General features: G+C 65.6%; 48 protein-coding genes (2 of these 48 cut by a window edge). 30 read left to right on the top strand and 18 right to left on the bottom strand.

The annotated features are described in order from the left end of the window. Together FA85_RS09730 and FA85_RS09725 are read right to left on the bottom strand one after the other, a co-directional pair. Positions 1–771, bottom strand: the 5' portion of a protein-coding gene (locus FA85_RS09730) for a patatin-like phospholipase family protein (protein ID WP_051943164.1). The gene continues 153 nt to the left of window position 1, outside the view; only the first 771 of its 924 coding nucleotides appear in the window; it begins with the start codon at positions 769–771; its stop codon lies beyond the left edge, outside the window. 109 nt (positions 772–880) lie between these two features. Continuing rightward, positions 881–1,906 carry a class 1 fructose-bisphosphatase gene (locus tag FA85_RS09725; protein WP_036109215.1) on the bottom strand — a complete coding sequence of 342 codons (1,026 nt, stop codon included), beginning with the start codon at positions 1,904–1,906 and terminating at the stop codon, positions 881–883. Positions 1,907–2,041: 135 nt separating this feature from the next. On the opposite strand from FA85_RS09725, the gene FA85_RS09720 reads away from it, so the two are divergent. The 7 genes from FA85_RS09720 to FA85_RS09690 all read left to right on the top strand — a co-directional run bounded on the left by FA85_RS09720 (position 2,042) and on the right by FA85_RS09690 (position 7,433). Further along, the gene (locus FA85_RS09720) at positions 2,042–2,299 is read left to right on the top strand and encodes a hypothetical protein (protein WP_036109218.1); all 258 of its coding nucleotides are present in this window, start codon (positions 2,042–2,044) and stop codon (positions 2,297–2,299) included. Then, positions 2,296–2,934 (top strand): glutathione S-transferase family protein, encoded by a 639-nt coding sequence (locus FA85_RS09715; RefSeq protein ID WP_036109220.1) that lies wholly within the window; start codon positions 2,296–2,298, stop codon positions 2,932–2,934. Before FA85_RS09720 ends, FA85_RS09715 begins: the two co-directional genes overlap by 4 nt. 69 nt (positions 2,935–3,003) lie before the next feature. After that, positions 3,004–3,708, top strand: a complete 705-nt coding sequence (locus tag FA85_RS09710) for a helix-turn-helix transcriptional regulator (RefSeq protein WP_036109223.1) — start codon at positions 3,004–3,006, stop codon at positions 3,706–3,708. A 62-nt stretch (positions 3,709–3,770) separates the two neighbouring features. Then, positions 3,771–5,498, top strand: a complete 1,728-nt coding sequence (locus FA85_RS09705; RefSeq protein ID WP_051943168.1) for a DUF885 domain-containing protein — start codon at positions 3,771–3,773, stop codon at positions 5,496–5,498. Positions 5,499–5,607: 109 nt separating this feature from the next. Next, positions 5,608–6,009, top strand: coding sequence for an MbcA/ParS/Xre antitoxin family protein (locus tag FA85_RS09700; RefSeq protein WP_036109226.1), 402 nt, complete (start codon positions 5,608–5,610; stop codon positions 6,007–6,009). After that, positions 6,006–6,707 carry an RES family NAD+ phosphorylase gene (locus FA85_RS09695; protein ID WP_036109228.1) on the top strand — a complete coding sequence of 234 codons (702 nt, stop codon included), beginning with the start codon at positions 6,006–6,008 and terminating at the stop codon, positions 6,705–6,707. Before FA85_RS09700 ends, FA85_RS09695 begins: the two co-directional genes overlap by 4 nt. An 18-nt stretch (positions 6,708–6,725) precedes the next feature. Continuing rightward, positions 6,726–7,433, top strand: coding sequence for an SGNH/GDSL hydrolase family protein (locus tag FA85_RS09690; protein ID WP_051943170.1), 708 nt, complete (start codon positions 6,726–6,728; stop codon positions 7,431–7,433). 250 nt (positions 7,434–7,683) lie between these two features. Here FA85_RS09690 and FA85_RS09685 read toward each other — a convergent pair whose 3' ends face one another. Beyond that, complete coding sequence (locus tag FA85_RS09685) at positions 7,684–7,932, bottom strand: hypothetical protein (protein WP_036109231.1); 249 nt, start codon at positions 7,930–7,932, stop codon at positions 7,684–7,686. 69 nt (positions 7,933–8,001) lie between these two features. Further along, positions 8,002–8,889: a phenylalanine 4-monooxygenase gene (gene phhA, locus FA85_RS09680; protein ID WP_036109233.1), complete on the bottom strand. Its 888-nt coding sequence runs from the start codon at positions 8,887–8,889 to the stop codon at positions 8,002–8,004. A gap of 135 nt (positions 8,890–9,024) precedes the next feature. On the opposite strand from phhA, the gene FA85_RS09675 reads away from it, so the two are divergent. The 10 genes from FA85_RS09675 to FA85_RS09630 all read left to right on the top strand — a co-directional run bounded on the left by FA85_RS09675 (position 9,025) and on the right by FA85_RS09630 (position 16,018). Then, on the top strand, positions 9,025–9,504 hold the full coding sequence (locus FA85_RS09675; protein WP_036109235.1) for an Lrp/AsnC family transcriptional regulator: 480 nt from the start codon (positions 9,025–9,027) through the stop codon (positions 9,502–9,504). An 83-nt stretch (positions 9,505–9,587) separates the two neighbouring features. After that, on the top strand, positions 9,588–10,388 hold the full coding sequence (locus FA85_RS09670; protein ID WP_036109236.1) for a lysophospholipid acyltransferase family protein: 801 nt from the start codon (positions 9,588–9,590) through the stop codon (positions 10,386–10,388). Next, a complete protein-coding gene (locus tag FA85_RS09665) occupies positions 10,385–11,386 on the top strand; it encodes a YheT family hydrolase (protein WP_036109237.1) in 1,002 nt (333 codons plus the stop codon). The genes FA85_RS09670 and FA85_RS09665 overlap by 4 nt, the downstream gene beginning before the upstream one ends. 23 nt (positions 11,387–11,409) lie before the next feature. Continuing rightward, the gene (locus FA85_RS09660; protein ID WP_036109238.1) at positions 11,410–12,501 is read left to right on the top strand and encodes a PQQ-dependent sugar dehydrogenase; all 1,092 of its coding nucleotides are present in this window, start codon (positions 11,410–11,412) and stop codon (positions 12,499–12,501) included. 22 nt (positions 12,502–12,523) lie between these two features. Beyond that, complete coding sequence (locus FA85_RS09655) at positions 12,524–13,147, top strand: YbhB/YbcL family Raf kinase inhibitor-like protein (RefSeq protein WP_036109239.1); 624 nt, start codon at positions 12,524–12,526, stop codon at positions 13,145–13,147. Between the two features lie 157 nt (positions 13,148–13,304). Then, entirely contained in the window at positions 13,305–13,469 is a 165-nt protein-coding gene (locus tag FA85_RS21460) for a DUF1328 domain-containing protein (protein WP_036109241.1), read from the top strand. A 170-nt stretch (positions 13,470–13,639) separates the two neighbouring features. Beyond that, positions 13,640–14,029 (top strand): DUF883 family protein, encoded by a 390-nt coding sequence (locus FA85_RS09645; protein WP_036109244.1) that lies wholly within the window; start codon positions 13,640–13,642, stop codon positions 14,027–14,029. Positions 14,030–14,139: 110 nt separating this feature from the next. Then, positions 14,140–14,538 (top strand): hypothetical protein, encoded by a 399-nt coding sequence (locus FA85_RS09640; RefSeq protein WP_051944144.1) that lies wholly within the window; start codon positions 14,140–14,142, stop codon positions 14,536–14,538. Positions 14,539–14,540: 2 nt separating this feature from the next. Further along, positions 14,541–14,858 (top strand): hypothetical protein, encoded by a 318-nt coding sequence (locus tag FA85_RS09635; RefSeq protein ID WP_036109251.1) that lies wholly within the window; start codon positions 14,541–14,543, stop codon positions 14,856–14,858. Next, positions 14,855–16,018, top strand: a complete 1,164-nt coding sequence (locus FA85_RS09630; protein ID WP_036109255.1) for an AI-2E family transporter — start codon at positions 14,855–14,857, stop codon at positions 16,016–16,018. The genes FA85_RS09635 and FA85_RS09630 overlap by 4 nt, the downstream gene beginning before the upstream one ends. An 85-nt stretch (positions 16,019–16,103) precedes the next feature. Here the strand turns inward: FA85_RS09630 and FA85_RS09625 are convergent, their stop codons facing one another. From FA85_RS09625 to FA85_RS09610, 4 genes are read right to left on the bottom strand one after another with little or no spacing between them, the layout of a single operon-like run. Then, complete coding sequence (locus FA85_RS09625; RefSeq protein WP_239739735.1) at positions 16,104–16,877, bottom strand: SDR family NAD(P)-dependent oxidoreductase; 774 nt, start codon at positions 16,875–16,877, stop codon at positions 16,104–16,106. After that, the gene (locus FA85_RS09620; RefSeq protein ID WP_036109258.1) at positions 16,874–18,307 is read right to left on the bottom strand and encodes an efflux transporter outer membrane subunit; all 1,434 of its coding nucleotides are present in this window, start codon (positions 18,305–18,307) and stop codon (positions 16,874–16,876) included. The genes FA85_RS09625 and FA85_RS09620 overlap by 4 nt, the downstream gene beginning before the upstream one ends. Positions 18,308–18,310: 3 nt before the next feature. Beyond that, positions 18,311–21,502: an efflux RND transporter permease subunit gene (locus FA85_RS09615; RefSeq protein WP_036109261.1), complete on the bottom strand. Its 3,192-nt coding sequence runs from the start codon at positions 21,500–21,502 to the stop codon at positions 18,311–18,313. Positions 21,503–21,508: 6 nt separating this feature from the next. Then, complete coding sequence (locus FA85_RS09610) at positions 21,509–22,717, bottom strand: efflux RND transporter periplasmic adaptor subunit (protein WP_036109264.1); 1,209 nt, start codon at positions 22,715–22,717, stop codon at positions 21,509–21,511. Between the two features lie 196 nt (positions 22,718–22,913). Here FA85_RS09610 and FA85_RS09605 point away from each other — a divergent pair, with 196 nt between their 5' ends. Next, complete coding sequence (locus FA85_RS09605; protein ID WP_036109267.1) at positions 22,914–23,900, top strand: LysR family transcriptional regulator; 987 nt, start codon at positions 22,914–22,916, stop codon at positions 23,898–23,900. A gap of 140 nt (positions 23,901–24,040) precedes the next feature. On the opposite strand, the gene FA85_RS09600 is transcribed toward FA85_RS09605, so the two are convergent. Next, complete coding sequence (locus tag FA85_RS09600) at positions 24,041–24,835, bottom strand: undecaprenyl-diphosphate phosphatase (RefSeq protein ID WP_036109270.1); 795 nt, start codon at positions 24,833–24,835, stop codon at positions 24,041–24,043. A 180-nt stretch (positions 24,836–25,015) separates the two neighbouring features. Here FA85_RS09600 and FA85_RS09595 point away from each other — a divergent pair, with 180 nt between their 5' ends. Genes FA85_RS09595 through FA85_RS09585 form a run of 3 tightly spaced genes read left to right on the top strand, consistent with a single transcriptional unit; the run spans position 25,016 to position 29,571 of the window. Next, entirely contained in the window at positions 25,016–26,530 is a 1,515-nt protein-coding gene (locus FA85_RS09595; RefSeq protein ID WP_051943173.1) for an efflux transporter outer membrane subunit, read from the top strand. After that, positions 26,527–28,017, top strand: coding sequence for an HlyD/EmrA/EmrK family protein (locus tag FA85_RS09590; RefSeq protein ID WP_081907289.1), 1,491 nt, complete (start codon positions 26,527–26,529; stop codon positions 28,015–28,017). The genes FA85_RS09595 and FA85_RS09590 overlap by 4 nt, the downstream gene beginning before the upstream one ends. 3 nt (positions 28,018–28,020) lie before the next feature. Then, entirely contained in the window at positions 28,021–29,571 is a 1,551-nt protein-coding gene (locus FA85_RS09585) for a DHA2 family efflux MFS transporter permease subunit (protein WP_036109272.1), read from the top strand. A gap of 119 nt (positions 29,572–29,690) precedes the next feature. Here FA85_RS09585 and acpA read toward each other — a convergent pair whose 3' ends face one another. Then, the gene (gene acpA / locus FA85_RS09580; protein WP_036109274.1) at positions 29,691–31,370 is read right to left on the bottom strand and encodes an acid phosphatase; all 1,680 of its coding nucleotides are present in this window, start codon (positions 31,368–31,370) and stop codon (positions 29,691–29,693) included. A gap of 332 nt (positions 31,371–31,702) precedes the next feature. On the opposite strand from acpA, the gene glnA reads away from it, so the two are divergent. The 3 genes from glnA to FA85_RS09565 all read left to right on the top strand — a co-directional run bounded on the left by glnA (position 31,703) and on the right by FA85_RS09565 (position 35,398). Beyond that, complete coding sequence (gene glnA, locus FA85_RS09575; RefSeq protein WP_036109277.1) at positions 31,703–33,115, top strand: type I glutamate--ammonia ligase; 1,413 nt, start codon at positions 31,703–31,705, stop codon at positions 33,113–33,115. 156 nt (positions 33,116–33,271) lie between these two features. Further along, complete coding sequence (locus tag FA85_RS09570; protein ID WP_036109280.1) at positions 33,272–34,063, top strand: glutaminyl-peptide cyclotransferase; 792 nt, start codon at positions 33,272–33,274, stop codon at positions 34,061–34,063. Between the two features lie 147 nt (positions 34,064–34,210). Continuing rightward, a complete protein-coding gene (locus tag FA85_RS09565; protein ID WP_036109283.1) occupies positions 34,211–35,398 on the top strand; it encodes an OprO/OprP family phosphate-selective porin in 1,188 nt (395 codons plus the stop codon). Positions 35,399–35,412: 14 nt separating this feature from the next. Here FA85_RS09565 and FA85_RS09560 read toward each other — a convergent pair whose 3' ends face one another. The 7 genes from FA85_RS09560 to FA85_RS09530 form a co-directional block, all read right to left on the bottom strand. Next, complete coding sequence (locus tag FA85_RS09560; protein WP_036109286.1) at positions 35,413–37,062, bottom strand: alpha/beta hydrolase; 1,650 nt, start codon at positions 37,060–37,062, stop codon at positions 35,413–35,415. 16 nt (positions 37,063–37,078) lie between these two features. After that, complete coding sequence (locus FA85_RS09555; protein ID WP_036109288.1) at positions 37,079–38,713, bottom strand: alpha/beta hydrolase; 1,635 nt, start codon at positions 38,711–38,713, stop codon at positions 37,079–37,081. Positions 38,714–38,755: 42 nt separating this feature from the next. Beyond that, positions 38,756–40,495 carry an alpha/beta fold hydrolase gene (locus FA85_RS20880; protein WP_051943174.1) on the bottom strand — a complete coding sequence of 580 codons (1,740 nt, stop codon included), beginning with the start codon at positions 40,493–40,495 and terminating at the stop codon, positions 38,756–38,758. A 134-nt stretch (positions 40,496–40,629) separates the two neighbouring features. Next, entirely contained in the window at positions 40,630–41,406 is a 777-nt protein-coding gene (locus tag FA85_RS09545) for a 3-hydroxybutyrate dehydrogenase (protein ID WP_036109290.1), read from the bottom strand. Positions 41,407–41,446: 40 nt separating this feature from the next. Then, complete coding sequence (locus tag FA85_RS09540; RefSeq protein WP_036109293.1) at positions 41,447–43,624, bottom strand: glycoside hydrolase family 3 N-terminal domain-containing protein; 2,178 nt, start codon at positions 43,622–43,624, stop codon at positions 41,447–41,449. A gap of 153 nt (positions 43,625–43,777) precedes the next feature. Continuing rightward, positions 43,778–46,264: a response regulator gene (locus FA85_RS09535; RefSeq protein WP_051943176.1), complete on the bottom strand. Its 2,487-nt coding sequence runs from the start codon at positions 46,262–46,264 to the stop codon at positions 43,778–43,780. Positions 46,265–46,320: 56 nt separating this feature from the next. Continuing rightward, the gene (locus tag FA85_RS09530; protein ID WP_036109296.1) at positions 46,321–47,130 is read right to left on the bottom strand and encodes a BUD32 family EKC/KEOPS complex subunit; all 810 of its coding nucleotides are present in this window, start codon (positions 47,128–47,130) and stop codon (positions 46,321–46,323) included. A 309-nt stretch (positions 47,131–47,439) separates the two neighbouring features. Here FA85_RS09530 and FA85_RS09525 point away from each other — a divergent pair, with 309 nt between their 5' ends. From FA85_RS09525 to lanKC, 6 genes are all read left to right on the top strand, one after another. After that, positions 47,440–48,204, top strand: a complete 765-nt coding sequence (locus FA85_RS09525; protein ID WP_036109298.1) for an ABC transporter ATP-binding protein — start codon at positions 47,440–47,442, stop codon at positions 48,202–48,204. Continuing rightward, entirely contained in the window at positions 48,201–50,546 is a 2,346-nt protein-coding gene (locus FA85_RS09520) for an ABC transporter permease (RefSeq protein ID WP_036109299.1), read from the top strand. The genes FA85_RS09525 and FA85_RS09520 overlap by 4 nt, the downstream gene beginning before the upstream one ends. 42 nt (positions 50,547–50,588) lie before the next feature. Continuing rightward, entirely contained in the window at positions 50,589–51,962 is a 1,374-nt protein-coding gene (locus FA85_RS09515; protein ID WP_036109302.1) for a sigma-54-dependent transcriptional regulator, read from the top strand. Between the two features lie 11 nt (positions 51,963–51,973). Next, a complete protein-coding gene (locus tag FA85_RS09510) occupies positions 51,974–53,176 on the top strand; it encodes a sensor histidine kinase (RefSeq protein WP_051943177.1) in 1,203 nt (400 codons plus the stop codon). Positions 53,177–53,395: 219 nt separating this feature from the next. Beyond that, the gene (locus FA85_RS22535) at positions 53,396–53,527 is read left to right on the top strand and encodes a hypothetical protein (RefSeq protein ID WP_255349726.1); all 132 of its coding nucleotides are present in this window, start codon (positions 53,396–53,398) and stop codon (positions 53,525–53,527) included. A 94-nt stretch (positions 53,528–53,621) separates the two neighbouring features. Continuing rightward, positions 53,622–56,312 carry a class III lanthionine synthetase LanKC gene (gene lanKC / locus FA85_RS09505; protein ID WP_036109305.1) on the top strand — a complete coding sequence of 897 codons (2,691 nt, stop codon included), beginning with the start codon at positions 53,622–53,624 and terminating at the stop codon, positions 56,310–56,312. Here lanKC and FA85_RS09500 read toward each other — a convergent pair. Further along, positions 56,309–57,671 carry the 3' portion of a TonB-dependent receptor gene (locus FA85_RS09500; protein ID WP_051943179.1) on the bottom strand. The gene runs 932 nt beyond the window's last position, so the window shows 1,363 of its 2,295 coding nt (coding positions 933–2,295); the start codon falls outside the window, past its right edge; its stop codon occupies positions 56,309–56,311. The genes lanKC and FA85_RS09500 overlap by 4 nt on opposite strands.

Genomic DNA, 57,671 nt, shown 5'->3' with positions numbered 1-57,671 from the left:
CGGCCGGATCACGATGTCGGCACGGCCGAGTTCCTGCTCCGCCAGGCGACGTCCCATGATCGTGATGGACTGGCCGACGATGCCGACCATGCTGTCGGGATTGGTGCCATCGGGGCGCGCCGAGATATCCACGGCGATGACGATGTCCGCACCGAGCTGGCGCGCCGCGTCCACCGGCACGGGGCTGACGACACCGCCGTCCACGAAATGCTTGCCGTTGATGTCCACCGGTTCGAACACGCCGGGGATGCTGCTGGATGCACGCACGGCCTGGCCCGCATTGCCGCGAATGAAGATGGCGCGGTCGCCGTTCTCCAGCTGGGTGGCCACCGCCGCGAATGGCGTATGCAACTTCTCGATCGGTGTGTTCTTCAGGAGTTCGTTGACGTAGTCCTGCAGCTTCTGGCCTTGCACGAGGCCACCTGAAAAGAAGCGAACGTCGCGGATCTTGCCCTCATCGAGCGCAAAGGCCTGCTCCTGCAACTGGAAGGCATCCATGCCGGAGGCATACAGCACGCCGACCACGCTGCCGGCGCTGGTACCGGAGACGACGTCGGCATGAATGCCGCTGGCCTCCAGCATCTTGATGACCCCGATATGGGCGAAGCCCTTGGCCGCGCCGCCGCCCAGCGCCAGTCCGATACGCGGCTTGGCCGCGAGTACCGGCACGGCGGTATCCGGGCGCTGATCCGGCCTGGTTCCACCGAAGCAACCGGTGAGCAGGGTCGCGAGCACGAGCGGAAGCCAGGAGCGGGCGCGGCGGAGCGTCATGGAAGAAAACCGTAAGAAGGGCAGGCGGATCATCGGGCACGCTGGCGGCGGCCGGATGACGGACGGATGGCTAAAACCGGGCAGCGCGTGTGCGACGCCCGGCGGTCGATCAGTCGCGGGTGTGGTCCGCGTCGAGGTGGTAGCGGGTCGCCACGTCGACTTCGTTCTTCGACCCCAGAAACACGGGCACACGCTGGTGAAGCGCCGTGGGCTGAAGGTCCATGATGCGCTCGCGGCCAGTGGTGGCGGCGCCGCCGGCCTGCTCGACGATGAACGCCATGGGGTTGGCCTCGTACATCAGGCGAAGCTTGCCGGTGCCACCGTGGCCGGTGATCTTCGCGTCCAGCGGATAGATGAAGACACCGCCGCGGGTGATGATGCGATGCACGTCGGCGACCATCGAGGCGACCCAGCGCATGTTGAAATCCCGCCCGCGCGGGCCGGTCGAGCCTGCCAGCAGTTCACCGATGTAACGCTGCATCGGCGCTTCCCAGTGGCGCTGGTTCGCCATGTTGATCGCGAACTCGGCCGTTTCGGCGGGAATGGTGATGCCCCGACGGGTGAGCACGAAACTGCCGTGCTCGCGGTCCAGCGTGAACTCATGCACGCCGTGACCGAAGGTCAGCACCAGCAGGGTGCACGGGCCGTAGACCACGTAACCGGCGGCGACCTGTTCCGTCCCCGGCTGCAGGAAATCGGCCGCCTTGGGTTCGGTGACGCCATCCGGGCAGCGGAGCACGGAGAAGATCGTGCCGACCGAGACGTTGACGTCGATGTTGGAGGAGCCGTCGAGCGGATCGAACAACAGCAGGTGGTTGCCCTTGGGGTAGGCATCCGGAATCGGCTGCGGATCTTCCATTTCCTCGGACGCGCACGCCGCGAGGTGACCACCCCAGGCGTTGGCTTCGAGGAGGATCTCGTTGGAGATGACGTCGAGCTTCTTCTGGGCCTCGCCCTGGACGTTGTCCGAACCCGCATTGCCGAGCACGCCGCCGAGGGCACCCTTGCCGGTGGCGACGGAGATGCGCTTGCACGCGCGGGCGACGACCTCGATCAGCAGGCTGAGCTGGGCGTTGATATGCCCCTCGCGCTTTTCTTCGATGAGGAACTGGATCAGCGAAATCGGTTTCGTCATTCGGACGGACTCAGGCGCGAAACCATGCATTGTCCGGGTGTGGCGTGAACGACGCCAGAGGGCTGCTGACAGAACGTTGTCAGCAGCCCCCGCGCAGACTGTCCCTTCACCGCCGAACCGGGGAGGGAACGCGTCATGAATCGATTTCTGGATCGTCTCGCCGAGCTGTATGCGCCGCTCGGCAAGCGGGGACTGCTGATGGACGGGCAATACCGTTTCACCCCGGATGAAAGATCGCCGGCAACCTCGCCGACGCCCGTAGGAGCGCGCCCCGCGCGCGAAAAGCCTGCCGCAGGCCGCGCCGGCCGTGACCCTGCTCCCCTCTCCGGAAGCATCGCGCGCAAGGCGCGCTCCTACAGTCTCCGCCACCCGAAAGGAAGCTTCACCGCATGAACCCGAGTCGCGTCGTTTTCCACCATGCCCCCAACAGCCGGTCGGGCAGCGTCCTCATGCTGCTGGAGGAACTGGGTGCGCAGTACGACCTGCACGTGATGAACCTGGTCGAGGGTGAGCAGCGCCTTCCCGCGTATCTGAAGATCAACCCGATGGGCAAGGTGCCCGCGATCGAACACCGCGGTGGTCTCGTGACTGAACGCCCGGCGATCTTCACCTACCTCGCCGATCTCTATCCCGAGGCCGGACTGGCGCCCGCGTTCGACGATGCGCTGCGCGGCCCCTATCTGCGCTGGCTCGCCTTCTACGGTTCGTGCTTCGAGCCCGCCGTCGTCGATCGCTGGGCGAAAAACGTTCCGATGCCGGCGATGCAGTCGCCCTACGGTGATTTCGACACCGTCATGGACCTCCTGGAGGCCCAGCTCGCGCAGGGCCCCTGGATGTTCGGCGACCGCTTCACCGCCGCCGATATCCTCTGGGCCAGCGCGCTGACCTGGACGATGGGTTTCGGCCTGGTGCCGCGTCGGGATGTCTTCGAGGCCTATGTGGCCCGCGTGATGGCGCGTCCGGCGGTGGTTCGCGCCGCCGCGCAGGACGCGGCGCTGGCGAAAGCCCAGACGCTGGCCGCCGCCTGAGCGCAGGACGATGCGCGGGCATGACCATCGCCGCTTTCCGTGCCACGCGCGGCAGGCGATGATCCGGGTATGCGCCGCGCCGACCGTCTGTTCCTCATCATCAACGCCCTGCGCGGGCGGCGCACCGCGCTGCCCGCGCGCCAGCTGGCCGCCACACTCGAGGTCTCGCTACGCACGGTCTACCGCGACGTGGCGGACCTGCAGCTTTCCGGTGTCCCCATCGAGGGCGAGGCCGGCGTCGGCTATGTCCTGCGCAAAGGCTCGGACATCCCGCCGCTGATGTTCTCCGCCGACGAACTCGAAGCACTCGTTGCCGGTACGCGCTTCGTCCGCGCGTTCGCCGGCGAGCGGCTGGCGCGCGAGGCGCAGGCCGCCATGATCAAGATCGAGGCCGTGCTCCCCCCGGACCTGCGCGAGCGCTCGGCACAGTCGCGCATCTTCGCCCCCATCTGGCGCGATACGTTCCAGAACGAGGTGGCGGCCATGCTCGATCGCCTGCACGAGGCCGTGCTCGCGCATCGCGTGCTCTGCCTCGACTACAGCGACGCGGAAGGGCGCGCGAGCACGCGTGAGGTCGAACCGTTGTGCCTGTCGTTCTGGGGTGGCGCATGGACGCTGGGCACCTGGTGCCGGCATCGTCAGGCTTTCCGCAACTTTCGCCCGGATCGCATCGTGGGTTGCCGGGATTCGGGAGAAACCTTCGTCGATGCACCGGGGCGGGACATCAGGGCTTACCTCGACACCATGCGCACGCACTACGCCGGCCTGGAATAGTTTTCGGGTTCGGCGGTCCGGATGCGATGATCGGGGTTTACCCGTCCCCCTACGGAGCCCGCATGTCCCCCTGGATTCGCGCCATCGCCTTCGCCGGCCTCGTCGCCGGTACCGCCCATGCCGCCACGCCGGCCGACGACGCCTTCAAGGCGATCTACACGAAGGAATGGGCATGGCGTAGCGGGCAGGCGGGCATCCTGACCTCGGGCGAAGCGCAGCCCGGCGAGGGCCGCCTGGATACGGTGGACGCCGCCAGCCAGGCCAGGCGCCTCGCCTACTGGAACGACGTGCTGGCGCAGCTGGGTCGCATCGATCCGGCCTCGCTGAGCGGCACGGTTCGTGTGGACTACGCCGTTTACCGCGCGCAGATCGCCAACCTCGCGGCTGCCCAGCGCTTCCAGCAGTGGCAGATGCCGTTCAACAGCGACTCGGCCTTCTGGTCCGACATCGGCTACGTGCTTCACGGCGACGACCTGCGCACGCGCGACGATTATCGGAAGTACATCGATCGCCTGCGCCAGATCCCGGCCTATATGGACCAGGAGATCGACAACATGCGTCTGGGCCTGGCGCGCGGTTTCACCGTCCCGCGCGAGGTGCTCAATGGACGCGATGTATCGATCGCCGCCGTCGCCGAACTGAAGAACCCCGAAGACAGTGCGCTGTACGGTCCGTTCAGGTCGCTGCCGAAGACCCTGCCCCCCAGGGACGCCGACCTGTTGCGTGCCGAGGCACGCAAGGTCATCGCCGAGGATGTGATTCCCTCCTACGGCAAGCTGCTGACGTTCTTCCGCAACGAGTACGTCCCTGGGGCGCGCCCGACCCTGGCGGCCGAGTCGCTGCCCGACGGTAAGGCCTACTACCGACAGCAGATCCTAGAATACACCACCCTGGATCTGACGCCCGATGCCATCCACGCCATCGGCCTGCGCGAGGTCGACCGCCTCCACAAGGAGATGGTCGCCACGATGAAGGAGACCGGGTTCAAGGGCGATTTCCCGGCCTTCCTCGCTTTCCTGCGCAGCGATCCGCAGTTCTATGCGAAGACGCCCGACGAATTGTTGATGCGCACGGCCTGGGTGGCCAAGCAGGTCGATGCGAAGCTCGGCAAGTACTTCGGCCTGTTACCGCGCCAGCGCTTCGCCATCGAACCGGTGCCTGCGGATATCGCGCCTTATTACACGTCCGGCCGCGGCGGCCCGGACACGTACCTCGTCAACACGTACGACCTGCCATCCCGTCCGCTGTTCAACATGCCGGCGCTGACGCTGCATGAGTCGATGCCCGGGCACGCGTTGCAACTGGCGCTGTCGGCCGAGCAGCAGGGTCTGCCCGACTTCCGTCGCGACGGTTACATCTCCGCCTATGGCGAGGGATGGGCGTTGTACTCGGAATACCTGGGCGAGGAGATGGGCATCTACCACACGCCCTACGAGCGCTTCGGGTTCCTCACGTATCAGATGTGGCGTGCCTGTCGCCTCGTCGTCGATACCGGCATCCACCATCTCGGCTGGACGCGTCAGCAGGCGATCGATTACCTCGCCGGCAATACGGCGCTGAGCCAGCGCGAGATCGCCAACGAGGTCGACCGCTACATCAGTTGGCCAGGGCAGGCGCTGTCGTATGAGTTGGGCTACCTGAAGATCCGCGCGTTGCGCGAGAAGGCGGAAAAGGAGCTGGGCGAGAAGTTCGACCTGCGGGCCTTCCACGACACGGTGCTGGCGCTGGGATCGGTGCCGCTGCCGGTGCTGGAGCAGCATGTCGACGCGTGGATTGCATCCAGGAAATGAGCAATGTCACGGCGCTCAGGCAGGAGCAAGCCCCGCTGGCGCCTGCCCGTATACGAACAGCTCCACAAATGGAGTAAACTGCATCACAAGTCCACAGGTAGAGCCGTCGATGCAGCCAGCCATCCACGTCGAACCCGGTTACGCCGATGATCTCGGCGGGCCGGCCTTGCGCGCCTTCTTCGCCCTCGCGGAGCGCTGGAAACTCCGCGGCGCCGAGCAGCGCACGCTGCTGGGCGATCCCCCGGAGTCCACGTACTTCAAATGGAAGAAGCTACAGGACGGAACCCCCTCTAGGGACGTCGTGGAGCGCATCAGCTACCTGCTTGGCATCTGGAAGGACCTCCAGATCCTTTTCCCCGACCCCGGCCAGGCGGATGCCTGGGTGCGCAAGCCCAACACTGCGCCTCTCTTCGGCGGCCACTCGGCACTGGATCGCATGCTCTCGGGCAACGTCGCCGACCTCTATGTCGTCCGTCAGTACCTGGACGCGCAGCGCGGCTGGAACGGATGACGACGGCACCGCCGTCGCGGCGGATTCGCTGGACCCACGCCTACCGCATTGTCCCCAGCCGTTTTCCTCCGGTGGGACTGTTCGACCGTATCGCCGATGCCAGGGACATCGATGCCGTCATGGCGATCGAGTCGATGACCAACCCCCGCCTGCGCGAGGAAATGGGCGCGCTGAGCATGGTGCCGCCCGACCGGCGCGTCTCCGGCCCCGGCACGACACCGATCATGGCCGCGTTCACCCACATTCCGCCAGAGGGCAGCCGCTTCTCCGATGGTCACTGGGGCGTGTTCTATGCGGCGCATACCATCGCCACCGCGATCGAAGAGACGGTCTACCACCGCGAAGCCTTCCTGGCGGCGACGCGGGAACCGCCCACCGACGTCCAGGTGCGGTGCTACAGCACCTCGATCGCGGGACGCCTGCACGATATCCGTGGGGGCTGGGCCGCCGAACACGATCCGGACTCCTATCTGGCCAGCGTCAAGCTGGCCCGGACCCTGCGTGAGGAAGGCTCCAACGGCATCGTCTACGACAGCGCGCGCCACCCGGGCGGGGAGTGCGTCGCGGTGTTCTTCCCCGACCTGATCGCGCCCTGCATGCAGGCCGAACATTTCATCTATCGATGGAACGGCCAGCGCATCGAGGCGGTGCTGAAGGTCACCGCGGTGGATCGTCCCGGTTTGCCCCCGGAGGCCTGAGCGGTTACGGTCGTCCGGATGAAACGCCTGACGATCCTCCTTATCTTCCTCGTCCTGTCCTTCGGCGCACACGCCAGGGATCCCGACCACAGCCGGTGGGAAACCGACATCCAGGCCTTCGAGGCCTCGGACAAAGCCAGTCCTCCGCCGGCCAACGCCGTGCTGTTCGTCGGCAGTTCGTCGATCCGCTTCTGGAAGAGCCTGGCTTCCGATTTCCCGCACTACCGCGTGATCAACCGCGGCTTCGGCGGATCGGACATGGACGACTCGACCGCCTTCGCCGATCGCATCGTGCTTCCGTACAAGCCCGCGGCCATCGTGGTCTACGCCGGCGACAACGACCTGCAGGGCGGCGACACCCCGGAACAGGTGCGTGACGATTTCGCCGCGTTCGTGACGAAGGTGCGCGCCGCGCAGCCCAATGTCCCGATCGCCTTCATCTCGATCAAGCCCAGCGTCGCCCGGGTCAACCTGCTGCCCAGCATCAACGCCGCCAACAAACTGATCAGCACCTGGGCCATGGCGCAGAAGAACGTGGCTTTTCTGGACGTGGCGCCCGCGATGATCGACGCGCAGGGCCAGCCCAAGCCGGATCTCTTCATCGAAGACGGGCTGCACATGAACCCGAAGGGCTATGCGCTCTGGGTCGCGCAGGTGGGTCCCTGGCTTGCCGACCACGCCACGGCGGCCGAAGTTAAACAGACCCCAAACACGACCACCCCGTGATACGGGAACTTCACGGCAAAGCCCTTATCTAAGTATTCGATCGCCGAGAGGCGACCTGTTGGCAGACGCCGCGTTTCATTGGCCATCTGTCCCGGGTCCCGCTATTTCCCCTGATAGCCTGGACCCGACGCGACCCCGGCAGCTCCTCCCCTGGCTGCCGGGGTTTTATTTTGTCCGCTCAAAGAAAAAGGGCAGGTCAGCTCTTACGCCAACCTGCCCCTCAGGGAATCCTGCTCGTTTATCCGGCGGATCAGGCCGCCTGCATGCGGCACGCGTAGGGCCGGATCGATGTGTCGAATGCCCGCCACACGCCGTCGTTGCCTTCGATGTTCAACACGATGTCCGATGCCGCGTTCAGTGCCTCGATACGACGGGCCTCAGCCAGCGCGCATTCGAGAGCATCCTCGCGGGAACAGAACTCGGCATATTCATTCTCATTCTTCTGGAGCACCCAGAGGCCCGGACCGACGGACTCGAACGGAATATCGAAGACGACCACAATGAACCCACCCTGTTGACTGAACGTGCGTCCATCCTAAGGGGCGATTCGTTAGGGCGCCGTTGAGGCTCAGTTATCTCCGCCGGAAACGAAGCCTTCGCGCGTGCCGATATTGAAAATTTTGTCCGCCGGGACGACATCGGAAGCCGCCACGGCGGTGCCGTCGGCCAGCCGGGCATAGATCGGCGTGAAGTCCGGACCGGTCGCCTCGAACAGCTGGGCGAAGTCGTCGATGACGAAGTACGTCTGCTGGTAGGAATCGATCCGGTACCGGGTGTTCATCACCCGCTCGAGGTCGAAGCCGACCCGGTTTGGCGATGCGGAGTCGATCGAGTAGATCGACTCGCCCTTGGAGCTGACGATACCGGCGCCGTAGATACGCAGGCCGGCATCGGTGCGGATCAGGCCGAATTCCACCGTGTACCAGTACAAGCGCGTGAGGTTCATCAACGCCTCGGGGCCGATCGCGTAAGCCTTCATACCGCCCTTGCCGTAGGCCTGCATGTAATCGGCGAAAACCGGGTTGAGCAGGAGGGGCACATGGCCGAAGAGGTCGTGGAACAGATCCGGCTCGGACAGGTAGTCCAGCTGGTCCGGCCGACGGATCCACCAGCTGACCGGGAAACGGCGGTTGGCCAGGTGGTCGAAGAACACCTCGTCCGGCAGCAGGCCTTCCACGGCGACGATCTCCCAGCCGGTGGCCTCGCCCAGCACCTTGTTCAGATCCTCGAAGCGGGGAATGCCGCCCTCGCCGAAGCCGAAACGCTCGACGCCGTCCAGAAATTCCTGGCAGGCGTACGCGGGCAGCAGGTCGCGCTGGCGCCGATAGAGTGTGTCCCAGACCTCATGATCGGTCTTCGAGTAGCTCGCCCACGGTTGCTCCACGATGCCGGTCGCGTAGACGGGCACGTATCCGCGGTCGGTTTGCTGATGCTCGACGCGGCGGGGGCTTTCCATGGGACTCTCCTTGAACGCTTGCCTGAGTGAAACAACAGCTTAGCGCCGAAACGGCGCAATGAGCTTGTGTTGTTGCGCTAGGCCGATAGTTGAGCGCAATATTCATGCGTATAAGATCGAACAAGAGAAAGAATCATGCAGTCCACGCTCGATCGCACCGATCTCCGTATCCTCGCGACCCTTCAGTCCAGCGGTCGTATGAGCAATGCCGATCTGGCGGCTGAGGTGAACCTGTCGCCGTCGGCCTGCCTGCGCCGTGTCCAGAAGCTCGAGGCGGATGGCGTGATCGGTGGGTACGGCGCGCGGCTGGAGCCCCGGGCGGTCGGGCTGGGTCTGCAGGCCTTCGTCCGGGTGCAGCTGTCCCGGCACGAGTCGCCCGCCATCGACGCGTTCACCGAGTCGGTGGCTGGCTGGGAGGAGGTGGTCGCCTGCTATGCCCTGACGGGCGACATGGATTACCTGCTCCAGGTCTACGTGGCCGATCTGGACGGCTTTTCGCAGTTCCTTTTGGACCGTCTGCTCAACGCCTCGGGCGTGGCCGACGTGAATACCAGCTTCGTCCTGCGCACGGTGAAGGCTTCGACGGCCCTTCCACTAGGAAATGTCTCAAGCTAGCCTGAGGCAAGCCCGCGTGGCGTAACGAGAAAGACAATGTCCCCTAGCGGCAGGGTTCGCCGGTCGTTAATCTTGTGTGCTTGATGGAAGCCGCCACCGCCAATCCGACACCCCGCGACCGTTTGCGTCCGCTGCGCTATGTGTGGCGGATACCCTTGCTGTTGCTCCACGTCCTCTTCGCCATCGTCATCTGTGCCGGCATCCTTAGCTGGTCGCGCGGTGTCATGAAGGACGGCAAGGAGCCGTTCGCGCATCGCGCGATCCGCCTGTGGTCGACCCTGCTCCTACGCATCTTCGGCCTGCGCAGCGTCCGCATCGGTACGCCGTTGCCCGATCCGGTCCTGTTCGTGGCCAACCACACGTCGTGGCTGGACATCGTGCTGCTTCATTCGCAGCGTGCCGCCTGCTTCGTGGCCAAGGCGGAGATCGCCGGCTGGCCGCTGGTCGGCTGGATGGCTGCCCGTGGCGGCACGATCTTCCACCGGCGCGGCAATAACCACTCGCTGGCCTCGGTGATGGCGGTGATGGTGGAGCGCCTGCGCGAAGGGCGCGCGGTCGCCGTGTTCCCCGAAGGCGGCACGGGCCACAACGGCGTGCTTCGCGTCTTCCATGCCCGTATCTTTCAGGCGGCGCTCGATGCCGGGGTGCCGGTACAGCCGGTGGCGCTGCGCTTCGCTCGTCAGGGTCGTCGCATCATCGATGCGGGCTTCCGGGAAGACGAGAGTTTCGTGGGCAATATCCTACGTCTGCTGGGCGAGGCCCCGATGGACGCGGAAGTGCACTTCCTCGAGCCTGTGCCGCTATCCGACGACGGGCGCCGCCGCATGGCGGAGGCCTCGCGCGAGCGCATCGCGCTGGCCCTGGATACCGATACCTCCGCATGAGCCTGCCCAAGGGCGTCGACCTGAATCCGCCGTGGCCGCTGCGTAGCGGCCACGTCCAGACCATGCTCTCCTCCAGCGGCATCCGTCGCACCCTGCTGCCCAAACGGGCGCACAAGGTGCGGGAAGACGCACGCGAAGTGCTGGTCGACGTGGGCAGCGGCGATCGCCTGAGCGGGCGCTTCACCCCGCAGACCACCGGTGGCGCGTCGCGCGGTCTGGCCATCCTTTTCCACGGCTGGGAAGGCAGCGTCGATTCCACCTACGTCCTGCAGACGGGCAGCCGCCTGCTCGAAGACGGCTGGGACATCTTCCGCCTCAACTTCCGCGACCACGGCGACAGCCACGGCCTCAACGAGGCGCTGTTCCACTCGTGCCGCATCGACGAGGTGGTGACCGCGCTGGGTGAGATCGCCCGGATGTTCCCCTCGCGTGTGATCGGCGTCGCCGGTTTCTCCTTGGGCGGCAACTTCGCACTGCGCGCCGCCATGCTGGCGTCTAAGCAGGTCATTCCGATCGATTACGTGCTGGCGGTCTGCCCGATCATCGACCCGGCCGAGGGCCTGTTCTCGCTGGAGAGCGAGGCGCCGTGGTTCTACAACGCCTACTTCATGCACAAGTGGCGACGCTCCCTGCGGCTCAAGCAGGAGGCGTTCCCGCAGCATACCTATTTCGAGCTCGACGAGCTCAAGCAGAACATGCGCGACCTGACCAGTTCGCTGGTGCTGCGCCATACGGATTTCGGCTCGCTCGAGGCCTACCTCGACGGCTACTCCGTCGCGGGCGACCGGCTCATGGGCCTGCACGTTCCCGCGACCATCCTCACCTCGCGCGACGATCCCGTCATTCCGGTGAGTGCCTTCCATCAGCTTCGCCTGCCGCCCAACATCGAGCTCGATATCGCCAACTATGGCGGACATTGCGGTTTCATCCGCGATTTCAGCATGACCAGCTTCACCGACGACTACATCGCGGCCCGCTTCAACGCCATCGCGGGCTGAATCACCGCAACGGGAGTCCGTCCATGCGTAGCGCCCTCGTTCTTGCCCTGTCCCTGCTCGCCGCCCCCGCTTTCGCCGCCACGCCGGCGATGGAATCGCTCAAACTGCCTCCGGGTTTTCATATCGCCGTGTGGACCGACAAGGTGCCCAACGCGCGTGAGATGGCGGTGGGCACGAACCACACCGTCTTCGTCGGCTCGCGCGACGCGGGTCGCGTCTATGCCGTGAGTTATGCGGCGGACGGCACCGTGGAGAAGGTACGCACCGTCGCCAGTGGGCTACAGCTGCCCGTCGGCGTCGCGTTCCACAAAGGTGACCTCTATATCTCGGCCGTCAGCAGGATCGTGGTGCTTCGCGACATCGAGAACCACCTCGACGCGCCGCCCGCGCCCGAGGTCATCACCGACAAGCTGCCCACGGAAACGCATCACGGATGGAAGTACATCGCGTTCGGGCCGGACGACAAGCTCTATGTGCCGGTCGGCGCGCCCTGCAATATCTGCGATCGCGACTCGGAAGGCTTTGCCCAGCTTCGCCGCATGAACGCGGATGGCAGCGGCAGCGAAGTCGTGGCGCGCGGCATCCGCAATACGGTGGGTTTCGACTGGCGCCCGAGCGACAAGACGCTGTGGTTCACCGACAACGGTCGAGACATGCTCGGCGACGACCTGCCCAACGATGAACTCAACCATGTGACGAAGACCGGCCAGCATTTCGGCTACCCCTTCTGCCATCAGGGCGACACACTCGACCCCGACTTCGGCAAGGGCAGGAACTGCAAGGACTACACATCTCCCGTGCTTAAGTTGGGCGCTCATGTCGCCGCGCTGGGTGCCCGCTTCTACCAGGGCAAGCAGTTCCCGGCGGCATATCAGGGCGCACTCATCGTCGCCGAGCACGGTTCGTGGAACCGTACGGCCAAGTCGGGTTATCGCGTGATGATGGTGCGCCTCAACGGCGACAAGGTGACCAGCTATGAACCCCTCGTGGAGGGCTTCCTGGTTGGTGAGAACGCCACCGGCCGTCCCGCCGACGTGCAGCCGCTTCCCGATGGCAGCCTGCTGATCAGCGACGACGACAACGGCGCCATCTATCGCGTCACCTACAAGAAGTAATTCGTAAGCCAGGAGAACCGCCATGCGTTTAACCAGCGACAGCATCGAACACGGTAAGCCGATTCCGGCCAACTTCGCCTTCATGGAGATCGGTGAGCCGATCAAGCCGGCCGGCAACGTCACCCCGCATCTGGCCTGGACCGAAGTGCCGTCGACGGCGAAGTCCTTTGCCATCGCGGTGATCGACACCGACGTGCCCTCGAAGCCGGACGACGTCAACGTCGAGGGCCGCGAAGTGCGTCGCGACCTGCCGCGCGTCGAGTTCGTCCACTGGCTGATGGCGAACATTCCGCTCGAGTGCCGGGAACTGGGCGAAGGCGCCTGCGGTGAGGGCGTCGTGCCGCGCGGCAAGAAAGATCCGGTCGGTCCTCCCGGTTCGGTTCAGGGCCTGAACGACTACACCGGCTGGTTCAAGGGCGACCGGGACATGGAGGGTCACTACCACGGCTACGACGGCCCATGCCCGCCGTGGAACGACAGCATTCCGCATCACTATCACTTCCACGTCTACGCGCTGGACGTGGAGACGGTCCCGCTCGAGAAAGGGTTCAACCTTGCCGAGCTGCGGGACGTGATCGAGGGGCACGTGGTGGACGAGGCGGTAATCACCGGGACGTACTCACTGAATCCGAAGGTCAAGGCCTGACCTGGTCGCCGACCGGCCGGCCCCCATCGGAGCCGACCGGTCGATGACCGATTCCATCAGCCTGAACGGCTTTTGACAGGTGGCTCCAGGCTTCACGCGCCCTGCGCAGCTCCCGGGACTAAATGGCACCGCGTCCTACCTGCCGGAGAATCCCAACATGCTTCATTACGCCCTCGTCTTCCTCGTCATCGCCATCATCGCCGCCGTTTTCGGCTTTGGCGGTATCGCGGGTACGGCGGCAGGTATCGCGAAGATCCTTTTCGTGGTCTTCCTGATCCTCGCCATCATTTCGTTCTTCCGCGGACGTGGGCCGCGCGTCTGACCGGGTGAGATCCCATGCCCTGGCGACCCGCGTGGAAGCCGGTACATCGGCGACATGCTCCCGAGTCTTCGGCGGAGGAGGGCCGGACAGCCCACCCCCGCCTCAATGACCCAACGCTCACTCTCTTTGTCGTACCGTCCCAAATCCAGCCTATCCCGGAGATGCATGCCATGAACAAGCCCGCCGACCATGTCGCCAACGCCGCGACTGCCGCCGCGAACACCGTCTCGGCTGCCGAGCGCATCGACGCACGTGCCGAGCAGGTGAAGCAGGCAACCTCCAGCGCCGTCGACCGCACCAAGGACGCCGTCGATCGCGCGGCGGACAAGGTGGAAGACACGCTCCATAGCGCTACTGACAAGGCCGCCTACGGCGCGACCCGCGCCGCCGAGAAAGCGGAAGAAGCCAAGCTTCGCGGCAAGGAAGCTTATGGTGAAGCCGTCGACACCGCGAACGACTGGCTCGACACCGCACGCGACTACGTGCGTGAGAAGCCGGTCCAGTCGATCGCGCTGGCGCTTGCCGCCGGCTGGCTCGCGGGCCGTATCCTGCGCAACTGATCCACCACCCGCAGGGGCTTTGACGCATGTTGGAAGACGGTCCCTCGGGGCGAGAAAACATGGACGGACCGGCGCCCGGAGACGAGGCGCCGGCGGGTCCCAGGTTCGCCATGCCGGCGTGGACGGATGACATTCGTCGCCTCGGCGTCGGGCTGAAGAACCTCTTTTCGGCGCAGATCGCGCTGGCGGGCGCTGAATTCGGCCTTGCCCGCAGCGGCATCGTCATGATGTTGTTCATGGGCCTGGCGGCCATCGTCTTTGCTGTTGCGCTCGGACTCACTCTGCTGGCGCTTGCCGGCTGGGGCCTCGCGCAGTGGTTCGGCTCCTGGGCCTGGGCACTGACCGCACTGGCGGGCCTCCAGCTGGTGCTGTTGATTGTCGCTATCCTCGTGTTCCGGCGCGCCATGCACTGGCTCAGTCTGCCGGGCACGCGCAACGAGCTGGCGCTGCTGGCGAAAGAAGCGTTGAAGCAGGGCAAGGCGGAAGGCGAAGCGAAGGTAGGGGGCTGACGATGGGTATTTTCCGCAGCATGGCGAAAGTGACCGAGGCGCGCGCACGCGTTGTCGCCGCACGCGCCGAAGTCGTCGAACCCGCCGCCGCGCTTATCGCGCGCGGCTACGAAAATCCCCTGACGGTGCTCGGCATCGCGGCCGGCGGCGGTTTTTTCCTCAGCAACATCAAGCTCAACCCACTCGCGGTGCCTGGCGTCAGCGGGCTCGTCGCGGGTGGGACGGCCGATATCATCGGAAAGGTGATATCGATGGCCGCTGGCAGCTTGCTCGGAGATCTGGCCGGCGATGTCGCCGATGTGGCCGACGACGTGTCATGAGCGATTTTCCCAGTCCACTCCCTACGCCGTTGCCATCGACGACGGCGCCCGGGGCTGCCGTGTCCACGCTGGTCACGCGCGGGCGGCGTAAACCCGGCAGTAGTCGCAGCACCCGGCGTATCTCGCGCCACCTTCGCGCCATACGTATTTCACTGACCGGCATGATCCTGCTGGCGGTTCTGTATACCGTCGTGCTGGGCAAGTCGTTGCTGGTCCCACTGGTACTCGCGGCCTTTATCGGCCTTGCACTGAACCCGATCGTCGTCGCCGCCGCGCGGGTGCGTTTTCCCCGCTGGCTCGCCGCGGTTATCGTGATGGTGACGCTCAACGTGGGGCTGGTTTCAGCGATCGCCACGCTGTCCACGCCCGCGTTGAACTGGTTCCACGAAGCACCGACGGCGATGCGTGCGTTCGCGCCCAAGATCAAGCCGATGACACAGCAGATCGAAGCGGCGAGCCGGGCGACACAGAATCTGGTCGGCGGCGCCGTGACGCGTAACGCGCCTCAGGCGAACGCGGGTTTTGCCTTCACGGCGTGGGACATCGTGGCCGGTGCGCCGAAGGTACTCGCAAGCGTACTGACCGTCGCGCTCCTGGTGTTTTTCTTTCTTGTGTACGGCGACGAGATCCTCCGCCGCGCGGTGGAGATATCGCCTACGTTCGCGTACAAGCGGCACACCGTGAGCATCGTGCGCAGCATCCAGGTCGAGGTGTCGAGCTACCTGCTGCTCACCGCCGCGATCAACGTCACGCTGGGCCTGGTCACCGCCGGCATGCTCTACCTCTATGGCGTACCCGATCCGCTGCTCTGGGGCACGGTCGCGACCGTCGCCAACTTCATTCCCTATGTGGGTGCAATCACGACGACCACGGTGCTTGCTGTCGTCGGCGTCCTTCACTTTCAGGAAGTCGGCCCGGCGCTGCTTCCCGCCGCGACCTTTGCCGGCATCACCGCCATCGAAGGCAACCTGCTGACCCCGATGTTGCAGGGGCGCCGGTCACGGCTCAGCCCCGTCGCCATTCTTCTCTGGCTGCTGATCTGGGGCTGGCTGTGGGGTATTCCCGGCGCGCTGCTGGCCGTACCGATGCTGACCTGCGTGAAACTCGTCACCGCCAAACTGCGCGGGTGGGAGTGGTTCGCGCACATCATTTCCCGGTGAATCGCAGCCGGTGCTGAAGGGTTTCGTTTCGACAGGTTGCATACGTTCCGCCGGACTTACCCGACGGTCGTCTGACGAGAGGGAGCTACCAGGCGATCCTGAGCTTGTCGCGAAAGAACTGTCCGTGCGCGGCGTCGCGTTCGGACAGCAGTGCAGCCCACACGATGCCCTCGGCGCTCTCCGCTACCGGTCGGCCGCCGCTTCCGCCCATGGCCGTCGCCGTCCATCCGGGGGAGACCGCATTGACGAGCACGCCGCTGCCTTCGAGTTCGCGCGCGGCGACCTGCGTATATGCATTCAACGCCGCCTTGGAAATGCGATACGCCGGTGCGTTGTCGCCGCACATCTCATGCGTCGCGCATTCGCTCGACACATTGACGATCCGGCCGTAACCATGGCGACGCATCAGGGGAAGCGCGGCGGCCGTGAGACACCATGCCCCGAGCAGATTCACGTCGAGCGCGCCACGGATGTCATCGATGTCGGGCTTCGACGTGCGGGCTCGCACGTCGAAATGCCCGCCCGCGTTATTGATGAGAATGTCGAGCCGACCGAAGCGGCCATCGATGGTCGCGATCGTCGCTTCGATATCGTCGGCACGGGTGACGTCGAGCCGTATGGCGTGGGCGTCTCCGCCCAGTTCGCGTACCGACTTCGCGGCTTTCTCCGCCTTGGCGAGTTCACGCCCGCCGAGAAATACCGTGACACCCAGCGAAGCGAGCTGCTTCGCCACTTCAAAGCCGATCCCGCGATTGGCGCCGCTCACCAGCGCGATGCGCTGGCTGAGCGGCGGTTCCACGGCGGTCGGGTTCATACGCTTCGTCTTTACGGGCAGGCGATGAACCTTGGCCGAGCTCATGGGGCTTTCGCAACCTCGCTGCACGCGTTGTCGCCGCACGCCTGCCACCCACCGCCCAGGGCCTTGTACAGCTGCACGGCGCGGGTGTTGATGGCGGCCTCGGCTTCCGCGAGCTGATCTTCGGCGGAGAGCTGGGTGCGCTGCGCGTCGAGCAGTTCGAGGTAGTCGGTACGGCCCGCGTCATAGCGCAACTTGGCCAGCTCCGCCGCACGACGGCTCTCCGTGGCCTGGACGACCAGCTTTTCGACACGCACACGCTGCTGGTTGAAACCGACCAGTGAGTTGTCGACATCCTCCAGTGCGGTGAGCACCGTGCGGTCGTAGTTGGCCTGCGCTTCCTCCGCCTGGGCACGCGCGCCGCGCACGCCGGAAGCGACGCGCTGCACGTTGAGCCCGGACCACGAGATGCTCGGCGCGACCTGGAACGCACGCGAGTCGGCACCGCCGAAGTCGTTGCTGCGGCCCGCGAGGAAGCCGATGAAACCGCCCAGCGAGATATGGGGGAAGTAGTCGGCCTTGGCGACGCCGATGCGCGCATTCGCGGCGGCAAGCTGGCGCTCGGCGATCCGGATGTCGGGACGGCGCTGCAGCACTTCGTCGGCGCCGCCGATGGCCAGGCTGACGTCGATCGGCTTGAAGGTCGCGGGTGACAGATCGACGTCCAGTTCACCCGGTCGCGAACCGAGAAGCACCGCGATGCGGAACGTATCGGCCTGTGCCTGGGTCTCGAGCACCGGCAGCTGCGCCTCGACCGCCGCGAGGCGTGCCCTGGCGCTGGCCAGATCCTGCTCGGCACCGGTGCCGACCTCCACGCGTGCGTTGATCACCTTCAGTGAATCGCGCTGGTTGGCGATGTCGCGGTTGGCCACATCGATCCGCAGCTGCGTGCCGCGCAGGTCGAAGTAGTTGCGTGCGACTTCGGCGAACAGCGTGACCTGAGCATCCTGCAACGAGGCTTCGCCCGCGGCGGCATCGGCGCGAGCCGCCTCGACCGAGCGCCGGACGCCCCCGAACAGGTCGAGCTCCCACGATGCATCGAAGCCCGCCTGATACTGCGTCACCGTCGTGCGCTGATCGGTGAAGCCCGGCTGCTGCGCACGCGTGCGCTGGTACGAGGCGACGGTTTCCACGTCGGGAATCTGCTGCGACTTCGCGGTACCCAGCGCGGCACGCGCCTGATTCAGCCGGGCCATCGCGATACGCAGGTCCGGCGCGCCCTTCGCCGCGCGGACGATCAGCGCATCGAGCGTCGGATCGCCGAACTGCTTCCACCACTGCGCCTGCACGTCACCATGGTTCTGGTGCGTGGCGTCGACGCCTTGCAGGGTGACCGGTGCTTCCTTCGGCGTGTGGTAATCGGGGCCCACGCTCGCGCACCCGGCGAGAACGAGGGCCGCGAACAGGGCCGTACTACGGAACATGACTTTCATGAATTACGACTCCCGGGCCGCGTTGTCGAGGAGACGGCGTTCGCGGCGCGCGTTGCGGCGAGCCTCGGAGCGTTCGTTCCAGGCGCGGATCAGCACATAGAAGAGCGGGGTGAAGATCAGGCCGAAGAAGGTCACGCCCAGCATGCCGGCGAACACCGCCACGCCCATCGCATGACGCATCTCCGCACCCGCGCCGTGCGAGGTCACCAGCGGCACCACGCCCATGATGAAAGCGAACGAGGTCATCAGGATCGGGCGCAGTCGCAGGCGGGCCGCTTCGAGCACCGCATCCACACGGTCCATGCCACCGATCTCCGCCTCTCGGGCGAACTCGACGATTAGGATCGCGTTCTTACAGGCCAGGCCCACGAGAACGATCAGGCCGATCTGGGTGAAGATGTTGTTGTCACCACCGGTCACGATCACACCGACGATCGCGGACAGCAGCACCATCGGCACGATCAGGATCACGGCCAGCGGCAGGCTGAGGCTTTCGTACAGCGAGGCCAGCACGAGGAAGACGAGCAGGACGGACAGCGGGAACACCAGCACCGCGGTATTGCCGGCGAGGATCTGCTGGTAGGTAAGCTCGGTCCACTCATAGGTCATGCCGTTGGGCAGGTTGGCCTGGACGAGCTTCTCCATCGCGGCCTGAGCCTGACCCGTGCTGTAGCCCGGCGCCGCGCCACCGTTGATTTCGGCGGTGGGATAACCGTTGTAGTGCTGCACACGATCCGGGCCGTTGGTCTGGCGTACGGTGAGGAACGAACCCAGCGGCACGAGGTCGCCCGCGGCGTTGCGCGTCTTCAGCCCCACGATGTCGGACGGCTCATGACGGAACGACGGTTCGGCGGACACGTTCACCTGATAGGTGCGACCGAAGCGGTTGAAGTCGTTGACGTAGAGCGAACCGAGGTACGCCTGCATGGTCTGGAACACGTCGCCAAGGTCGATACCTTCCGACTTCGCCTTCTCGCGATCGATGTCGGCGTCGAACTGCGGCACGCTCACCTGGAAACTGGTGAACAGGTGCGCGAGCTCCGGTGTCTTCTGGCTGGCGGCGATGATGCCCTGGGTCTGCTTGTACAGCTCCTCGAAGCCCAGGTCGCCACGATCCTCGATCTGCATGCGGAAGCCGCCGATCGTGCCGAGGCCGTTGACCGGCGGCGGCGGGAAGATGGCGATGTACGCGTCCTGGATGCCGGCGAACTGGCCGTTCAGACGAGCCGCGATCGCCTCGGCCGACAGATCGGCGGAACGACGTTCCTCGAATGGTTTGAGCGTGACGAACACGATGCCCGCGTTTGTGCTGTTGGTGAAGCCGTTGATCGAAAGGCCGGGGAACTGCACCGCGCTTTCGACGCCCGGATCCTTCAGCGCGATATCGCCCATGCGGCGGATCACGCCTTCGGTACGATCCAGCGAGGAGGCATCCGGCAACTGCGCGAACGACACGAGATACTGTTTGTCCTGGGTCGGGACGAAACCCGTCGGCGTCTTCGCGAAGCCGAGCACGCCGAGGGCGACGAGACCGGCGTAGAGCACCAGCACGACCGCCGAGAAGCGCAGGATCTTCTGTACACCGCCGACATAGCCGTGCGATGCGCGGTCGAAGCCACGGTTGAACGGCCGGAACAACCAGCCGAGGCTGCGCTCCATCCAGATCGTGAGCTTGTCTTTCGGCTCGTCGCGGCCCTTCAGCAGGATCGCGGAGAGCGCCGGGCTCAGGGTCAGCGAGTTGAAGGCCGAGATCACCGTCGAGATGGCGATGGTCAGGGCGAACTGGCGATAGAACTGTCCGGTCAGACCGCTGATGAAGGCGGCCGGCACGAACACCGCGCAGAGCACGAGCGCCGTCGCCACGATCGGACCGGTAACTTCGGTCATCGCCTGACGTGTCGCCATCTTCGGGTCGAGACCGTGCTCGATGTGTCGCTCGACGTTCTCCACGACCACGATCGCGTCATCGACGACGATACCGATCGCCAGCACCAGGCCGAACAACGACAGCGCGTTGAGCGAGAAGCCGACCAGGTACATCACGGCGAAGGTGCCGATCAGCGATACCGGTACCGCCACGAGCGGAATGATCGATGCACGCCAGGTCTGCAGGAACAGGATGACGACGAGCACCACGAGAACGATCGCTTCGAACAGCGTATGCACGACCGCTTCGATGGAGCCGCGCACGAACACCGTGGGATCGTAGACGATCGAGTAATCGACGCCCTGCGGGAAATCCTTCTTCAGCGTCGCCATCTCGGCACGCACTTCGTCCGAAATCGCGATCGCGTTCGAGCCCGGACGCTGGAAGATCGGGATCGCGACCGCCTCGCGGTTGTTCAGCAGGCTGCGCAGCGCATAGTTGTTCGAGCCTAGCTCGACACGGGCGACGTCGCGCAGATGCGTGACCGAGCCCGACGCGTCGCTGCGCACGATGATGTTGAGGAAGTCGTCCTCGGTCACCAGCCGGCCGCGCGTGTTGATGTTGACCTGGAACGCGTTCGAGTTCGGGCCGGGCGGCGCGTTCAGCGAACCCGCGGCGACTTCGATGTTCTGCTCGCGTACGGCCTTGATCACGTCACCCGTGGTCAGGTTACGGATGGCCAGCTTTTCCGGGTTCATCCACACGCGCATGCTGTATTCGCCGGCGCCGAACAGCTGGACGTCACCCACGCCGTCGAGACGGGCGAGCTGGTCCTTGATGCGCGTACGCGCATAGTTCGACAGGTAGAGCATGTCATAGCGGTGATCGGGCGAGGTCAGATGCACGACCATGGTCAGGTCGGGCGAGCTCTTCGTCGTCGTCACGCCGAGACGCTGCACTTCTTCCGGCAGACGCGGCAGGGCCTGGGCGACGCGGTTCTGCGTCTGCACCTGCGCGTTGTCGAGGTCGGTACCCAGGGCGAAGGTGACCGTGAGGGTCATCTGGCCGTCGCTGGTCGCCTGCGAGGAGGTGTACAGCATGCCTTCCACGCCGTTGATCTGCTCTTCGAGCGGCGTAGCGACGGTCTCGGCGATGACCTTCGGGTTGGCACCCGGGTAGCTCGCCTTGACCACGACGGTCGGCGGAACGACCTCCGGGTATTCGCTGATCGGCAGTTTGAACACGGCGATACCGCCCGCGATCAGGAACAGCACCGACAGCACGCCCGCGAGGATCGGGCGGTTGACGAAGTATTGGGCGATTTTCATGGTGGATCAGTCCTGGTTCTGCGCCACGCTGTCGACGCCGGCCGGACGGTTGGCGGCGACGTTGCGCAGGCCCTCCGGTACCAGCGAGGCCATCGCCACGCGCTTCGCATTCACTTCGACGCCGGGGCGTACGTGCTGGAGGCCGTTGACGATGACGACGTCGTCGGCATTGAGGCCGGTATCGACGACACGCAGGCCGTCGACCAGTGCGCCCGTGGAAATGCGGCGGTACTCGACCTTCTTGTCCTTACCCAGCACGTAGACGAACTTGTTGCCCAGATCGGTGCCGACCGCCTTGTCGTCGATCAGCGCACGCGGCTGGGTGTTGCCGCTGCGCAGTTCGACGCGGGCGAACAGGCCGGCCGTATAAGCACCGTCCGCGTTCGGGAACACCGCACGCAGGCGGATCGTGCCGGCGCCGGCGCGGATCTGGTTGTCGACGAAGTCGATCTTGCCGGCGTGCGGATAGCCGGTCTCGTCGGCCAGACCCATTTCGACCTCGGGCGCGTGACCGCTCTGGCGGCGCAGGCGATCGAGCTTGAGGAAGGTCTGCTCATCGACATCGAAGTAGACGTACATCGGATCGACGGTGACCACGCTGGTCAGCGTGTCGCTGGGCGTCACGAGGTTGCCGGCGGTGATCTGCGCGTTGCTGACCTTGCCGTCGACCGGAGCGCGAACCTCGGTGAACGACAGGTTGAGGCGGGCGTTGTCGAGTGCGGCCTGCACCGATGCGGCCTGCGCCTTGGCGCTGGCGGCCGCGGTATCGAGACGGTCGGCCTCTTCCTGCGAGACGGCATGCTGCTGGACCAGTTTGGCGCCGCGGGCCGCATTGGCGTCGGCATTCTTGGCTTCAGCGCGCGCCTGCGCGAGGTTGGCGGCCAGACGGTCGGACTCGGCCTTGTAGGGACGGGGGTCGATGGTGAAGAGCAGATCGCCCTTCTTCACCGAAGCCCCTTCGCGAAAATGCACCGAGTCGATGTAGCCACTGACGCGCGGTTTGATCTGGATCGAGTCGACCGCCTGAATGCGGCCCGTGAAGGCGCTGGCATCGGACACCGGGCGCAGGAGGACCTGGGCTACCGTGACTTCGGGCGCCGGCATGGCCGGGGCGGGCTCGGCGGCATGGGAGGGAAGGCCGCCGCTGCTCAGCCACAGCGCGGAGGCGATGGCGACAGCAAGTGCGGACGAACCGAACAGGAGTTTCTTTTTCATGACGGGGTCCTTGAAGAGCGTCGAAACGTAGGCTGGAGGTCGTGCGGCGGCGCAGCGTACGACCTCAAGCGCGCTCGAGGTCAAGCCGGTCTCACCCAGGCGACGTAATCTAGGTCTTGCCCGTCAAGCGAAAAATGGGTCTACAATCACCTCGCCTGTGACGCCCAGTCACGAATGACCGTCCCCGGAGTCGACGATGGAAGACTTTTCAGCGATCAGCGTTTTCGTCCGCGTAGTGGAAGCCAAGAGCTTTTCTTCCGCGGCGCAGCATCTGGAAATGACCCCGTCGGGCGTCAGCCGGGCGATCTCGCGACTGGAGGAAAGCCTCGGTGCGCGGCTGTTCTTCCGCTCGACACGTTCGCTGCGGTTGACCGACGATGGGTCCGCGTTCTACTCCCGATGCAAGGAGATCCTCGCGGACCTCACTGAAGCCACCGAGGCTCTCGGGTATGCGAAAACCAAGCCGGCCGGCAAGCTCAGGGTGGCGGCGTCATCGGCGGTGGGCCGGGCCGCGCTGATACCCAATCTGGCCGAGTTCGAGCAGCGTTTCCCGGACATTCGTCTGGAATTGACGATGTGCGACTTTCCCTTCGACCTGAATGAGGAAGGGTTCGATTGCGCGATCCGGATGGGCGAGCTGGCCGATTCCAGCCTGATCGCACGGAAGATCGGCCACTTCAGCAACGTGTTGTGCGCGGCGCCGTCGTATCTGGCGCGCCATGGGACACCGACCAGCATCGAGGATCTCAAGGCCCACCGCACGGTCAACTTCGTGCATCCCAGCACGGGCAAGCCGTACCAGTGGCAGTTCGATTCGCCGAGTGGCCGGGTCGCCGTCGATGTCGATGCGCACATGCTGATCAATGACGGCGAGTCGGTGATCCAGGCGGCGGTCGCGGGCCTCGGCATCATCCAGGCACCGCATTGCCTGGCGGCCACCGCCCTGCAGAAGGGCGCGCTCGAAATCATCATGTCGGATACGATCTCCACCGGTTCCAACCTGTGGATCGTGTACCCGCAAAAGCGTCACCTCTCCGCGCGCGTGCAGGCCTTCATCGAGTGGACCAGTGAGCTGTTCCAGCGGACCAGCACGCCGCAGTGCAAGCTGCTCGAACAGCAGGAAGCCGAACTAACGCGGTTGCGTGCGGCCCCGCCGGTGGAGCGTATCGCGGCTGTTGCGTGAGGTTTTGTTGCGGGAAAGCATGGCCGGCGGGGCTGGCTCCTACAGGATTCGCGGACCCGGCGGGCGTGCCGCAGCCCTGTAGGAGCCAGCCCTGCTGGCGAAAAGCCAACGAAGCGGCATAGCCATGCCCCGGCTAGCCGTTAACCTCCAGCCGGCAGAAACAGCAACAGCGCAATCCCCAGCACGATCCGGTAAATCGAGAACACCGTAAACCGGTGTGAGCGGATATACCCCAGCAGCCACTTCACCGCGACGAACGCGACAATCGTCGACACGACGAAAGCCACCGCCAGTCCGGTCCAGTCCTCGCCGGCCGCGCCGCCGTGCGTGAAGGTCTTCAGCAACTCGTAGCCGGTCGCCGCATACATGGTCGGGATGCCGACGAGGAACGCGAACTCGGTAGCGGCCGCGCGATTGGTGGTGCCGCCCAGCATGGCCACGAAGATCGTGGACGCCGAACGTGACGTACCGGGGAAAATGCCGGCGACCATCTGCGCCAGGCCGACCAGAATGGCGACGCGCCAGCTGACGAACACCTGATCGGGCCGATTGGCAGCCACTTTCTCGGCCACCATCATCCAGATGCCGCCGATGATCAGCGCCCATGCGATCGGCGTGATCGTCTCGGGTAGCTTGAACCCGAGCTTGGTGACGATCAGGCCGAGCACCGCGGTGATCAGGAAGGCTACGCCCAGCTTCAAGATGTAATCGCGCGTCTCCGGACGACGCCAGTTGGTCAGCAGGTTCCAGATCGTCCGCCAGTAGATGAACGTCACGGCGAGGATCGCACCGGCCTGAATGGCGACATTGAACAGGTCGGAGCGCGCGCCGAGCCAGCGTTCGGCGATGAGCAGGTGACCGGTGCTGGAGATGGGCAGAAATTCGGTGATCCCCTCGACGATGCCGAGGAGGATGTCGCTGATCAGGTCATTCACGGGCGGGGAAATCCGGTGGTCGAGCAGGTCCCCTAGCTTAGCCGCACCGCAGCACGAATCCGTGCGACTTGCTTCACTCAATGAACCGTCACGCGTTGCCCACGTCAACCACTGTTAATTTTCGGCGACGCAGCAAGGGCATGTCATCGCCTTTCGCAAGGAATTTCACACGGATTCGACATGCACACATTCCTCCGGCTCCGCCGTCGAACCGGCGGGCTACGCATTGGCGTACTTGTCGCGGCGCTTGCGGTCGCCGCCTGCGCGCCCGCCGTGCGTCCTCCGGCCTTCGTTCCGCGCGACGAAGTACCTGTCGCCGGGCTGCCCACGTCCCAGGCGGGATGGCCGCAGCCTGAGTGGTGGAAACGATACGACGACGCGCAGCTCGATCGTATCGTCGACCTCGCCATGCGCGGCTCGCCCAACATGGAGCAGGCCGAAGCCCGATATCGGGCGGCGCTCCGCGCCGTGGATGCCTCGAAGGCGGAACTGAACCCGCAGGTACGCGGGCTTCTGAATGGCGGGCACGGGTACAACGACGTGTCCCTGCAGGGTCAGGCACCCGGTGCCGCCGGAAACGCTCAGGGGTTTCAGCTGAACCCCGGCAAGAGCTGGAGCAACAGCGGCGCCGCAGGGGCGCTCGCGACATGGGACCTCGACCTGTGGGGCAAGCAGAAGGCCGCAGTCGAGGCAGCCGTCGGCCAGGCCCGTGCCGCCGAGGCCGAGCGGGCCTCCGCGGCGACGTCGCTGCAGTACAACGTCGTCAACACCTACTTCGACTGGCAGGCGCAGCAGGCGCGCCTCGCCGTCGCCCGCCATGCATCCGACAGTTCGTCGCAGTACCGCGAGCTGGTCGAACTGCGTGTGCATGGCGGTCTGGACGATCCGACCACCCTCGATCAGGCCGATGCGCAGCTCGCGCAGACGCGGCAGAACGTGGCGCAGCTGGAAGGCGCCGCCAGCCTGGATCTCGTCCAGCTCGCCGCGCTGGCCGGCGTATCGCCGAAGGACCTGGGTAACCTCACGCCGTCGCCGCTGCCCACGCCCGATACGCGGCTGCCCGACGACGCCCGGCTGGGTCTGCTCGCACGGCGGCCCGATATCGCAGCGGCGCGATGGCAGATCGAAGCCTCGTCGAAGAACATCGACCAGGCGCGCAAGGCCTATTACCCCGATGTGAGCCTGATGGCGCTGGGTGCCTTCCTGCGTACCTATCCGGATCTCGGCTCGGGAACGCGGACCGACCTGACGCTGGGCAACATCGGCGCATCGGTACAGTTGCCGATCTTCAGTGGCGGCCGCCTGCGTGCGCAGTTCGAGAATGCGCAGGCCCAGCTCGACAGCGCCGTGGCGCAGTACGACGGGGCCGTCGTGCAGGCGGCCGGCGATATCGCGCAAGGTGTCGCCACGCTGCAGATGCTGGATAACCAGCGCGTGCAGGTCGACCGGCGGTACGACGCCAGCGCCGCGCAGAAGGCCAAAGCCGCCGACCGTCGGTCCAAAGGCCTGATCGACGACCGCACCTGGCTCAATGCCGACATGCAGCTGGACCAGCAGCGCGATGCGCGCCTGCAGCTCACCAGCCAGATGCTTTCCGCCAATCTTTCCCTCATCCACGCGCTCGGCGGCGGTTACCACGCCGACGACCTGCCCGATCTTCCGGCCGCCGCCGCCGGCAAGGACTCCCCGCGATGACCATTGAAAACGACGATCAGCGCGAAGGCGCCGAAGGCGGCCTGACGCCGCAGCCGTACAAGTACCGCTACAAGTACCTGCACAAGTACGGTGACGAATCGCCGCGTGGCGAGCGCGACGACGATGGCCGTCACGACGGCGACGATGACGAGAAGAAGCCTCAGGACAAGCCCGACGGCAAGGACGACGAGAAGAAGGACGCCGATAAAAAAGACGGCGACAAGGACAAGGACGGAAAGGACAAGGACGGAAAGGACAAGGACGGAAAGGACAAGGACGGAAAGGACAAGGACGACAAAGACAAGAAGGACGAGGACCCGAAGGCGAAGCGCAAGAAGGTCATCATCCTTTCGATCATCGCCGCGGTCTTCATCCTCGCCGGCCTGGCATGGCTGCTTCTCTACATCTTCGTGCTGTCACAGCGCGAGACGACCGACGATGCCTATGTCAAGGGCGATATGGTCACGATCTCCTCGCGCATCGCCGGTACGGTGGTGGAGGTGGGCGTGGAAGAAACCGAGCGCGTCCATCAGGGTCAGGTGCTGATCAGGCTCGACCCCGTCGATGCGAAGGTGGCCCTGATGAACGCCGAAGGCCAGCTCGCCCAGGCCGTGCGTGAAGCACAGGCCAGGATGCAGCAAGCCAATCAGGCCGATGCCGCCATCCCGCAGCGCCGTGCGCAGTATGAGCAGGCACGTGACGACTATAACCGCCGCCACCCGCTGCTCGAGCGGCGCGCCGTGTCGGCCGAAGAAGTCGACACCGGCAAGCGCCAGATGCAGCAGGCCAAGGCCGCGCTGGATGCCGCGGAGCGCGAAGCCGCGGCCGCGCACGCGCAGGTCGATGGCACCACCATCGAGAACTACCCCGCGGTGATTCAGGCGCGTTCGCAGTTCCGTAACGCATGGGTCAACAACGGGCGCAATGCGATCGTCTCTCCGATCGAAGGCTATGCCGCCCGTCGCCAGGTGCAGGTCGGCCAGCGTATTCAGCCGGGCCAGGATCTGCTCACCGTCGTGCCGCTCGCCGACCTGTGGGTGGATGCGAACTTCAAGGAGACCCAGCTCGAGCACATCCGTATCGGCCAGCCGGTGAAGCTGACGACGGACATGTATTCGGACGTGGAATATCACGGCAAGGTCGTCGGTCTGAATGCGGGCACCGGCAGCGCTTTCTCGCTGCTGCCCGCCGAGAATGCGACCGGCAACTGGATCAAGGTGGTACAGCGTCTGCCCGTGCGCGTGGCGATCGACGCGGAGGACCTCCGCAAGCATCCGCTGCGGATCGGTCTGTCAACCGACGTGAACGTCGATACGCACGACCGCGATGGCCGTGTGCTGTCCGACACGATCCGCAGCAAGCCTCTCGCCAGCACCAACGTCTATGAGGAGGAGATGGGCGAAGCCGACCAGCGCGCCGAACAGATCATCCGCGAGAACACCGTGGATACGACGCCCAAGCCGGTCCCGGCGAAGCGCGGCGGCTGATCGATGGCTGGGCAGAACGGTAACGGCGCATCCCGGCCGCCGCTCACCGGCGGTGCGCTGGTCCTGCTCACCGCGGGCGTGGCGCTCGCCACGTTCATGGAGGTGCTCGACATCTCCATCGTCAACGTGTCGGTGCGCACCATCGCCGGCAACGTAGGCGTGAGCAGCAACGAAGGCACGATGGCGATCAGCGCCTACTCCATGGCCAGCGCGGTGATGCAACCGCTGACCGGCTGGGTGGCGCGTCGCTTCGGTGAAGTGCGGACCTTCATGGTGTCGGTGATGCTGTTCGTCGTGTTTTCCGCACTCTGCGGATTTTCCACGTCGATGCCGATGCTGATCGTGTTCCGCCTCCTGCAGGGCGCGGTGTCGGGTCCGATGGTCCCGCTTTCGCAGACGCTGCTGCTCAACAACTACCCCGTCGCGAAGCGACCTATCGCGCTGGCGCTTTGGGCAATGACCGTGGTGGTCGCGCCGGTCTTCGGCCCGATTCTCGGTGGCTGGATTACCGACAACTACCACTGGTCGTGGATCTTTTTCATCAACATCCCGGTCGGCATCTTTGCGGTCGTCGTCACCTATGCGCTGCTTCGCGACCGCGAGTCGAAAGTCACGAAGATGCCTATCGACGCGGTCGGCCTGTTCCTGCTGGCGGTCGGCGTGGGCTGCCTGCAGTTCATGCTCGACAATGGCAACGACGACGACTGGTTCAGTTCGACGACCATCGTCGTACTCGCCATCGTGTCGCTGGTCTGCATCACCTTCCTGGTCGCATGGGAGCTGATGCACAAGCATCCGGTGGTGGAGCTGCGCCTGCTGGGCCGGCGTAACTTCTTCGTGGGTGTGCTGTGCCTTTCGCTGGGCATGTTCGCCTTCTTCGGCGGTACGGTGGTCATGCCGATGTGGGTCCAGGAGGTACTCGGCTACACGGCCACCTGGGCGGGCTTCGTCGTCGCTCCCATCGGCATCCTGGCTATCGTGCTGTCGCCTATCGTCGGCGTGTTCCAGAGCAAGTTCGACCTGCGTCTGCTCAATACGATCGGCTTCGCGGTGTTCGCTGCCGCATCGTTCTATATGTCGACGCTGAGCACTAACGCGCCGTACAGCGAGCTGGCCATCCCGCGGCTCTGCATGGGTGCGGGTATCGCGCTGTTCTTCGTGCCGGTGAACCAGATCATCCTCTCGGGCATGCCCGATGAGGAGGTCGCGAGCGCATCCGGGTTGTCGAACTTCTTCCGCACGCTGGCAGGCAGCATCGCGACGGCCGTGAGCACGACGATGTACTCCCATCGCACGACGTATCACCACGCGGTGCTGTCGGAGAACGTCGTCGAGGGCAGCCGCACGACGACGGAGTACCTCGATCGCTTCCAGGCTCTTGGCGTGCAGGGCCCGACCGCCAATGCGGCGCTCAACCGCATCGTCGACATGCAGGCGGCGACGCTGGCGGTCAATGACGTGTTCTGGGTCTTCGGCCTGATCTTCGGTCTGGCGATGATCGCCATCTGGTTCGCGAAACCGCCTTTCGCGTCGGGCGGTACACCCGGACACTGAGGGTCCGGGCTGTCGCCAGCAGGCTGGCTGCTACGAGCAGGCCGGCTCCCACCACTGCCGGCGTCCCGAGGTCAGGGCTGCTGGAGATGCTCCGGTGGGAGCCAACCCTGTTGGCGATATCATGTCGCCGAAAAGTCCAGCGTTTCGGTAAGATCACCCGCCGCCGGTCCACCCGCCGCCACCATCGCATCCTCACGCATCTTCAGCCCCGGCAGCTTCTCGAGCTTGAACCGGCGCGTCAGGAAGCGGGCGATGGATCCGGTGTCATAGATCGTGTGCTCGACGTGGCCCTTCTTCGCATACGGCGACACGACCAGCGCGGGAATGCGTGTTCCCGGACCCCAGCGATCGCCCTTGGGCGGAGCCACGTGATCCCACCAGCCGCCGTTCTCGTCGAACGTGATCACCACCAGCATGTTCTTCCACTGCGGGCTCTTGCGCAGCGCATGTACGACGTTGGCGATATGACGATCGCCGGCTTCCACGTCGGAGTAGCCGGCATGCATGTTGAGGTCGCCTTGCGGCTTGTAGAACGCCACCGGCGGCAGCTTCCCAGCCGCGATGTCCGCAAGAAAATGATTCGTCGCCGCCGTCTCGCCAAGACCGCCATCGCGCAGATGCTTCTTGCGCGCTTCGGTTCCCGGAGCCAGTGTCACGAAGTAATTGAGCGGCTGGTGATGTGGCTGGAAGTTCGGCGTCTGCGGGAAGCTGGCATCGTCACCGTCGCCCTTACCGTCGAGCGCGGCCTGGAAGCCGCCGCCATACCAGGCCCAGTCGACATTCTTCGCCGAGAGTACGTCGCCGATGTGTTTATGCTTCTGCGGCACCAGCGTGTTGGCGCTGGTGGCGTCGGCAAGCAGCGGATTCTTGCGATCGACGTTGAAGCCCGGCGAATAGGGCGGACCGATGGTGTTCACCGCCCAGAAGTCCGGGGTCAGCGTATTGTGGTGCGCGAATTTGGGTTTGCCGTCCATCGCGCTCTTCGGCGATTCCTCGTCCATCTTCAGGCGATGGTCGAGCGGGTCGCCGCTTTCAGTGACCGCGATGTTGAACTGCGCGGGGCTCTTGTCGGCGTCCGGATAGAACGGCGGCTGCGCGGCGACGAGGTACTGGTGGTTGAGGAACGAACCGCCAAAGGCACCCATGAAGAAGTTGTCGCACAAGGTGAACTGCGAGGCGATATTCCACAGGCGCAGGTGAACGGGCGCGCTGGCATAGTGCCCCATGGTCAGCGCACCGTTGTCACCCCACGCGACGAAGCCGTCGTTCTTGCCGCCGTTGATCTGCAGCTGGTTGTTATAGAACGCGTGGACGAGGTCGCGCGTTACCAGACCGTGCGGCAGCGGGGTGCCGTCGCCGGTGTGGAGTGCCCACGGCGCGTTCGGCAGGCCGGTAATGTCCTTTTCGCCGATCTTGTACGTTTTATGGTCGACGACCTGCTCGTGCGGCACGAGCCCGCCCCAGATGGGTGGCAGGGTCTTCAGCGGGGTGCCGTCGCGGTCCCGCTGGATCAGACGTTCTGGCGGCACCTCGCTCAGCGGCTGCTGCAGACCGGGGAAGTCCCCGAACAGATTGTTGAAGCTGCGGTTTTCCGCGTAGATCACGACCACGTTATCGATGTGCTTTTCGAGCAACGCATCCAGTGCGGCACCGGTCGGCGCAGGGCCAGCCGCCTTCCTACCGGCCGCGGTCACCTCGCTTGCGCCACCCAGCGCGAGCATGGCGCCCGTCGTGGCCATGCCGCCCAGCAACCGGCGTCGCGCGGCGTCGGGGGTGTCGTTATCGGTTTTCTTGGTCATGGAGCGGCTCTGCGTGCGCCGGCCCGGGGAAAGGCGGCGGTGTGGGAGGGGCGAGGCCCCCGCTAGGGACCGAAGCGTAAACGATGCGGGCGGCTCGGGAAAACGCAGCGGCGTAGGAAACGATGGAGAAACGCTCGCGGACCTCGCGTCGATGATGGCGGATCGACCGGAATGGTGCGTGAGCGAGAACGATGCACCATGATGGTGCATTTGCACATCTTCCTCACGCCCGTTCTATGATGGGAGAGCTTGATTCCGGCGCCCGTCGATGGCGGACACGCTGGCATAGCGATTGCTACACGCATTCCGCCCACACCCATTTCGAGGTTTGTATGTCCGCCGCTTCCAAAGTGCTGAACCTGATCCAGGACGAGGAAATCGAGTTCGTCGACCTGCGCTTCGCCGACATGCTCGGCAAGCACCACCACGTCACGTTCCCCGCCCACGCCATCGACGAGAGCACGTTCGAAGACGGCAAGATGTTCGACGGCTCGTCGATCGCCGGCTGGAAGGGCATCAACGAGTCCGACATGGTCCTCATGCCGGATCCGGAGACCGCCCACCTCGACCCGTTCAGCGCTCACAAGCAGCTGATCGTGCACTGCGATGTGCTCGAGCCGAGCACCATGCAGGCTTATGGTCGCGACCCGCGCTCCATCGCCAAGCGCGGCGAAGCCTTCCTGAAGTCGACCGGCATCGCCGATACCGCCTTCTTCGGCCCGGAACCCGAGTTCTTCATCTTCGACTCGGTCCGCTGGCAGAACGACATGGGCCGCGTGTTCTACGAAATCGGCTCCGAAGAAGCGGCCTGGTCGTCGCGCTACAAGTACGACGGCACCAACAGCGGTCACCGTCCGGGTGTGAAGGGTGGCTATTTCCCGGTCAGCCCGGTCGACAGCCTGGGTGATCTGCGCGCGGACATGTGCAAGGTGCTCGAGTCGCTCGGCCAGGTGGTCGAAGTGCATCACCACGAAGTCGCCAACGCGGGCCAGTGCGAGATCGGCACGCGCTTCAACACCCTGGTGAAGAAGGCCGACGAACTGATGACGATGAAGTACGTCATCAAGAACGTCGCCCACCAGCAGGGCAAGACCGTGACCTTCATGCCGAAGCCGATCGTCGGCGACAACGGCTCGGGCATGCACGTGCACCAGTCGCTGTCGAAGAACGGCGAGAACCTCTTCGCGGGCGACCTCTACGGTGGCCTGTCGCAGACGGCGCTGTGGTACATCGGCGGTATCTTCAAGCACGCCAAGGCCATCAACGCGTTCGCCAACTCGACGACCAACAGCTACAAGCGTCTGGTCCCGGGCTTCGAAGCGCCGGTCATGCTCGCCTACTCGGCGCGTAACCGTTCGGCATCCTGCCGTATCCCGTACGTGTCGAGCCCGAAGGGTCGTCGTATCGAGATCCGTTTCCCGGATCCGATGCAGTCGGGCTACCTGACCTTCACCGTGCTGATGATGGCCGGCCTCGACGGCATCCTGAACAAGATCGACCCGGGTGCACCGGCCGACAAGGATCTCTACGATCTGCCGCCGGAAGAAGAGAAGAACATCCCGCAGGTCTGCGCCAGCCTCGACGAAGCGCTCGCCGCGCTCGACAAGGATCGCGACTTCCTCAAGGCCGGTGGCGTGTTCACCGACGACTTCATCGACGCGTACATCGCGCTGAAGATGCAGGAAGTGACCCGCTACCGCGCGAGCACCCACCCGCTCGAGTTCCAGATGTACTACGCGATCTGATCGCGAGAGCGACGTTCGGGTGAACGAAGGGGCGCCTCGGCGCCCCTTCTTTTGTTTCTCGTGGGCGAATGGGCGCGATTTTGCGAGCCGCCGCCGCCCCTTGATCGTGGCGAAACTGCCGTTAGGATGCCTGCAGTTCACTCACAGGCATCCGGCATGACAACCTCTCCGATTCGCGTGGCGGTCCTGGCCGCGTTTGCGTGGCTGGTCGGATGTGGCAGTGTCGCGACGGCCTCCGACATTCCCGTGTACGGCTACACGGTGGTGCGCACCTACCCGCACGATCCGAAGGCTTTTACGGAAGGGCTGTTCTACGACGGCGGTTTTCTCTACGAGAGCACGGGCGAATACATGGGCTCGGGCGTGCGCAAGGTCCGGCTCGATACCGGCGACGTCGTGCAGCATCTCGACACCCCGCCCGGATACTTCGGCGAAGGCATCATCGTCTCGGGCGACCACCTGTTGCAGCTGACCTGGCGCGATGGTGTCGGCTTCATCTACGACCGCAAGACCTTCGCGCCCGTTGGCAAGTTCAGCTATCCCGGCGAAGGCTGGGCGATGACGCGCGACGCGAAACATCTCTACATGAGCGACGGCACGCCCACCATCCGGGTTCTTGATCCGGTCACCCTGGCGCAGACGGGTCGCATCGACGTGACAGCCGATGGCGTGCCACTGCGCATGATCAATGAACTGGAGTGGGTGAAGGGGGAGATCCTCGCCAACGTCTGGCAGACCGAACGCATCGCCCGTATCGATCCGAAAACCGGGCACGTGACCGGCTGGATCGACCTCTCGGGGCTCGTCGACACGAGCCGCATGGATGACCCGGCCGATGACGTCCTCAACGGCATCGCCTACGACGCGGCCCACGATCGCCTGTTCGTGACCGGCAAGCGCTGGCCAGCGCTCTTCGAGATTCGACTGAAACCGAAACGTCCGCGCTGAGTGGCACCGCGGTAAACAGCGACCGCCTTCAAGTAAATACGATTCAGGCCGATCATATTCGCAAGATCTGAGGATATTCTTATATCCGTTGTATAGTCTTACGAATAACGCCCGGCTGTCCGCCGGGAGCCTCGGGAGGGGACCCGCTTGAAGACCATCATCCTCGGCGCGCTGGCGCTGATCGCTCCCGCCTACGCGCTCGCCGCCGACGTACCCGCCACCAGCTACGACTGGCGAAGCAACTGGCCGACCCATCACGTTTTCGCCGACGGCACGGATCTCGGCCTCACGCTGAAATACCAGTTCGACCTCGACCGCTTTTCGCACGACGAAGGCACCTACGAAGACGCGCAGACCAATCGCCGGAAGGAGTTCGGGTTCTTCGTACGGAAAAAAGGTGTCTACGACGCGACGGTCGTCTTCGACTTTCAGGCGAAGACCTGGCTGGATACGTTTTTTCGCGTGCAGAGCAAGGCGCTGCTCGGCGACGACTACGGCGCGCTACGCGTGGGTTTCATGAAAACGCCCGTCGGCTTCGAGGGCAACACCAGCACGGGAACGACGTCTTTTCTGGAATCCTCGCTGCCGATGCAGGCGGTGTACGCGAACCGACGCCTCGGTATCGACTGGGCTCTGACCCGCAAGCAGTACCTGATACAACTCGGTTACTACGACGGCGGCAACCTGCAGGGCGATCTCGACGGCCGCATGGTGGCAGGGCGCGCCGCATGGACGCCGCACAACTCGCCGGGCGACGTGTTGCACCTTGGCCTGTCCCTTTCGCGAGAGACACCTGACGGCACGACGGACGGACGCGGGCGCTACACCCCGCCGAGCATCCGTCTGCGCGCCTTGCCCGAGGCCGGCCTGATCACCCAGCGCCTCATCGATTCCGGCACGCTCAGCGTGGCCGACCATGTCGATCGCCGCGGTCTCGAAGGCCTGTGGATCGGGGGGCCGTGGTCGGTTCAGAGCGAATACCTCGACGCCCGCGTCAAGCTGGTCGACAAGCCCGCCTTCATCGCACACGGCTGGTACGCGTTCGGCAGCTGGGTGGTCACCGGCGAATCGCGCACCTATAACAGCGGCAACGTCGCCGATGTCGTTCCGAAGGGGCCCTGGGGCGCACTCGAATTCCTCGTTCGTTACAGCACGCTCGACCTCGACGACGGCCCGGTGCTGGGCGGTACCGAGCACGACTGGACGTTCGGTGCGAACTGGTACATCACGAAATACCTGAAACTCCAGGGCAACTACGTCAGGGCGACCAGTGACCGGCGCGACCTGCGCATCGACCCGCACATCGTCGAGGTGCGCGCTCAGATCATGTTCTGAGCGCGCTTTCCAGATCAGAGCCGTGCGTCATCCCACTCATACGACGCCGTGAGATCTTCGTAAGGCTCGCCGGGCACGAACGCGCACGCCGTCTCCCTGTCCGGGCCTTCGGGGAGTCGGCCCTCCAGGAGATACGCCATGGCGGCCTTCTCCACGCACGGTGTCGCGGACTGAGCCAGCAGGCCGTGCTGTGAGCTGCCCTTCGCGACGACGAGCCGACTGGAAGGGAATCGGGCGAGCATCGCGCGCGCACCGATCAGTGGCGTCGATGCATCATGCTCGGACTGGATCAGCAGGAAGGGAGCACGCGTTTCGAGCACGCCGAAGTCGGGGCTGCGCGCGACCCGCGCCGGCCAGGCCGCACAGGTCAGCTGGTCGAAAATCTGCGAGCCGTCAGCCTCGGTGTAAGTGAATGCATCGCGGTCCGCGCGGGCGCGAATCTTCTCCTGCATCGGCTCCCAGGATTCGTCGTTGCACATCACCGCGAGGTTGAGCCACTCGCCGTGACGGTCGACCAGCGAGTCATGCCGATGCGCGTTGCCGTGACGCCCCCGAACCTGGCCCGCCACGGTGCTCGCACCACGCTGGGTGAGCTCCAGCGCGGCCTGTCGTATCGCACCGTCTGTCGCGGCATCGAGGCTGAACCGGTTGGCAGCCGCCAGACTCTGCAGGCTTCGCCAGTTGCGCCAGCCGGATGCCTTGACCCACCTGTCCATCGTCATCGCGGCGGCGAGATGGGCGGGACTGATCAGCGCATCGTGCCATGCGGGCCTCAGCTCGTCGGCGAAGCCACGGATCGCGCCCTGGAGTTCGCCGGCATCGCTTACCTGCCCATAGCGCCATGGCTCGTGCAGGATGGGAGCCAGCACGCGTTTTTCGAAGGCATCCTGCTGCGCGTCATTCGTCAGCTCCATGGCGGTGCGGTAGCCGCGGTGAAACATCAGAGACGAGTCGAGCAGCATCCTGCCCATGCGCTCCGGGTACAGTGCCGCATACGTCGCACCCACCCGGCCCCCGTACGAGATCCCGTAAAAGTTCAGCGTGTCGTCGCCCAGCGAAGCGCGGACGGCGTCCATGTCCCTTACGTGCTGCTCCGTACTGAGGTAGGCGGTTTCGGCGTGCACCGAACACGCGTTGGCTTGCGCGCGCGCATCGGCGATGGCGCGCTTCCAGTTGGCGTCGTCGCGATGTGCCGGCAGGAAGTGACGTGTCGGTGCGACCGCGTCGCACTCGTAGGTCCAGCCGCCCCGGAGTCCGCGAGGAATCACCGCGATGAGATCGAAGCGTTCGACAAGTCGCCGTCGGTCGCCGTGCAACGGATCGGACGCTTCAACCGCGCCGAATGCCGCGGCCATCGACGCGACGAAGGCCGCCGGTTGCCCGCCGGGGCCACCCACATTGACGAATAGCGCTCCTTCCCGTTTGAACTGATCCTCGGCGGCGATCCTTACGACGCCGACTTCGATGGTGCGTCCATCCGGCCTGAGATGATCGAACGGCATCCGCGCCTTCCCGCAGTGCAGCCGCTCACCCAGTTCGGGCCAGGTGCCGCCGGTAAGTTCGGCCGGACAGCTGGCCCACGTGATGAACGGCACGCGCGCCAGCAGGGAAGGCGACGCGACGGCGCCGAGCAGCGCCAACGTCAGAGGTACCAGGGTTTTCATGATCGTCCTTGATCCGTCATCGGAATTCGTCGTGCGTTGCGGGCGTGGCCGGCGTCGACGCGGGCACCGGCGTGTGTGGCAGCGCGGACAGGGGATTCTCGTTGGTACCCTCGCAATACGACTCGCGCGACTCACTGTCGGGGAGGCTGCCGTCGAGGAGATACCGGGCCACCGTTCGCTCGATGCATTGCGATGTCGTGAAGTTGAACACGCCGTGCACCGATGAGCCGCGAGCCATCAGAAGCCGGGCATTGGGATAGCGGTCGAGGAGATTTCTCGAACCCTCCGCTGGCGTCGCCACGTCATGCTCGGACTGGAGCAGGAGAAACGGCGGCGCCTGCTCCACACGCGTGAGGTCCGGCAATCGTGCGGTGGCATGGGGCCAGCGGGAGCACACCAGTTCTTCGAGAATGTCGTCACCGTTCGAGTGCAGGTATCGCGCGGCGCCGTTTACAGCGCGTGCGCGGATCTGGTCATCGGAGAACGCCCAGCGCGAGTCGTTGCAGCCGACGGCAAGACGGACGGAGTCGCCGTCCTGTCCGGCGTCGAAGCGGGGGACGGTGGGTGCCGGCGCGAAGTAATGTGCCGCCAGTTGCATCGCGGCCCAACGGATACCGCGATCCAGCGAGGCGTCCGCGCTGAAGGTCTGGCGGCGGATACGGCCTTCGAGCTTCGACTGCGACTCAGGCTCCGCCTCGCGGATCCAGCCCGCGATCCACAACGCGGCCGCCAGCCTTGGCGTCGAGTCGAGGACGGGATACCACATTTCCCTTGTACGTCCCGGGAGGTCGTCGAACGACGAGGTGATCGCGGACGGGTCGTCCGGGAGGCCATAAAGAACGGGATCGGCGACGATGGGCGCGAGCGCCCTCTGGAACTGCTTTCGCCGCGCCGTCTGCGTCATCTCCATCGCCGCACGGAAGTCGTGGGTAAAAAGCATGGGCGAGTCGAGCAGCATGCGACCGACACGTGTCGGGTACATGGCGGCATACCAGCCCCCGACCCTACCGCCATACGAGATGCCGTAGAAATTCAGCGAGTCGTCGCCCAATGCGCGGCGGACCATGTCCATGTCGTGGACGTGTTGTTCGGTACTGATGAAGCGTGCTTCGGGTGGCGCGGCGCATGCCGACGATTGTGCGTTGGCCTCCTCGATGACTTTCCGCCAGTTGTCGTCGTCCAGGTGGCTGGGCAGGAACGCATAGCGAGGTGGTAACCCGGTGAGGCACCGGTACTCCGTGCCACCGCGAAGCCCGCGGGGAATGACGGCGATCATGTCGAAACGCTGCGCCAGACGATATTTGTCGGCGGTGTCAGGATCGTCGGGGTCTTCCTGGCTCCACCCGCGGGCGATGGCCACGAGGAGCCTTCCCGGGTGGGCTCCGGGCCCTCCGGTGTTCACGAACAGCGAACCTTGCCGCTGGTCGGCGGCGGCGGCGCGTATGCGCACGACGCCGACATCGAAAAACCGGCCGTCCGGTGCGATATGGTCAAGCGGTGCCCGCAGCGTGCCGCACTGCAATCGGTCACCCAGGGCCGTTCCGCCGGGTCCCACCAGATCGGTGGTGCAATCGGTCCAGGCGATCTGTGGGTTCGCGAAGCTGGCCAGCGGAAGCAGGGCCAGTGCGAAGGCCGTGAATCGATGTTTCATCATGGTCGTCCTTTACAGATGGAAAACGGGCCGTCATGGCCTTCAATGGGATGTCGAGCGCGGGGATGGATAGAGTCTCGGCTTCTGCCCGAACAGGCGATCGAGCCGGTCACGCCACTGCTGCACGCGAGCGGTGTCCGTGAATCGGGTCACCTGGGGTGTCGCGGATGTCGGCGCCGGCGCGCTCGCGCCATCCACCTGGCATTCGGTCAGCTGTTCGGTGGGCTTTCGCCCATCGAGCAGAAAACGGGCTCCGGTACGCTCGACGCAGGCTTCGTCGGTCAGCGTGAACACCGAGTGGCGGTCGCTGCCTCGCAGTACCAGCAACGAAGCATTGGGCAGGGCGTTGATCATCCTCAGTGCGCCGGACACCGGCGTCACCGTATCGTGCTCGGAGGCGATGATGAGGATCTGGCCCGCGCGCGCCAGTCGCTCGACGGGGGGCTTCACCGCATTCGGACCCGGCCAGAACACGCATGCGTTGACCAGGTCGCCACTGCGGGCGGCGGGGTAATCCCGCGCGTAGCGCGCAATGGTTTCGTGCCAGATACCGGCGTCGCGTGTTCCAGGTGTGTCATTGCAAGGCACGGCGACGAGCATCGCGGACATGGCCGGAAGTGGGGAAGGCGTATCGTCGGCGGCGGGGGTGTAGAGCGCCGCCAGCATGCGCGATGCTTCGGCGCGGATTCGCTGGTCGACCTCCGCGTCCGGATGAAGCACGTCCGTCGCGATTCGCGTGGCCATCGAGTCGCGGTCGAGCTCAGGCTGGACACGCAGCCACTCGGACATGGCCAGCGCCGCTTTAAGGCTTTCAGGCGAGCGGTATTCTCCCGTCCATGTCCGCTGTACGCGATAGGGCATCGTCGCGAGAACGCCGCGGACGGCGGCCTGGTCCTCGCCCAGGCCGTAGAGCGCGGACGCGGCCACCGCGGGTTTGACGACGAGCCGGTCGAAGCGCTCCTGTTCCGCCTGCGCGGTAAGCAGGAAGTTTTCCTCCATGGACGAGGTGTAATCCATGGACGAGTCCAGCAACATCCGACCCACCTTCTCGGGATAGGTAGCCCCGTACCACGCGCCGAGCCACGTGCCGTACGACGTGCCAAGGTAGTTGAACGTGCTTTCGCCCAGGGCCCGACGAACGAGGTCGAGGTCGTACACGGTCTGTTCGGTGCTGATGTACGGGTGAAGCGGGTCCGCGCGACAGGCGTCCGCGAGCCGGCGTTGCAACAGGTCCCACCGGGCGATATTGCGCGGCGTGCGGTCGAGCAGGATGGAGCGGGCGTCGGGAAACTCTCCCGCGCAGGTCAGAGGCGCACTGCCCGGCATCCCCCGGGGCACCACGGCGACCAGATCGAACGCATCGGCCATGCGCTTCTTCTCGCCGTGCACGCGGTCGTCCGGCTTCGCGTGCATCCAGATCGCGGCCAGCATCGCGGCGAACTGCCTGGGATCGCCGCCGGGACCGCCCGGATTGACGAAGAGCGTACCCTGGCGCTTCGCGGCATCCGCCGCTGCTACGCGGAGAACGCGAAGACGGATGCTGCCGTCGGCGGGACGGTGGTGATCGCGGGGAGCGCTCACCGTGCCGCAGCGTAGCCGGTCGCCGAGCAGGGTATGGATCGCCGGGTCAGCATCCTGATCCGTGCATGCCGACCACGTGATGCCCTGGGTGGCCACCGACGGTACCTGATAGACCGGCGACGGAGCGACCTGTGCGACGGCCGGGAGCGCGAACGCGGCGAGCATGCCGGCCGATGAAGCCAGCGAGCGTAATGTTGTCATGAGGACGTCCTTGGCCTGGGTGGCGGAAAAGGACGCTCACGTTAGTGAAGCGTGGTGTCGGGTCGTATCAGCCTCGTGCTTGCATGGAGTTGGCGCTTCCCGACGGATCATGTGGTCGCCGGCCGTCGTTCCGCTTACTGCATATGCCAGCCGTGCGAGACCAGGAGCGACTGCCCGGTCATCGCGTTCGACCCGAAGCCCGCAAGAAACAGTGCGGTGTCGGCGATGTCTTCGAGCGTCGTGAATTCACCATCCACCGTGTCGCGTAGCATGACATCGCGGATGACGGCGTCTTCGCCGATGCCCAGTTCCTTAGCCTGCTCGGGGATCTGCTTCTCGACCAGCGGTGTACGCACGAAGCCTGGACAGAGGACGTTGGCACGGATGCCATGGGTGGCGCCTTCCTTCGCGACGACACGCGCAAGCCCGAGCAGGCCATGTTTTGCCGCCACGTAAGGCGCCTTGAATTTCGAGGCGACGTGCGAGTGAGCCGACCCCATCAGGATGATGGATCCGCCGCGACCGGCATCGATCATCTGGCGCATGGCCGCGCGCGTGGTAAGGAACGCGCCGTCCATGTGGATGGCGAGCATCCGCTTCCAGTCGGCGAAAGCAAAGTCGACGATCGGCGCGATGATCTGCACACCCGCGTTGCTGACCAGGATATCGACCGGACCCAGTTCACGCCGCGTGCGCGCGAAGCCCTCGTCGACCTGTGCCTCATCGGTGACATCCATGGCCATGCCGATGGCGCCGTGGCCCATCGCGTCGGCCGTCTCGGCCGCCTTGTCGGCGGCGATATCGGCGACCACGACACGCGCCCCCGCGTTGGCATACGCCGTGGCGATGGCGCGACCTATACCGCTGGCGGCGCCGGTGACGAGGGCGATCTTGCCGGTGAGGTCGTGCATGGCGCGCTCCGCTTCGAGGAAGAGGGCGCCATTATGCCGATCAGGCTGGGTCGAGCATGAACGTGGCCGGTTCGCCCTGGGCGGACGAGCCCGCGATCCAGACATTGAACTCACCCGGCTCCGCTTCGAACGTCGTGCCGTCGCGATGAGTGAAAGCGAGATCGCGGCGGGTCAGCTCAAAGGAGACTTCTTCGGAGGCACCTGGAGCGAGCAGGATCTTGCGGAACGCCTTCAGTTCACGCACGGGCCGCACGCGACTGGCGACACGATCGTGGATGTAAAGCTGCACCACCTCTTCGCCGGTGACGCCACCGGTATTGGTCACCGTGGCGGAGACGACGATGGTTTCGTCCCAGCGCACGCGGGCCTTCACGCGTGGCGCGTCGTAACCGAAGGAGGTATAGCTGAGCCCGTGGCCGAAGGGGTACAGGGCTTCGAAGGTGACTTCGCGATAGCGCGCCTTGAACGCGGGCGGCTGATCCGCCAGTTCCGGGCGGCCGGTGCGCAGGTGATTGTAAAAGTACGGCTGCTGGCCCGCGTCCTGCGGGAAACTCACGGGAAGACGCCCGGCCGGGTTGTAATCGCCGAACACGACATCGGCGATCGCCGGGCCGGTCTGCGTGCCGAGGAACCACGTCACCAGAATGGCCGAGGCGCTGCGCACGGCACCGGTAAGGGCCAGCGCGCGACCGTTCTTCAGCAGGACGACGACCGGTGTGCCGGTGGCGGCGACGGCCTCGGCCAGCGCCTGCTGGGCGGGCGGCACGATGATCTGCGTGCGCGACTGCGCTTCACCGGAATAGACCTGCGGTTCGCCGATGGCGAGGAGAACGACGTCGGCACGTTTCGCCGCCGCGACGGCGGCATCGATCCCGCCGTCGATCGCATCTTCGATGCCGCTGCCGGCGACCACCTCGAGCGAGCCCGCATCGTCGAGAGCGGCACGAAGGCCGGCCTCGATGGTCACGTACCGAGTCTTGTCGCCGAACAACGTCCAGCAGCCTTCGATGTTGTCGACATCGGTACCGAACGGACCGATGAGGGCGATCTTCTGACCCGCCTTGCGCAACGGCAACACGCCGTCGTTCTTCAGCATCACGATCGAGCGACGCGACGCATCGCGCGCCAGCTCGTCGTGCCCGGCCCGCTTCGACGTATCCGCTTCGGCCACGGCATCGAGCGAGCGGTAGGGATTGTCGAACAGGCCGATCGCCTGCTTCACGGTGAGCACCCGACGGACGCCTTCATCCAGCACGTCCATCGGTACCTCGCCCTTTTCGACGAGGTCGGGCAGGTTCGCCGCGTAGAAGCCGCTCTGCATGCTCATGTCGACACCCGCGACGAAGGCGAGACGCGTGGCGTCGCGTTCGTCGGCGGCAAAGCCATGCGCGATCAGTTCCATGTCGGCGGTGTAATCGGAAACGACGAGGCCTTCGAAACCCCATTCACCGCGCAGGATGTCGGTCATCAGTTCGCGGTTGGCCGATGCGGGTACACCGTTGATGTCGTTGAACGCGCTCATGAAGGTCAGCGCACCGGCATCGACCGCCGCCTTGAAAGGCGGCAGGTGCACGTCGCGCAGCGTCTGCGGGGAGATATCGACGGCGTTGTATTCCATGCCGCCCGCGACCGCGCCGTAGGCGGCGAAGTGCTTCGGCGTGGCAAGCAGCGAATCGTCGGCCTTGAGGTCGGCGCCCTGGAAACCCCGCACACGCGCGGCGGAGAACGCCGAGCCCAGCACCACGTCTTCACCCGCACCCTCGGCCACACGTCCCCAGCGCTGGTCGCGCGCGATGTCCACGGCGGGAGCGAAGGTCCAGTGGATGCCGGCGGCAGTGGCCTCGACGGCCGTCACGCGCGCGGTGCGCTCGGCGAGGTCGGGCTCGAACGTGGACGCCTCACCCAGAGGAATCGGAAATACGGTGCGCATGCCATGAATGACATCGGCACCCAGCAGCAGCGGAATACCGAGGCGGCTTTCTTCCACGGCGATGCGCTGCGCCTCGCGGCCCTCGGCCGCGCCGACGCCGTTGAACAGCGAGCCCACGCGGCCCGCACGGATCTGTTCGCGAACCTCCGCCGCACCCAGCGCATTCGCTTCCGGGTTGATGTCGGGCGCGAACGGACGCAGGGCATCCGCAAAGCACCCGAGCTGGCCGACCTTCTCTTCGATGGTCATGCGGGCGATCAGGTCTTCGATGCGGGGATCACGGTTCATGGGTTCTGCCTTGAAAGCGAAGTGGACGCGTGAGGGCGCGTCAGGCGGGCAAGGATACTGGCATCGGCCCCGGAAGTGGGTACGTAAATGCCGTTACATGTAAACGATTACGTCGTTGCGCCACAATGTGTTGAGGCGCACGGATCGCGCCGCTCAGCCGGATGGAAACAAGCGGCTGACGGCCTTGGTCAGTGCCTGTGAGCCATACGGTTTGGCCAGCACGGCGCTGCGCTCATCGTCGGGAAGACCGGCCGTACCGGCATGACCCGTGGCAAAGATCACGGCCAGGTCCGGAAAGCGCTGGCGCAATGTCGCGGCGAGCTCGATGCCGGATATGCCCGGAAGCCCGACGTCCGTGATGACCAGGTCCGCCGCTTCCTGGTCAAGCAGGGCGGTGGCGCGCGTGCCGTCGCCGGCTTCGCGGACGTCGTGGCCGCGCAGTTGCAACATCTCCACGACCGTGGTGCGTACCAGCCAGTCGTCTTCGACGACGAGGATGCGGAGAGCCTTGGTGGCTGCCGGTGTGGGCGCCGCGACCGACGGCGCTGCCGGGTCGCCGGCATGGCGCTGCGCCTGCGCGGCGAGGATCTGGCGCAGCTTGCGACCCAGCGTTTCCCGCGTATAGGGTTTGCTCAGCAGCTCGACCCCTTCGTCGAGGCGGCCGCCGTGCACGATCGAGTTCTCCGTGTAGCCCGACGTGAACAGCACAGCCAGCCCCGGAAGACGCTCGCGTGCCTTGCGGGCCAGTTCCGGGCTTTTCAGCGGGCCGGGCATCACCACGTCGGTAAACAGCAGATCGATCGGAATACCGCTGTCGACGATCGAGAGTGCGCTCTGCGCGTCGCGCGCCTTGAGTACGCGATAGCCCAGGTTTGCGAGCAGGGCGACGACGGTATCGCGTACCGCTTCGTCATCCTCGGCGACGAGGATGGTCTCATGGCCGCCCGTCACCGGACCGGCATCGATGTCGACGATGATGTCCTCGGACTGCGTGGTTCGCGGCAGATAGAGCTTCACCGTCGTGCCCTCGCCCGGCTCGCTGTAGACCTTGATGTGGCCGCCGGACTGTTTGACGAAGCCATAGACCATGGAAAGGCCCAGACCGGTGCCGCGACCTTCCGGTTTGGTGGTGAAAAACGGTTCGAACACCTTGTCGACGATGGTCGCGTCGATGCCATGGCCCGTGTCGGTCACCGCAAGCAGCACGTACTGGCCCGCGGTGACGTCGCCGTCGTCGAGCGAACTGACGTATTGCGCGTCGAGATAGGCGTTGCCGGCTTCGATCGTGAGCCTGCCCTGGCCGTCCATCGCGTCGCGCGCGTTGATGGCGAGGTTGAGCAGGGCATTTTCCACGTTGCCCGGGTCGATCAGGGTATTCCACAGGCCGCCGGCGACGATCGTCTCCACCTCGATGGCTTCGCCCAGCGTCCGCCGGAGCAGGTCGTCCATGTTGCGGATGAAGCGGCCGATGTTGACCACCTTGGGCGCGAGCGGCTGTCGCCGGCCGAACGACAGCAGCTGCGATGCGAGTTTCGAGCCTCGCGCCACGCCCGCCAGGGCGTGCCGGACGCGTCGCTCCGCACGCTCGTTGCCACCGACATCCTCGGCCAGCAGCTGGAGATTGCCGCTGATGACCTGCAGGAGGTTGTTGAAGTCATGTGCGACGCCGCCGGTCAGGTTGCCGATCGCTTCCATCTTCTGGCTCTGGCGCAGCGCGTCCTGGGTGCGCAGCAGTTCGGCGGTGCGCTGGGCGACGCGCTCCTGCAGCGTCGCGGCGAAAGCGGCGAGCTCGGTTTCGGCCGCTTTCCGCGCGGTGATATCCATGACGATGCCGATGAAGCGGCGGCGCGCCTGACCCGGGCGCGCGATGACTTCCCCACGCCGTGCGATCCAGCGGACCTCGCCCGTGAGGGGATCGATGCGCCGGTATTCGGTGTAATCGAGCGGGTTCGCCCGATCCAGCCGTTGCGGCGCGGCCTCGTGGCGATCGTCGGGATGAAGCAGTTCGCCCAGCATCGCGTCGGTGACGATACCTTCGGCGGGAAGACCCCAGATGCGGCGGTATTCCTCTGACACTTCGAGGCGACCGGTCTCGGGAAACCACTCGAACGAACCGACGCCGCCGGCCTGCTGGGCGATGCGCAGACGCTCTTCGACCTCCACGCGCCGGGTCGTTTCCTTGATCACCACCAACACGCCACCGGCAACGCCGGAGGTATCCACCAGCGGGCTGAAGTCGAGGTGCAGCCAGGCGTCCTCCGATTCGCCGGAGCGATCGAGCACGACATGCTGATCGCGATAGGCGAGCGTGCCGCCGGCCAGCACGACGTCGAGGACGTTCCGGTTGAACTCCGCCAGTTCGGGCCATGCCTGCACGATCGGCCGGCCCAGGACCTCGGGATGTCGCACGCCGGCAATGGCGCGGTAGGCGTCGTTATAGAGAAAAACGCCCTCCGGTCCCTGGAAGATCGCCATTGGCGCGTCGGCGCGCAGCATGGCGGCGAGCGCATGCCGAAGGGTCGGCGGCCACCCGTCGATGGGTCCGAGCGCGGTCGCCGACCAGTCCAGATCGCGGATCAACCGCCCCAGTTCACGGTCGTGCGGAAGGAACCAGGACGAATCGGTCGAGGGGACAGCCATGCGGCGAACCTTGGAAGGAGATCGGGGCGACGCCGGATGGTAACGCGCCAGCGCACTCAGGTCGTGGCGCGCTGGACCACATCCATCATCGCCAGCCACATATCGCAGTCCCCGTCGCTGGCCAGATCGACGATGAACGCACCGATCGCCAGCAGTGCGAAGCCCTTGCGCATGGCGCCGATCGCGCCGGCGATGGCGGCCGTCTTGCGACCGAGCAGGCGTCCGGCACGCTCCAGAAAGCTCAGACGCTGGGCGATGCGGCGCACTTCGGAGGCCACGGCGGGTTCCATTGCGACCGCCTCGTCATGGATCAGGCCCGTAAGGACATCCATACGGCCCGTAAAATACGGACCTACCCCCGTAGTGAACATCACCCAGTCACGTGCCTGGGCCTGCGACAGGCTCATGATCTCACTCGGGTCTTCCTCGAAGTCGATGAAACCGACGCCCGAGTCGCCCACGGTAATGTTGCGCGCGAACGCCTGGCCGAGATAGCCGCCGTGCCGATGGAGCTCGCCGATCGCCCGCGCGGTCTGCCTGACCAGCACATCGGCATCGTTGGCACTGGTGAGGCGCTTCAGCCGATGCGCGAGCGTGGGGCCCATATCGCTCAGGATCAGGCTGCGCGGGCCCTCGCCCAGGATGCGGGGCACCGGTGCCCCGCAGGCGCTGAGCGTCTGCAGCCGCCGGGCCTCCACGGCCTTGGCCGCCTCACCCGCATGGCGGGGCGGCGAACGCAGCGCCTGGAGATCCAGGCGAGTGACCAGGCCGTTCCACAATGTGACGAGCGCCGGCCGCAGCCAGCCATCCGGGTCGTAGCGCTTGAGCCAGGCGACACGGCCACCAAGAGAAAAACGTTGAACCATCGAGAGAACTCCGTACCAGCGCTGTCGGGCCGCCCCCGCTGGCGACCCCGCGCATTCCGATTGCCGCGGACAGACTTCCGCGTTCCTCCCCATAAGCCAATTCTAAGCTTTGTCATAAAGGAGGGCTACCGGCCCCGGGTATGAGCAGCCATTACCAAAGGCTGAGTGAGGTCCCGTCACCGCTTGGGATCACCACGCAAATCCGGCAATACGCCCGCCATCGTTTGCATCGCACGGCTCGGTGGCACGACAACGTGAAGTTGGCGCGCTAGTCTCGGAGTCCCCCCGCACGAACGCAGGAAACGCGTCATGGAACCGCGTGCGAACTCCCCCGTGATCGCCATGCGCGGCATCGCCAAGGTGTTTCGTGCCGGAAGCATCGAACACCATGCGCTCACCGACATTCACCTCGACGTCCGCCCGGGGGAGTTCCTCGCGATCGCCGGGCCGTCGGGATGCGGCAAAACGACGCTGCTTTCGCTTATGGGCCTTCTGGACCATCCCAGCGGGGGTGAAGTGCGTTTTGAAGGCGTGGAGGCAGGGCAGCTTGGCAGGGTGGCACGGTCGAGGCTGCGCAACGAGCGGATCGGCTACGTCTTCCAGGCGTTCAATCTGATCAGCGACATGGATGTCTTCGACAATGTGGCCTTGCCACTGACCTATCGCAGCGGCATCGGGCGGCGGGAGCGTCGCGAGCGGGTCCTGCGGGCGCTCGAAGACGTCGGCATGTCCCACCGCGTGCGTCATTACCCGGCCCAGTTGTCGGGTGGCCAGCAACAGCGGGTCGCGGTGGCGCGCGCCCTTGCCGGGGATCCCGCCATTCTGCTGGCCGACGAACCCACGGGAAGCCTCGATCTTGCCAGTGGCGAACGACTCATGGCGCTGCTCGGACGCCTGCATGCCGAAGGCCGGACCATCTGCCTGGTGACTCACGAGGAGCGGTTTCGTGGAGCCGCCGACCGCATCGTCAGGCTGCTCGACGGCCGACTGGTCGATGAGACGAGCTACGCCGAGTGGCAGAGAGAGGCGGGGTCCGGACTCGACGAGCGGCAGCTTGCGGGCTCGCTCCCGTGAACCGTGGAAGTGGGGCGCGCGTCGGCTTTCTCGCGCTTGCCGCGATCACCCTGTCCCTAGGGATCGCCGCCTTCACCGCGGCGCTCACCCTGGTCGATTCGCTGCTGTGGCGGCCGCCGCCTTTCGCGGACGTCGACCGTCTTGCCGTTTACGGCGCCAGCTACCGCGGCGATCCGACGCGCGTCGCATCGCCGCGATTCGTCGGGGCGATGGACGGCCTTGCCAGTGTCGAATCGCGCGGCGCGACGCGTCTTCCCCGCGCCGTGAACCTCGTCATGGGTGAGCAGCGGTGGTTGCTCCAGGGCCAGCGTGTGGACCCGGGTTTTCTCGCAACGCTCGGGGTCGCGCCCGCCGCGGGGAGGAATCTCACCGACGGCATGGGCGCCATGGTGTCTTTCGATTTCTGGCGTCGCCACGGGGGCGGTCTCCCGTCGATCCTCGGCCGGGAGGTTATCGTCGACGGGCGCCGCATGCCGGTGATCGGCGTCCTGCCGAAGGGGTACCGGTTTTTCCAGGATGTGGACGTGGTCCTGCCAATGCGTGTCTCCGGCTCGGCAGACGACGCGGCCGACAACCTGATCGCTGTGGCGCGCCTCCGGCCGGGCGCCACGGTCGACGCCCTGTCGTCCGAGGTCGCCGGGCGCACGGCCCGGGAAGCGAGTCGTCACCCTCTCGATGCCGGCGCCGACGCCGACGTGGGGGCGACGCCGCTGGCGCTCGTTCTGGTAAGAAACGCCAGGGCTCCACTGCTCGGCCTGATGGCCTGTGCGGGAGGCGTTCTCGCGGCGGCGGGCATCGCACTGTCGAATCTCATGCTCGGGAGAGGTCTCACCCGGTCACGCGATACCGCGATACGCATGGCGCTTGGAGCGCGTGGGCTTTCACCCTGGTCGTCCACCGTGAAGGAAGCGCTCGCCATCGGTGTGCTGGCCGCAGGCCTCGGCCTTCCTGCCGGCGCACTTATCGTGCAGGCGTTTCAGGACGTCGTCCCGGAGACGTGGTTGAGCAGCGCCCTGCCGATCGAGACATCTCCCCGCGTGTATCTGACCGCCATGGCGGTGGACGTGGCTCTGGTGCTGATGGCCGCCGTTTCAGGCATGGTGCACGACAGCCTCGCCGACCTCCTGCGCGAGCGTATCGCGGTGGACGGACGTCATGGGCTGGGAAGGCTGGCGCGGGCGACCCGCATCGGCTTGATTCTGGTTCAGTCCGCCTTTGCCGGTGCGCTGCTGGTTTTTGCGACGGTGGCGGTCGCTCGCCTCGTCAGTCTCGAAAAAGTCGCACCGGGCTTCGATGCGACAGGCGGTAAGTTTGCTCCGATGCACCTCGACGTATCCTCCTATCCGACACGCGACGACGTGCTCGGCATGCTCGATGACCTCCGCCGTGGCACGGACGGAACGTCGCTGAGCGGGCCACTGGGATTCACCAACCTGCTGCCCCGGGGTGACGGTCTGGTCATGCCCTTCCTCGACGCGACGGGTCGCCGTCACTTCGTCCGCTTCGCCGTCGTGACGCCGGGCACGACGGAAGCGCTGGGCCTCACGCGCCTCGCGGGCCGTGCCATCGACGATACCGACCGGGCCGGGGCCACGCCGGTCGCCGTCGTGAACACGACGTTCGTGCAGACCATGGGCGGGACGCTCGGCGGCTTCGTCCGGTCCGATTCCCGCCTGGCGGTGACGCCACCGCTGCGCATCGTCGGCATCGTCGCGGACACACGCGTAGCGGGACCGTCGGAGCGTGCGGTCGCCACGGTGTTCGTCCCGCTCAGCCAGGTCGACCCTGCCATCTATGCGTTCATTCGCCGCCTGATGCCGATGTACGCGGTGTGGCGGGTGCCGGCCGCCGAGGAGCGACGCAGCGAAGAGGCGTTCGCGTCCCGACTGCGCGAGGTGGCGCCTTTTGTCGCGGCAGGCGCGTACCGGCGGCTTGCCGACCTCGTGGGTGAACCGACGGCGGAGGCGCGGCGCAACGCGAATCTGCTCGCCGCCGCGGCACTTGCCGCCCTGGTCCTGGCGACCGTGGGTCTGTATTCGAGTCAGTCCGTCGATCTGGCTGTACGCCACCGCGAATTCGCCCTGCGTACGGCGCTGGGCGAACCGCGACGGCGACTGGTCCATGGCGCCATCACCGGCTATTTCCTCGCCGCTGTCGCCGGCGCGGTGCTCGGGTCTATCGCGGCCGTGCTGACGCGTCCATGGCCACAGGTCGAGCGTGTCGACGCCGTGGCGGTGGCAGCCGCCGTGCTCGTATTCATCGCCGCCGCGCTCGTCGCGATCGCACGTCCCGCATGGTGGGCGGCTAACCTTCAACCACTCCCCATCCTGCGTGGCGGCTGAGTGTGGCACGCCGTTTCATGCATCTCAGGAGGATCGAGCGCCATGTCCGACAGTCACCATGCCTTGCCCGTCCTGATCGTTGACGACCACCCGGACATCCGGTTGTCCCTGCGCCTGCTGATGCGAGCCGAAGGCATTCCCTCGGTGGAGGCGGAATCGCCCGCTGGCGCCTGCGACGTCGTCAACCGGACGGCCGTGGCCTGCGCGATCCTGGATCTGAACTACGGTGCCGACACCACCTCGGGCACGGAGGGGCTCGACCTGGTGGCACGCCTGCGTCATGAATGCCCGGACCTGCCGCTCATCGTGATGACGGCGTGGGGCAGCATCGACCTGGCCGTGCGTGCGATGCGCATAGGCGCCGCGGACTTCGTCGAAAAACCCTGGAACAACGCGCGCATGGTGCACACCGTGCGTGCGCAGATCGCCCTGCGGACGATGCGTGAGGAGAACCTTCGCCTGCGCACGGAAACCGCGCTCGCACGCCGGTCGGCCGACGCGACGCGGATCTGCGAATCGACGTCGATGCGGCGGGTGGTGGACCTCGCGCATCGTATCGCCGCCAGCGACGCCAGCGTGCTGGTGATGGGCGAAAATGGCAGCGGCAAGTCGTTGCTGGCGCGGGAAATCCACGCCATGTCACCCCGTGCCGACCAACCACTGATCCGCGTCGACATGGCCAGTCTGTCGGACATGCGTTTTTCGGAGGAGATGTTCGGGGACGACGAGCCGTCGCCCCGACCCGGGCGTTTCGAACTGGCGCACGGCGGCAGTCTGATCATGGAGGAGGTCGGCAACATGACGCTGCAGCAGCAGGCGAAGCTGCTTCGCGTACTCGACGAAGGAGAGTTCGAGCGAAGCGGTTCGATGCGCACACGGCGCGCGGATGTGCGGGTGATCTCGACGAGCCATACCGACTTCGACGCCGCGGTAAGGGACGGCCGGTTCCGTCGCGACCTGCTGTACCGCCTGAACGCGATGCAGATAAGACTCCCCGCCCTGCGCGATCGCGGGGAGGATATCGTCCCGCTCGCCCGCCATTTCCTCCTGCGCGAATGTGCCCGTCTGCGACGCGGCGCGATGAACCTCAAGCCATCCGCCGAGCGCGCCCTGCGTGCCTACGGATGGCCGGGCAACGTGCGCGAACTCGAGCATGTCATCGAGCGCGCCGTCCTGCTCGCCCCGCGTGACGACATCGATGCGGAGACGCTGGCGCTTCTTCCCGCGTCGGGCGCACCGCTGGTGCTTGATCGACTCACCTTGCCAGAAGCGGAGGAGATGCTTATCCGGCAAGCCCTTGAACGCAACGACAACAACCTGCAGAGAGCCGCCGACGCGCTGGGCATTTCGCGGCAGTCCTTGTACCGTCGCATCGACAAGCATCGTGCCAAGGGCGGATTCGACCAGGTCAACTGACAGGGATGGACATGGCGATGCTGTTCGCGCTCGGAATGGGCCTCGGTGCGGCCGCCATCGCGTGCTTCGCGTGGCGCATGCTGGCGGCCTGGCGCACGCTGGGAAGTCTTCTCGCCGCACTGCGAGAGGGCGATTATGGCGTGCGCGGCAGCCTGCCTTCGCGGCATCACCCGCTCAGAGGCATGATCGCGGACATCAACGCCGTCTCGGACACCCTGCGCGAAGGGCGGCGAAAACGCACCGAAAGCCTGCGCTTCCTGGGCAAGACGCTCACCGCCCTGCAGGACCCGATCTTCGTTGTCGACCGCGAGCAGCGCCTGGTCATGATTAATCCTGCCGCGCGTGAGCTGATCGGCGCGGCTCACGACAGCGTCATCGGGCGCGACGCCGATGCCATGGGCCTGATGCCGGTGGTCGTCGCGTCGGACAACGCGATTCTCTCATGGGAGTTTCCAGCCCGAACCGGGCGCTGGATCGTCCGCCGCGCTGTCTGGTACAGCGAAGGCTACGAGAACACGATGGTGATGCTGCACGATGTAAGTGCAGCACTCGGGGACGAGGAGCGCAACGCGTGGCAGCGACTGATTCGCGTGCTCAGCCACGAGCTCAACAATTCGCTCGCACCGATCGGTTCGCTGGCGGGCAGCCTGTCGGCCCTGCTTGATCAGCACGGTGGGGACGCCGTCGAGCACGACTTGCGTGAAGGCCTGGAGGTGATCGAGCGGCGTTCGGACTCGCTGGCACGTTTCCTGGCGGGCTACGGGCGCCTTGCTCGTTTGCCACCCCTGCGCGCCCAGGCGTTCCGGCTCGACCTTTCCTTGCGTCGGCTCGCGCGTCTGGAAGACCGGATGCAGATCGGCGTCGAAGGTTCGGCCGAGGTCGTGGTCAACGGTGACGAGGCCCAGCTCGACCAGGCCTTCATCAACCTGCTGCGCAACGCGGTGGAGTCGGCGCTGGCGTCGGGCGGCGGCGTCCGTGTGAACTGGATGGTGGCAGGTGCGCAGGTTCGCGTGACGATCGAGGACGAAGGCGGTGGCCTGCCCGAACGATCCTCACTGTTCGTGCCTTTTTTCACCACCAAGCCAACCGGCTCGGGTATCGGCCTGAGCCTTACCCGGCTGATCGTCGAAGCGCACGCGGGAAGCGTCGACCTGCGTAACCGGTCCGACGGTCCGGGTGCGGCGGCGATCGTGGTGCTCCCTCTCGGCACCTGACCCTGAACCTGACGTTGTCCGTTTCCGGACGCGCTGTCCGATTCCGGACAGGCGGCTTGACCGGTTTCGAACGGGACGGCCATTTATCTGCCCACCGCGCGAAAAAAAGTCGAGCCGGCACGTCTCTCCCGCTGTTTTCGATCGCGCTGCCCTCCTAGATTGGCTTACGCGCTTCTCCATGGGGGGGAGGCAGCACGTCGATATCGCCAGGAGAATCACATGGACCACGTCCTCCGCTTGCAGATGCTCGAAGCCGATCCGCTGACCGCGGGAGAAGCCGATACGCCCACCAGCTCATGCAGCAACGGCGCCTGCTCGTTCGCCAACGTCGACGGTATCGACGGCCAGTAACTCCTGCCGTGATCCGGCTGGGGCGAAGGCATGCGGTGCGACGTCCGGGTCGCACCGCATGCCGGTTTTTCAGCGTGCCATTCCAAGGACAGTCATGCCCGCCGAACGACGGACCGAACTGCTGTACTACACCGCGGTGGACCGCGAATTCTTCGAAACGCATGGCAGTCGCGTCATCGACGAGCGGGATTTCGTCGAGCCGGTGCGCCGGATCGTTCCGGCCAGCTGGCGCATGCACCGCTCTGGGGTCTGGATGCATTGCCTGCCGCCGGATACGCCGTTGCCGGCACAGGGCTGGAAGATTCACGTCTCATCGGTGACGCCGACCGCGCCGATCGTGCTCTCGATCGTGGCGGCGACGCTCAGCTCGCTGGGCGTCGCGTTCAAATTCGCCGCCGACGCGCGCATGCATGCCGCGATGAATGGCAAACGGTGGCCGCGCGGAGGCTCCGGAAAGTTCATCACGATCTACCCGGCAGATCCGAAAGCCTTCCGCTACGTCATGGAAGAGTTGCAGGCCGTTCTGACCGGTTATGAGGGACCCCACATTCTCAGCGACCGGCGCCTTCCGGGATCGCGCATCCTGCATTATCGTTTCGGTGGCATTCGTGGCGAATACGAGGTGTCGGCAGGTGGGCAGCGCGAATATTTCCTGCGCAACCCGTCAGGCGAGAAGGAACCGGATATACGCGCCGCATACGTGCACCTGCCGCCGTGGGTCCGCGACCCGTTTCCGCAGGATACCGATGCCGGCGATTCATCGGTACTGCGCCTGGACGGCGGACGCTATGAGGTTCGCGGCGCGCTTACGTTTTCCTCGGCCGGGGGCATCTATCTGGCGTTGAATCGCGACTCGGGACGCCACGTCGTCATCAAGGAGGCCCGTCCCCACATCGGCGGCACGCAGTCGGCCACCACTCTGCTGCTCAAGGAGTACCGCCTGCTGGGCAAGCTCGCTCCACTTGGCGTCACGCCGTCGCCCGTCGCCTACTTCACCGAATGGGAGCACCAGTATCTGGTCGAGGAGTATATCGACGGGCAGACCCTGCGCCGGTGGCTCGCCGAGCGCTACCCGTGGCTGAAGACACGAGCGACGCAAGCCCACGTCGCGAGCTTCCTGCGTGAGCTGTGCGACGTGTTCCAGCGTATAGCGGACGCGCTGGAGGCCATCCATGCGACAGGCGTCACGCTGGGCGATTTCTCGTTCCACAACATCATGATCGCGACGGACGGGCGTGTGCGCATCATCGACCTCGAAGCGGCCGTCGATCGTGGGCTCGACCGCCCCTCGGGTCTGTGCACGCCGGGGTTCGCTTCGCGATCGCCACAGCGTGACGATCACGCCAGCGCGTGCGCGGAGGATCGCTACGCTTTCGGCGCCAACCTTTTCGCCGCCATGCTTCCGGTCAACGCGATGCTGCCGCTCGATCCCCACGCCGCCATGCGCATCACGCATCGCCTGTGCGAAGACATGGGGTATCCCGCGCTCGTCGCCACGACGATCGCCGCGCTCATGGACAGCGAGCCGACGAAGCGCCCGTCGCCTGTCGCCGCGATGAAAAACCTGCGCGGTGCGCTCACGCATCTCGCCGACGACCGGCTTCTGGTCCCGCATCTGCGGCGCACCGTGGCGCCCGTCGCGAACGCCGCGGGCGATCTGTTCCGTTACATCGATACATTGTCGGCAGGCGCGCGGCCCGATCGCTACGTGCCGGCGGACCCGCAGGTCTTCGAGCGCCATCCCTGGGGCGTCGCGTACGGCGCGGCAGGCATCGTGCACGCCCGCCAGCGCGGAGGCCGGCCCGCCCCCGACAGCTTGATGGAGTACCTGCTGGCGGGCGTGCACGAGGGACGACATCGGGGATGCGACCTCATGCACGGTGACGCGGGCATCGCATGGGTCCTGCTCGATGCGGGCAGGGAAGACCTCGCGCTGTCGCTGCTGGGCGCGTCGACACTCGACGGGCCCATTCGCGAACGCTACGGGCTGTATGACGGGATCGCAGGCTGGGGCCTGGCGCGAATCGCGGTCTGGCGACGTACGCAGGATGACGCCATGCTGGCGGCGGCGATCGCGGCGGGTGACGCGCTGCTGGCGGCAGGGCCGTGCGTGCACGGCAAGCGGGGCTGGCACCGCGGCGAAGCCATGCAAGCGGTGGGGCTGGGCTACGGTGCCGCGGGCATCGCGTTGTTCCTGCTGCACCTGTTCATGGCGACGGACGAGTCCCGCTTCTTCGACGCGGCGCGCGAAGGGCTCGCCTTCGACCTCGATCACTACGGATTCAATGCCGACGGGGATCGCACATGGCGTCGCGCCGTGGAGGGCGGCGCCCTGGTGCCTTACCTGCGCCATGGCACGGCCGGCGTCCTTGCCGTCGTGGCCCGCTTCCTTGCGGCGACCGGCGATAGCCGTTACCGGGACATCCTGCTGACCTGCGAAGCGGACCTGATGCGTAGCCACGCCATCTCACCGGGACTGTGCGATGGTCTCGCCGGGATCGGTGAGACCTTGCTCGATCTGGCCGCGGTGTTGCCCGAGCGTGCCGCGCACTATCTGACGCAGGCCCATCGCGTCGCCGGCGGCATCGAACTGTTCCTGGTCCGGCGGCCTGAAGGGCTCGCCGTTCCCGGGACGGAACTGCTTCGTTTCACCTGCGATCTGGCGACCGGTAACGCGGGTGTCGCCGCATTCTTCGACAGGCTCTGGAACGGAGGTCCGGCATCGTTCATGCTCGACGAGCATCTGACGATGGCGCAGCATCGCCGCGGGGCTGCCACGGCCTAGAGCCGGAACTTCGCCTCCATCATGTACGTGCGCGAGGGGTAAGGGTAGTAGACGTAATAGCGCCGGTCGGTGAGGTTATCCACGCCGACACCGAGGTTCACGTGCTCACTCGCCTGCCACTGCACCTTGGCGTCGAAGGTAAGAAACGCGCTGGCTCCGCCGAAGGTGTCGGGGTCGATGTCGCTGTGGTCGAGCGTGTTGTACTGCCGTCCGGAATAGCGACCGGCCAGCGTCAGTGCCACCGTTTCGCTCGCATGCCAGGTGGCGATCAGGTTCGCTCGCCATCTGGGGATGCGATAGAACTGTTTGCCCTCCGACGAGGGGTTACGATGGTTCCGAACCGTGGTCGCCTGCGTATACGCCGCGTTCGCCGTGAGATCGAGCGCATCCCAGACCACGCCACGTCCGTCATAGCTTGCCTCGGCACCGCGCGTGCGTACGAGGTCGATGTTCTGCACGCTGGTGACATTCGGAAAAACGGTCGTGTCGGTCTGGCTCAGGAGCGTGTCGCGCGTATCGCTGCGGAACACCGTGAGCCGCGCGACGCCATGGGCCTGGTACCACTCGGCCGACAGTTCGCGGGAGAGGTCGTTTTCCGGCTTCAGATTCGGATCGTTGTTGATGATCGCGATACCGTTGAACGTTCCCTGGAAAAGCTCGTTCACGGTGGGGAAGCGCCAGGCGCGTGCTCCGGACAGACGCAGCAACAGGTTGTCGCTCGCGGCATAGGTCAATGACAGCTTGGGAGAGGTGTGCGACTCCTTGCGCTCCGGGTACCCGATGGTCGCGCTGGCGGTGGAACGCGTGCCACCGAACGCGCGCCACTGCTCGTAGCGCGCACCGGCGGTGAGGCGCCAGCGCTCGTCGAGTTGCCAGGCGTCCTGTACATAAAGCGCCTGTGTCTGCGTGCTGCCGCCGTTGGCTGCGGTGAGTGCGCCAGCGCCGCCGGTACGCCATGCGGAGAGCAGGTCCGTGACGTTATCGAGGCGGTAACCGTCGAAGTGGTAGCCGAAGCTCACGGTGTGCGAGTTGGCGTCCGGCGAGTCCGGGGTATGGCTGACCCGCAGGTCGAAAGTCCGCCAGCGGCTGCCGTCGCCTGCGGTCAACAGGCCGCTGCCGTTGTAGGTCACGGCGTCGGCCACACGGTCGCGGTTGCGGTCCATGTCGAAGTACGACGCGTTGCCTTCGATATTCCACCCGCTGTCCCGGTGCGTGCCGAGCGAAACGCCGTAGAGATAGTTGCGGCTCTGCCGCGTGCTGGGGGCGAAGAAACTGGCCGGTAGCGTGTACTGGCGGCCGTCGATGCTCACCGGGCCGGACCAGACCGGCTGGCCGTTGGCGTCACGCAGGTACGTCGCC

It is taken from the genome of Luteibacter mycovicinus (assembly GCF_000745235.1).
GTDB classification, from domain to species: Bacteria; Pseudomonadota; Gammaproteobacteria; order Xanthomonadales; family Rhodanobacteraceae; genus Luteibacter; species Luteibacter mycovicinus.
The sequence above is the reverse complement of the archived record's forward strand: the minus strand, read 5'-3'. Positions and strand labels throughout refer to the sequence as shown.

Coding starts and splice junctions, on each gene's coding strand:
- FA85_RS09675 (WP_036109235.1), top strand. CDS start 9,025: ATGCAGTCCACGCTCGATCGCACCGATCTCCGTATCCTCGCGACCCTT.
- FA85_RS09625 (WP_239739735.1), bottom strand. CDS start 16,877: ATGAGCTCGGCCAAGGTTCATCGCCTGCCCGTAAAGACGAAGCGTATG.
- FA85_RS09540 (WP_036109293.1), bottom strand. CDS start 43,624: ATGAACCGTGATCCCCGCATCGAAGACCTGATCGCCCGCATGACCATC.
- FA85_RS09510 (WP_051943177.1), top strand. CDS start 51,974: ATGGCGATGCTGTTCGCGCTCGGAATGGGCCTCGGTGCGGCCGCCATC.
- FA85_RS09525 (WP_036109298.1), top strand. CDS start 47,440: ATGGAACCGCGTGCGAACTCCCCCGTGATCGCCATGCGCGGCATCGCC.
- FA85_RS09695 (WP_036109228.1), top strand. CDS start 6,006: ATGACGACGGCACCGCCGTCGCGGCGGATTCGCTGGACCCACGCCTAC.
- phhA (WP_036109233.1), bottom strand. CDS start 8,889: ATGGAAAGCCCCCGCCGCGTCGAGCATCAGCAAACCGACCGCGGATAC.
- FA85_RS09720 (WP_036109218.1), top strand. CDS start 2,042: ATGAATCGATTTCTGGATCGTCTCGCCGAGCTGTATGCGCCGCTCGGC.
- FA85_RS09645 (WP_036109244.1), top strand. CDS start 13,640: ATGAACAAGCCCGCCGACCATGTCGCCAACGCCGCGACTGCCGCCGCG.
- FA85_RS09595 (WP_051943173.1), top strand. CDS start 25,016: ATGCACACATTCCTCCGGCTCCGCCGTCGAACCGGCGGGCTACGCATT.
- FA85_RS09560 (WP_036109286.1), bottom strand. CDS start 37,062: ATGAAAACCCTGGTACCTCTGACGTTGGCGCTGCTCGGCGCCGTCGCG.
- acpA (WP_036109274.1), bottom strand. CDS start 31,370: ATGACCAAGAAAACCGATAACGACACCCCCGACGCCGCGCGACGCCGG.
- FA85_RS22535 (WP_255349726.1), top strand. CDS start 53,396: ATGGACCACGTCCTCCGCTTGCAGATGCTCGAAGCCGATCCGCTGACC.
- FA85_RS09725 (WP_036109215.1), bottom strand. CDS start 1,906: ATGACGAAACCGATTTCGCTGATCCAGTTCCTCATCGAAGAAAAGCGC.
- FA85_RS09710 (WP_036109223.1), top strand. CDS start 3,004: ATGCGCCGCGCCGACCGTCTGTTCCTCATCATCAACGCCCTGCGCGGG.
- FA85_RS09670 (WP_036109236.1), top strand. CDS start 9,588: ATGGAAGCCGCCACCGCCAATCCGACACCCCGCGACCGTTTGCGTCCG.
- FA85_RS09665 (WP_036109237.1), top strand. CDS start 10,385: ATGAGCCTGCCCAAGGGCGTCGACCTGAATCCGCCGTGGCCGCTGCGT.
- FA85_RS09530 (WP_036109296.1), bottom strand. CDS start 47,130: ATGGTTCAACGTTTTTCTCTTGGTGGCCGTGTCGCCTGGCTCAAGCGC.
- FA85_RS09705 (WP_051943168.1), top strand. CDS start 3,771: ATGTCCCCCTGGATTCGCGCCATCGCCTTCGCCGGCCTCGTCGCCGGT.
- FA85_RS09700 (WP_036109226.1), top strand. CDS start 5,608: ATGCAGCCAGCCATCCACGTCGAACCCGGTTACGCCGATGATCTCGGC.
- FA85_RS09660 (WP_036109238.1), top strand. CDS start 11,410: ATGCGTAGCGCCCTCGTTCTTGCCCTGTCCCTGCTCGCCGCCCCCGCT.
- lanKC (WP_036109305.1), top strand. CDS start 53,622: ATGCCCGCCGAACGACGGACCGAACTGCTGTACTACACCGCGGTGGAC.
- FA85_RS09620 (WP_036109258.1), bottom strand. CDS start 18,307: ATGAAAGTCATGTTCCGTAGTACGGCCCTGTTCGCGGCCCTCGTTCTC.
- FA85_RS09655 (WP_036109239.1), top strand. CDS start 12,524: ATGCGTTTAACCAGCGACAGCATCGAACACGGTAAGCCGATTCCGGCC.
- FA85_RS09585 (WP_036109272.1), top strand. CDS start 28,021: ATGGCTGGGCAGAACGGTAACGGCGCATCCCGGCCGCCGCTCACCGGC.
- FA85_RS09715 (WP_036109220.1), top strand. CDS start 2,296: ATGAACCCGAGTCGCGTCGTTTTCCACCATGCCCCCAACAGCCGGTCG.
- FA85_RS09615 (WP_036109261.1), bottom strand. CDS start 21,502: ATGAAAATCGCCCAATACTTCGTCAACCGCCCGATCCTCGCGGGCGTG.
- FA85_RS09535 (WP_051943176.1), bottom strand. CDS start 46,264: ATGGCTGTCCCCTCGACCGATTCGTCCTGGTTCCTTCCGCACGACCGT.
- FA85_RS09640 (WP_051944144.1), top strand. CDS start 14,140: ATGCCGGCGTGGACGGATGACATTCGTCGCCTCGGCGTCGGGCTGAAG.
- FA85_RS09515 (WP_036109302.1), top strand. CDS start 50,589: ATGTCCGACAGTCACCATGCCTTGCCCGTCCTGATCGTTGACGACCAC.
- FA85_RS21460 (WP_036109241.1), top strand. CDS start 13,305: ATGCTTCATTACGCCCTCGTCTTCCTCGTCATCGCCATCATCGCCGCC.
- FA85_RS09555 (WP_036109288.1), bottom strand. CDS start 38,713: ATGAAACATCGATTCACGGCCTTCGCACTGGCCCTGCTTCCGCTGGCC.
- FA85_RS09690 (WP_051943170.1), top strand. CDS start 6,726: ATGAAACGCCTGACGATCCTCCTTATCTTCCTCGTCCTGTCCTTCGGC.
- FA85_RS09630 (WP_036109255.1), top strand. CDS start 14,855: ATGAGCGATTTTCCCAGTCCACTCCCTACGCCGTTGCCATCGACGACG.
- FA85_RS09635 (WP_036109251.1), top strand. CDS start 14,541: ATGGGTATTTTCCGCAGCATGGCGAAAGTGACCGAGGCGCGCGCACGC.
- FA85_RS09610 (WP_036109264.1), bottom strand. CDS start 22,717: ATGAAAAAGAAACTCCTGTTCGGTTCGTCCGCACTTGCTGTCGCCATC.
- FA85_RS20880 (WP_051943174.1), bottom strand. CDS start 40,495: ATGACAACATTACGCTCGCTGGCTTCATCGGCCGGCATGCTCGCCGCG.
- glnA (WP_036109277.1), top strand. CDS start 31,703: ATGTCCGCCGCTTCCAAAGTGCTGAACCTGATCCAGGACGAGGAAATC.
- FA85_RS09545 (WP_036109290.1), bottom strand. CDS start 41,406: ATGCACGACCTCACCGGCAAGATCGCCCTCGTCACCGGCGCCGCCAGC.
- FA85_RS09590 (WP_081907289.1), top strand. CDS start 26,527: ATGACCATTGAAAACGACGATCAGCGCGAAGGCGCCGAAGGCGGCCTG.
- FA85_RS09570 (WP_036109280.1), top strand. CDS start 33,272: ATGACAACCTCTCCGATTCGCGTGGCGGTCCTGGCCGCGTTTGCGTGG.
- FA85_RS09605 (WP_036109267.1), top strand. CDS start 22,914: ATGGAAGACTTTTCAGCGATCAGCGTTTTCGTCCGCGTAGTGGAAGCC.